The sequence below is a fragment of the Pseudomonas sp. MWU12-3088 genome (genome assembly GCF_023242405.1).
Taxonomy (GTDB): domain Bacteria; phylum Pseudomonadota; class Gammaproteobacteria; order Pseudomonadales; family Pseudomonadaceae; genus Aquipseudomonas; species Aquipseudomonas kribbensis.
Genome location: NZ_JALJEA010000001.1, coordinates 913,482 through 968,260, shown reverse-complemented (window position 1 = coordinate 968,260; position 54,779 = coordinate 913,482). Strand labels below are relative to the sequence as shown.

The following is a 54,779-nucleotide window of genomic DNA, read 5'->3' as shown; positions in this document are numbered from 1 at the left end:
TGTAGGTTCGTTAGAAAAAATGGGGGGGCAGGTTTATTTTATTTAATAAATCTGTCCCCTTTCCTTCCATTACCTTATATATGAGGATCCTCGAAATCTTATTCCTACCCAAATTAAGTCAGAAATGTCGGGGTCACAGATTAAACGCCTCGCGAAAGATATGGAGAAAAATGGATTCGATCCAAACTACCCAGTTGACGCATGGAAAAACCCTAATACAGGGCGACTTGAGATACAGGATGGACATCATAGAACTGAAGCAACAAAAAAAGCAGGTTTAGATAAAGTCCCAGTAGAGGTTTGGAAGTGATGCGATGAGAGGGAAGTATAAAGCAGCCTTCATAGTGCCTAATGGTACTGCCAAGACTCTCGGTGACTACGGCTGGGAGTTTCGGGGGGTAGGGCGAATTTCTACGGAGGTGATAACGTATTTGGTCGGGGCTTTAGGGCTTAAATTGGTGGGCGAATATTCTGGGATTAGAAAATATGTTGGCGAGCATGCTGAAATGTCCACCTTTCTTGATGAAGGCAATGCTGTCGAGAGTATTTATTTTCAGTTTTATAATGATTCCATTCCAGATCTCTCTGGGATGTTTAAAGAAAGTGACTTTTTTCAGGGCTGGAACTATTCATTCCTGATGGCGTAGGGCTGTAGGAGGGAAGTTAATGGATTTAGAGAAAAGAGAAAGGGGACGGATTTATTTGATTGCCCCCCTTTTTCTGATTTAATAAATCTGTCCCCTTTTTTCACTACACCGCAAGGCGACAAGCAGAAAAGAAGCAGAAAAGGGGACAGCAGAAAAGGGGACGGATTTATTTGATTTAATAAATCCGTCCCCTTTTTCTTTTGAGCACGCTTGGAAAAAGCATGGTGGCGCTTGGGGTGAGAATAAATCTGCTTTTACGATCTCTAAGGATGAATTGAAGGGGGTTCTGCAGAGCCCACAGGTCGTCAAGACACCTGCGTACCAATCACCAACGTCTGGTAATTTTATTCGAACAGTTTATATGGGGCGGCCTATGGGAAGTGATGCCAAAATCGGGGGCAGTCTACTAATTTCATGACGGTGATTACCGATTCAAAGGGGAATTTGGTGAACACCTTTCCAGGAAAGACTTTCTAATCATGTATTATTTGATGATATGGGATAAAGATTTAGCATCCATCGGGCGAGACGGTTGTCTTGATAAAATTGAGATTCCTTTGGATGTGGCAAATTTTTTCTTTCGGCTGGATGCCAGGCAATATCCAATTCTTTCCAGCTTAAGCTTTGATGATTACGATATGTTCTCTGGTTCGCAGATTGATTCACTTTTAGGTGAGCTATTTTCTGTCTCAAGCATAAATCCGCTAGTTTTCGAAGGCGTTGAGTTGATGAAGGAACTGATGCTTAAGGCGAAGTCTTTAGGGAAAAATATATTGTTTGACCCGTTTAAAGTGAACTGAATGGTGTAGAGCGCACTGCGGGAATGAAAAAAGGGAAAAGGGGACAAAGGGAAAAGGGGACTGATTTATTTGATTTAAAAGTTTTGGGGGTGGCAATGATTATGAGTGGTGGTTTTGGACAACTGGGTAAGTTTCGGTTTTGGTGCGATGAGTCTCATGTTTCTGATTGTAGATGGCTCAGAGTTCATAAGTCTGATTTCGCTGGTGTAAATGACCGGGCTGAACTGGCTGGAGTGCGAAGCATAGTGCTCGAAGCAATGGAGCCTAGAGGTGCCAGGACCTTGTACGCGATGCTTGGATTGCATTACCTAGCGGAAGCTGGAGAGTTTAGAGTAAACGTTGTTAACCACTCACCGAATTCTGCAGTCTATGAGGGCTCTCTTATAGATGATTTTGAGGTGGCGCATTTTGGTTTGCCAGCAAATTATGCAGCCGCATCCGTTGCTGGCATGAAACGCGGGCTAGCTGATACCGTTGGTGCTGATGGAGGTCGGGTAGATATTTGTTGTGCGGCATATGGAAGTGTTTCTTCAAGTGAACCTTTTTTTGAAAAGCTAGGCTTTACCTTGGCTCACCTTTTACGGTTGTCATGTGATGATATTTCAGAGGGTTTGATTGGTTCTTATCTTTGATTTTTTTGTATTTATTTATAACTAAGTAAGAAAAAATTTAAAAAAGAGGGCGGCTTTATTTAATTTAATAAATTTTTCCCCTTTTGTTCGCAACATCAACCCTGTAACAGGTCAGTGCGTGAAAGTAAGTAATGGCCATCTGTAGAGGAAAAGGGGACGGACTTATTTGATTTAATAAATCCGTCCCCTTTTTTGGAGGGGGGCACAGCTTTAAGTGGGACTTAAGAGATGATTGACTCGAAAACCGGTGAGCGGATATTAGTTTGCGTCGACGAGATTTATGGACCGTACATTAGAGTTTCGACATTTCAAGATGGCGGAGCTTTAGAAGAAGTATTGGATGAGAGGTTTTTTGTACTTTATTGGAAAGGCGTTCCGGACGATCTAAAGGATCTGGGAGGGAATGAGTACTTTTTTGGCGGGGCTGCAGATCCGGTTAAACTACAAAAGATTATTGATTCTATAGAGTTCGGTATAAATGGGGATGGGGTTGTTTGATTAATAGTCTGTTCCCTTTTGAACTGGCGAGGTGAAAATATGCGACGGTCTTTATCCTGGGTGGTAGGTTCTGGCCGATCATGCGAAGGTGGCATGTTAAGAGAACCATCCTGGAGTGATGTTTTAACGCAACTGAAGAAGTCCTGTCATGGCGCGGGAAGCGTAACGATGGATGTTGATGAGTTGGCCGGATTTGAACTCTTGACACTACAGGTGGTTGCAGACGCAGGAAAATATGTCCTTACTCTTGGGGAGGACGATGGTAATGATTACGATGTTAGGATGTTTTCCGGAGATGGGAGCAGCGGCAAGAAGATTTGCATACAAGGTGAGCTTGTAGAAAGTTCGATGGTCTGTTCGGATTTCGAGAGGGTTGTTGAGATATTCAAACAGCTCTTTGATAGTGGTCAAGTCGCGCGGAATCTAATGCGCTGACGCTGTCGGCGTAATAATGATCCTATTTAGTTTTTATCTTGATTGGGTTTTTGATGCTTTTAAGAAAAGGAAATGGATTTATTTGATTCGGTGATTGGTTCATAGTTGACGCGAATCCAGGATGGAGAGTTAAGTGAAATTTATAAAATTGATGCCTGATTACGAATGTCATCCTTTATGGAATATTTCTCCCGATGAGTATGGCGATCTCGATCCTCTGGGCCTTCCAATTTCTGATGCGCTTAAGTCTCGCTTGAAAGCTTGGGCTACCAAGTACGATGAAACTCTAGATAGGGACTATCCACCAAATTCAGGTTTTAAGAGTGAGGTCTTGGAGTTTGAGTTTAGGGAGGAAGGTAAGCTTTTGGCTGAGGCTTTGCAAAATGAACTTGGTTTGGGGTATGTGATTTCAATTCAAATTTAAAAAAGGAGTTGTATGTATTGCTTTCGGAGAGTGTAAATTTATTAATGGAAATTCTTGAAGGAAAACTGCCAAGTAAGATATTTAATAGGGTTCTGGAGGCTGAGCCTAGTATGGATAAATATGAATTGGCTAATGTTTTCTTGGCGAGATTTGATCGCTTGGACAGTAAAGTTCTGCCTGCGATATGGCACTGGAAAAGCGTCAGATCAATTAGAGGTATGTCGGACGAGCAATTCGATGAGACCGTGCTTGCTCTGATGAGGTCCGCAGGTTATAGGGTTTGAAAGGAAAGATGAAAATGGGCGGTTCTGTTCCTTCACAATTTTTGGGAACGAAGGCCTAGGCACGATCCTGCTAATGGAGCGGTTGATGTGTAACCCCGAAAACTCAATGGTCGCAGCGCTTTTCAAATATCGCCACGGTGTAGGTGTTGCCTTGTTGGTGGCGGCACTCATAAACGGTTATTTTCAGTTCAATGGCAGCTGGGGGCTTTTCTTCACTGTGCTCGCGGTTCAACTGTGGTTTGCGCAGGGTGTCTACTGCTACTTTTGCGGTGCGAGCATTTCAATTGCCCCGGGTGGGTTGGGAAGAGATGCTGATCCCGAATGGCGTGCTGCGTTGGCAGTCTTCGCCTTTGTTTTATACGCTGTATTTTTCTTTCTGGATTATCAGTATTGATACTGGGATAAATCCATTCGAAAACGCCTCGAATTTATCGGGGCGTTTTCATTTGCCAGGCAGCAGACTTATCTAAACGCCGGCACCACATGCTTGATAAACAACTCCAGCGACTTCTTCTTCTCCGCATGCGGCAAGCTGTTGTCGCACCAGAAACTGAATTCATCCACTCCCAGTTCCTGGTAGTACTTGATCCGCGGAATGATCTCTTCCGGCGTGCCGATCATCGCCGTCTTGTGCAGGCTCTCCAGCTCAAACTCCGGACGTCCGGCAAATTTCTCTTCCGGGCTCGGAGCGAGGAAGCCGTTCACCGGTACTTCCTTGTTGCCGAACCACGCATCGAAGGTGCGGTAGAAACGTGAGATGGCTTTGGCGCCAACCTTCCAGCCTTCCAGGTCATCCACTGAGTGCACGTGGGTGTGACGCAGCACCATCAATTGCGGACGCGGTACGTCGGGATTGTTGTCCAGCGCGGTCTGGAATTTGTTTTTCAGGTCGAGGACTTCTTCGTCGCCCTTCATCAGCGGCGTGACCATCACGTTGCAGCCGTTGGCCACGGCGAAGTTGTGAGAGTCCGGGTCGCGGGCGGCGATCCACATTGGTGGATTCGGCTTCTGAATCGGTTTCGGCACGCTGGTGGAGGTGGGGAATTTCCAGATGTCGCCGTCGTGGGCGTAGTCGCCCTGCCAAAGGGCGCGGACCACCGGGACCATTTCCCGCAGCGCCTGACCGCCGCTGGAAGCAGGCATGCCGCCGGCCATGCGGTCGAATTCCACCTGATAGGCGCCACGGGCCAGGCCGACTTCCATCCGGCCGTTGCTGATCACGTCGAGCAGGGCGCATTCACCGGCGACCCGCAGCGGGTGCCAGAACGGCGCGATGATGGTGCCGGCGCCCAGGTGAATGGTGGTGGTTTTGGCGGCGAGGTAGGCCAGCAGCGGCATCGGACTCGGCGAGATGGTGTATTCCATGGCGTGGTGTTCGCCGATCCACACGGTGCTGAAACCGCCGGCCTCGGCCATCAACGTCAGTTCGGTCAGGTCTTCGAACAGTTGACGGTGGCTGACGCTTTCGTCCCAGCGCTCCATGTGTACGAACAGGGAAAATTTCATGACGCTACCTCGAATCTCTTGTGGTCGGCCGGTCGCATGCAGGCCTGTTTAAGTGCAATTGTGCGGATCAGGCAAAGGCGGGCAGGGCGCCCATCTTGCCGTGGCAATACACGAGCGGGCCGGTGTCCTGCTGAGGAACGATGAGGTTTTTCACCGCGCCGACCATAATCGCGTGGTCGCCGCCTTCATATTCGCGCCACAGCTCACATTCGATGATAGCTGTCGCGTTGGCCAGGATCGGGTTGCCCAGTTCGCTCAGCGTCCACTCGATGCCCTGCGCCTTGTCCTTGCCTTTGCGGGCGAACGCATAGGCTTCGCTCTGCTGTCCGCCGGACAGGACGTGAATGGCAAAGCGTTTGTTCTTGATCAGAACGGGATAGGAGTCGGAGCTGTAGTTGGGGCAGAACAGCACCAGGGCCGGATCCATCGACAGCGAACTGAACGCGCTGGCGGTCAGGCCGACGATCTGGCCGTCGTCATCAAGCGTGGTGATGACGGTGACGCCGGACGGGAACGAGCCCATGACTTGTTTGTAGACGGCAGCATCGATCATTGGTCAATCCTCGAGTGCGGTGAAGCGTGTTTTTATTCGTTTGTGGGTCTGATGGTATACCGTAATACATCGATTGCAAGCGCTTTTTTGGTGAAACGATAAACGTGGTGCATTCGTCGGAAACTCAACATTTACGGGCCTTTCGTCTAGCCGTAAAGCCTGGCTATCGGGGAGGATGCCGGATCAGTTGCCGCCGTAAACAGCGGATCAGTCTTGTGAAAATGTTGGAATACCATAATATGGTGTTCATCTGAGGGGCGACCAAGAACGTCCCCGGTTTGGCTTCATACAACGATAAGAACAGACCCAATCGAGTTCATATATGTCCCAGATGTCCCGGCAAGATCCGTTGATCGAGAATCACACGGTCGACTACGTCCCACTCGCGGAACGCCACGGGAAGGCCCGCGACCTTTTCACCCTTTGGTTCAGCACCAACATTGCGCCACTGCCCATCGTTACCGGTGCCATGGTGGTTCAGGTGTTTCATCTCGACCTGTTCTGGGGGCTGCTGGCGATTGCGCTGGGGCACATGATCGGCGGGGTGGTGATCGCCCTGGCGTCGGCGCAAGGCCCGCGCATGGGCATTCCGCAGATGGTGCAGAGTCGTGGTCAGTTCGGGCGTTATGGTGCTCTGCTGATCGTGTTCTTCGCAGCGATCATCTACATCGGTTTCTTCATTTCCAACATCGTGCTCGCCGGCAAGTCCATCGTCGGCATTGCGCCGTCGGTGCCGGCGCCATTGAGCATCCTGATCGGTGCCCTCAGTGCCACGGCCATCGGCGTGATCGGTTACAACTTCATTCATACGCTCAATCGCATCGGCACCTGGGTGATGGGCAGTGCGTTGCTGGCCGGGTTCATCTACATCTTTGCCCATGATTTGCCGGCGGACTTCTTCACCCGTGGCAGCTTCAATCTGTCCGGGTGGCTGGCAACGGTGTCGCTGGGCATCATCTGGCAGATCAGTTTCTCGCCGTACGTCTCGGACTATTCCCGCTACCTGCCGGCGGATATCGGTATCAGCAAGCCATTTATCGCGACTTACCTGGGCGCCACGCTGGGCACGATTCTGTCGTTCACCTTCGGTGCGGTGGCGGTGCTGGCGACACCCGAGGGCACCGAGGCGATGGCGGCGGTCAAGCAGTCCACCGGTTGGCTGGGGCCGATTCTGATGGTGCTGTTCCTGCTCAACATCATCAGCCACAACGCGCTGAATCTGTATGGCGCGGTGCTGTCGATCATCACCTCCATCCAGACCTTCGCCAGCCAATGGACGCCGAGCATCAAGGTGCGGGTGATGTTGTCGAGCGTGGTGTTGGCGGGTTGCTGCGTGGTCGCGCTGGGGGCGTCGGCAGACTTCATCTCCGAGTTCATCGGCCTGATTCTGGCGCTGCTGCTGGTGTTGGTGCCGTGGGCGTCGATCAACCTGATTGACTTCTACCTGATCAAGCGCGGCAGCTATGACATCGCTTCGATCTTCCGCGCCGATGGCGGGATCTACGGGCGCTTCAATCTGCACGCGATCATTGCCTATTTCATCGGCATCATCGTGCAGCTGCCGTTTGCCAATACCTCGTTGTACGTTGGCCCCTACGCCAACCTGGTGGACGGTGCGGACCTGTCGTGGCTGGTCGGCCTGATCGTGACCTGCCCGTTGTATTACTGCCTGGCGACGCGCGGGCAGACGCAGCAGAGCAGGGCGGCAAAATTGGGTTTTACTGACTGACCGTTCGCCGTCTGTTCAAGCAATGCCCGGCCACTCGCCGGGCATTGTCGTTTCAGTATTCTGACGGTCACTCAAATTGGCCATATCGATCCCCTTTTGGCCAATCGGCTACTGTGCGCCTTATGCGCTTGTCGGCAAGAATCGAAGCCACAACAAGACGCTGCACCTTCCTTGCCCTTGGCTGACCTGACAGCCGCTGCCGTGTACAGAACATAAAAACCATCGACTCACGCTGCATTCGGGGAAACACAACATGGTCACGATGAAACGCATTCTGGGCGCTACTGTTTTCGGGCTGACGCTGCTGGCCAGCGCCGTCCAGGCCGAACAGCGCGAACTGCGGGTATACAACTGGGCGGATTACATCCTGCCGTCGGTGCCCAAGGATTTCGCCGCCAAAAGCAACATCAAAGTGACCTGGGACACCTTCGACACCAACGAATCCCTCGAAGCCAAGTTGCTGACCGGCAACTCCGGCTACGATCTGGTGGTGCCGTCGAACCAGTTCCTCGATACCCAGATCAAGGCCGGCGTGTTCCAGAAACTCGACAAGTCCAAGTTGCCGAACTGGAGTCACCAGGATCCGGCGCTGCTCAAACTGCTCGACTCTAACGACCCCGGCAATCAGTACGGCGTACCCTATATGGTCGGCACGGTGCTGATCGGTTTCAACCCGGCCAAGGTCAAGGCAGCGCTCGGCGAGAATGCGCCGGTGGACAGCTGGGATCTGGTGTTCAAACCGGAGAACATGGAAAAACTGAAATCCTGCGGCGTGGCGATGCTCGATTCGCCGTCGGAAATCCTGCCGCTGGCCCTGCATTATCTGGGGCTCGACCCGAACAGCCAGAACCCGGCCGACTATGAGAAGGCCAAGGACCTGATGCTCAAGGTTCGCCCCTATGTCACCTATTTCAACTCGGCCAAGTACATGACCGACATCGCCAACGGCGACATCTGCGTGGCCATCGGTTATTCCGGCAGCTTCTACCAATTCGGCAACCGCGCCAAAGAGGCGAAGAACGGCGTGGTAGTCGACTGGCGCCTGCCGAAGGAAGGTGCGCCGATCTGGTTTGACACCTTCGCCATTCCGAAGAGCGCGAAGAACGTTGAAGAGGCCCACGAGTTCCTCAACAACCTGCTGGATCCGAAGGTCATCGCTTCGATCAGCGACTTCCTCGGTTATCCGAATGCCAACAAGGATTCGCTGCCGCTGATCAACAAGGAAATCACCGGCAACCCGAACCTGACACCGACCAGCGAGGCGCTTAAGACGCTGTACGTGGTGCAGCCATTGCCACAGAAACTGGAACGGGTGCGGACACGGGTCTGGACCAGCATCAAGTCCGATAAGTAAATTCAAGGCCGAGGGAGCGCATCGAGTTCGCTCCCTCGGCTGTTATTTCGCCTGACTTTCTTCGGGCGACTTGTCCTTCGTCAGCACCAGGCTGAGCAACACCGACGCCAGAATCAGCCCGCCGACAATCGCCAGCGACCACTCCACCGGCATGTGAAACCACGGCATCGCCGTCATCTTCCCGCCGATGAACACCAGCACCAGCGCCAGGCCGTACTTGAGTAGGTGAAAGCGGTCGGCCATGTCCGCCAGCAGAAAGTACAGCGCCCGCAGCCCCATGATCGCGAAGATGTTCGAGGTGAAAATGATGAACGGATCGGTCGTCACCGCGAAAATCGCCGGGATGCTGTCGACCGCGAACATCAGGTCGCTGGCCTCGATCAGCACCAGCACCAGAAACATCGGCGTGGCCCAGCGCACGCCGTTCTGCAGCACGAAAAAGCGCTCGCCATGAAAGCCATTGGTGATCCGCAGATGTCCGCGCACCCAGCGCAGAAGCGGATTGTTATCGAGGTCCGGCTGCTGTTCGGCGAACACCAGCATTTTGATCCCGGTGATGATCAGGAACACGCCGAACACATACAACAGCCAGGTGAACTGCGACACCAGCCACACGCCGGCAAAGATCATCGCCGCCCGCATCACGATTGCCCCGAGCACGCCATACAGCAGCACCCGACGCTGCAACTCCGGTGGCACGGCGAAGTAGCCGAAGATCATCACGAACACGAACATGTTGTCGATCGACAGCGATTGCTCGATCAGATAACCGGTGAGGAATTCGAGGGTTTTGCGCTGGGCGATCTCGGGGCCGAATTCGCCGTTCAGATACCACCAGAGCAGCCCGGCGAAGGCCAGCGCCAGCATGCACCACGCAATCACCCAGGATGAGGCTTCGCGCACCGAGACCCGATGCGCCTTGCGCCCGCCGAAGACAAACAGGTCAACGGCCAGCATGGCGAGGACAAAAACGATGAAGGCGGCCCACATCCAGGGTTCGCCGATGTTGATGGGGTGCATGTCGTTCTCCCTGTCTTTATGTTTTTCGGGGTAGACGGGGCCATGCTAGTAGGAGAATTCCGACGAAGAAAAATCGTTTATTTCGTGGGTATTGTTCGTGAATAACGAAGTGTCAGGTGAGACGGGCAGATGCGGGTAATACTTCATTCAACACTTCTTTGCTAACCTCGCTGTCGAGCCAGCCCACCATGCCAGGAGCGACGATCATCGACACGCCAGATCCTCAAGCCGTCTGCAGCCCGATCACCAGCGCTGCGATCTTCATCGTGGCGACCCTCAACGCCGAAGCCGAGGCGGCCGAAAAAGTCCGCGGCTGGTGCGCTGATATCGCAGGCCTGACACGCTCGGTCGGCAAGCGCGTGCCCTCGGGCAACCTGTCCTGCGTTTGCGGGTTTTCCTCCAGCGCCTGGGATCGCCTGTTCGGGAGTCCGCGACCGGCGTTCCTGCATGACTTTCGCGAATTCGGCGTAGAAGGGCGGCGCGCGGTTTCCACGCCGGGCGACTTGCTGTTGCACATTCGCGCCGATCAGATGGATCTGTGTTTCGAGTTGGCCACGCAATTGATGTCGGCGCTGGACGGCGCCGTGACGGTGATCGACGAAGTGCAGGGTTTCCGTTATTTCGACATGCGCAGCATCATCGGTTTTGTCGACGGCACGGAGAATCCGGTCGGCCGCAAAGCCGAGCATTTCACCCTCGTAGGCGATGAAGATCAGACGTTCAGCGGTGGCAGTTATGTGTTGGTGCAGAAGTATCTGCACAACATGAAGGCGTGGAACGAATTGCCGGTCGAGGCGCAGGAACGGGTGATCGGGCGAACCAAACTGTCCGATATCGAGCTGGATGACGCGGTCAAGCCGAGCAACTCCCACAGTGCGTTGACGACCATCACCAAGGACGGCGAAGAGGTGAAGATCCTGCGCGACAACATGCCGTTCGGTCGGCCCGGCGCAGGCGAGTTCGGCACTTATTTCATCGGTTACGCGCGTTCACCGGAACCGCTGGAGCAGATGCTGGAAAACATGTTCGTCGGCAAACCGCCCGGCAATTATGACCGGTTGCTGGACTTCAGCACGGCGGTCACCGGCAGTCTGTTCTTTGTGCCTTCGGCGGATTTGCTGGAAGAGCTGGCAGAGCGATAAAAAAACGGCGGGATCAATCGATCCCGCCGTTTTTGTTTACTTGCCTGTCGGCAGTGCTGGCGTGCGTGGCGGCACCAGTCGTTTCGACCCGGTCGCTTCGAACGCCGCTGCCAGACGCAGCAACGTCGAATCGTCATAGGCGCGACCGGCAAACGTCAGCCCCACCGGCATACCGATGTCGGCCATCACGCCCATCGGCACAGTGACGGTCGGCACGCCGAGATGGCGGATCGCGAGGTTGCCGTTGGCGACCCAGATGCCGTTGCTCCAGGCGATGTCCGCGGAGGCCGGGTTGACGTCGGCGTCGGCTGGGCCCACGTCGGCGTTGGTCGGGAACAGCACGGCGTCGAGGCCGAGGCGATCCATCCAGTCTTCGAGGTCGAGCTTGCGGGTCTTCTCCAGACCGCGCAGACCGTCCGGCAGCGTCGGGATCTGATCCCACGGCGTGATGCCGCGTTCGGCCATGCGCACGTATTCGTCCATGCCGGCGGCGAGGTCGCCTTCACGGTTGGGCAGGGTGCCCGGGTCGTGCGGGAAGATTTTCGGCCCGTCGACATCTGCCAGTCGATTGAGTTTTGGATCACCGTTGGCGCGCAGGAAGTCATCGAAGGCCCAGGCCGACAGGTCCCACAGTTCGTGGTGCATGAACTCTTTCGAGACGATGCCGCGATTGAACACGGTCGGTGCGCCCGGGCGATCGCCTTCGCAGTTGGAGACCAGTGGGAAATCCACTTCGATGACTTCCGCGCCGGCGGCTTCGAGGGCCTGGCGGGCCTGTTTCCAGAGATCGATCACCGAAGCGCGGGTGTTGATGCGTTGCCCGGTCGGTCCGCCAATGCCCGGCGCTTCGCTGGTGCCGGCCTCAGGGTCGGCGTTGATGTACATGCGCGGCACGCCGAGGCGTTTGCCGGCCAGGGCATCACTTTTCACCGCCAGATCGAGATAGGAAGCAGGGCGTACCGAAGCGACGCTCGGGATCGGCACCCAGGGTTGCAGGCGCCACAGGTCGCCACGGGTGTCGGTGTCTTCGGCGACGACTACGTCGAGGACTTCCAGCAGGTCAGCCATGGTCCGTGCGTACGGCACCACTACGTCCATGGTCGGCGTCAGCGGCCAGTTGCCGCGCACCGAAATCACCCCGCGCGATGGCGTGTAGGCGCACAGGCCATTGTTCGAAGCCGGGCCGCGACCGCTCGACCAGGTCTCTTCCGCCAGACCGAACGCCGAGAAGCTTGCAGCAGTGGCGGTGCCGGCACCGTTCGACGAGCCGGAAGCAAACGGCGCAGTCAGATAAGCGGCGTTGTACGGGCTTTCAGCGCGGCCATAGACGCCACGCTGCATCCCGCCATTGGCCATCGGCGGCATGTTGGTCTTGCCCAGGCAGATCGCGCCGCCCGCACGCAGGCGCTCGATGGTGAACGCATCACGCTGGGCCACCAGATCGGCGAACGCCGGGCTGCCGGACGCAGCGGTCAGGCCTTTGACCAGATAGCTGTCCTTGGCGGTGTAGGGGATGCCGTCCAGCGGACCGAGGGTTTCGCCCTTGGCGCGGCGGGCATCGGAGGCCTCGGCTTCCTTCAAGGCCTCGGGGTTGCGCACGATCACCGCGTTCAGGGCGGTGGCGGTTTGCGGGCCGTCATAGGCATCGATACGCGCCAGATAGGCCTGAACCAGTTCAACCGCGGTGGTCTGGCCGGATTCGAGCGCCGAGCGCAGTTGAGCAATGGAGACTTCAGTGACTTCGATCATGCTGTTACCGCCGACAGGTTCGCTAAAGGGTGGTTGATCATTGTTATCGTCGAAACGTGTCAATCATTCTTGATGGGCGAAACTCTACCCTGAAGTTTGTCGATTGGCATGTCTTAATTCGATAAATATCGACAAAAATCAGCGAAAAAATTCTCCAGGCGTCTCGCCAAACTGCTGGCGAAAGGCTGCAATGAACGCCGATGTCGAATCATAACCGCAGGCCAGAGCCACTTCGGTGACCCGTTCGCCACGCTCCAGCGGTGTCAGCGCGCCCAGCAAACGCAAGCGCTGGCGCCATGCGCGGAAGGTCAGGCCGGTATCGCGCAGGAACAGCCGGCTGAGGGTTTTCTCGGTCACGCCGAGCTTTTCGCTCCAGTGACTGAGTGTGGTCTGCTGTTCCGGATGTTGCTCGAGACTTTGATAAATCTGCCGCAATCGGATGTCCTGGGGCAGTGGCAGCATCAGGTCGATTTGCGGGGCCTCGGCCAATTGATCGAGGATCACCTGCGCCAGGCGTCCGTGAGGGCCGCTCTGGTCATACTCGACAGGAATCTGACTGAAGGCCCGGATCAACTCGCGCAAAAGATCGCTGACGCCGAGCACATGACAACGCTCCAGCGCCCAACCCGCGACGCTGCAATCGATGTACAGGCTGCGCATTTCCGTGTGCGGCGAACTGAATACCCGATGCGGCACCCCCGCCGGAATCCACACGGCACGCTCCGGCGGCGCAACGAAACGACCGGCGGCGGTCTGCACTTCGAGTACGCCCTGGATCGCGTAAGACAATTGCACCCACGGATGACTGTGGCGGCGGGTCAGGGCGCGATTGGGCAGCGATTCGGTGCGCCCGTACAACGGACGCGGGAGGCTGGGCAGTCCGGGAATGCTGCGTCTGACGCTTTTGTCGTGTCCTTTTGGCGGCATCTTGCGGCTCTTCGGCGTTAGTCGGTAATTTCCAGTCACGTTAGAGTCGCTTCCACGTACTGGCAACCCCCGGATGAACAAACCATGACGCGCCCAAGATTCTTGCCCGACAACTTCACCCTGACCCTCGTCGCCGTGGTGCTGCTCGCGAGCTTCCTGCCCGCCAGCGGCCAGGTCGCGGTCGGCTTCGGCTGGCTGACCAACATTGCAATTGCGCTGCTGTTTTTCCTGCACGGCGCCAAGCTTTCCCGCGAATCGATCATTGCCGGCGCCGGTCACTGGCGCCTGCATTTGCTGGTGTTCGGCCTGACTTTTGTCCTGTTCCCGCTGCTGGGGCTGGCGCTCAAACCGGTGTTGTCGCCGATGATCGGTGACAACCTGTACATGGGCATGCTTTACCTCTGTGCATTGCCGGCCACGGTGCAGTCGGCGATTGCCTTCACGTCGCTGGCCCGGGGCAATATTCCGGCGGCAATCTGCAGTGCGGCGGCGTCGAGTCTGTTCGGGATCTTTCTCACGCCATTGCTGGTGACGCTGCTGCTGAATGTCCACGGTGATGGTGGTTCGACCGTCGACGCGATCCTGAAAATCAGCGTGCAACTGCTGCTGCCATTCATCGCAGGGCAGATCGCCCGCCGCTGGATCGGCGCCTGGGTCGGCCGCAACAAGAACTGGCTGAAATTCGTCGATCAGGGTTCGATTCTGCTGGTGGTCTACGGCGCGTTCAGTGAGGCGGTGAACGAAGGCATCTGGCACCAGATCCCGGTGATCGACCTGCTCGGTCTCGTGGTGGCCTGCTGCATTCTGCTGGGGCTGGTGCTGCTGGCGTCGACGCTGCTGGGCAAGTTGTTTGGCTTCAACCTGGAAGACCGCATCACCATCCTGTTCTGCGGTTCAAAAAAGAGCCTGGCCACCGGTGTGCCGATGGCGCAGGTGTTGTTTGCCGGCAGCACCATCGGTGTGCTGATTCTGCCGCTGATGCTGTTTCACCAGATCCAGTTGATGGTCTGCGCGGTACTGGCGCAGCGTTATGCGAAACGCCAGGAGTCAGTGCAGGAGCTGATGGCGCAGGTTGATCCTTGATGATCAGCGAACGGGCCAGCGTGTTTGCAAATGCTCAAACAAATAGTCGGTAAATGCCTTGACCTTGGGAGTCATGGCGGCGCGCTCCTGCACGCAGGCGTAGATTTCGAGAGGGGCAGTGACGGCAACGTTTGATCCATCGCCGGGCTCAAGCAGCCGGACGAGTTCACCGCTTTCCAGGTAGGGTGCGGCAACGAATTCGGCCAGTCGCGCAATGCCCGCGCCATGAGCCGTCATCTGCGCCAGGGCATCGATGTCGTCGCTGATCCCGGTTGCATTGATCGGTGCTTCGAAGCGCTGACCGTCGCGGATGAACCACCAGCGCAGGAAGCGCCCGTCCAGCGGGTAACGGAACGCAAGGCAGGCGTGCTGCGGAAGATCTTCCGGGGTAGCCGGGTAACCGGCCCTTCGCAGATAGCCGGGGCTGGCACAAATCACGAACGGCACTGTCGCGACCTTGCGCGCAATGATGCCGTCCTCCAGTTGCGGCTCGATGCGCAGGCTCAAGTCGATACCTTCATGCAGGTGATTGATCTTGCGGTCGGTGGTCGAGAGCTCGAGCGTCAGCTGCGGGTAGCGCTCGGCGAAACCGGCAATGACCGGCGCCAGTACGTGGCGTCCGAATCCGGCGGTGGAGGCGATGCTCAAGTGGCCTTGAAGTTGCGTCTGGGGGTGGCTGATGGCGCTCTGCGCGGACTCAAGATCGAGCGCTATACGTTTCACTTTCTCGAAGTACACCGAGCCACTTTCGGTCAGCGCCATGCTGCGGGTGGTGCGTTGCAGAAGGCGTGTGTCGAGGTGAGCCTCCAGGCGGTTGAGCGTCTGGCTGACGGCGGCAGCGCTGACCCCGAGGACTTTTGCGGCGCCGACGATCGATCCCGCCTCAACGACTTTGATAAAGCAATCGATTGCACCCAGCAGATTCATGTGCGGATCCCGGTCACTGAATACTCATAAGATTTTGTTTATAAAGTCCTCACGACGATCCGTCTAGTTTCCGGATGGTCGGGTTGTTAGGGTGCTCGACGCCCGAGCATTTCAAACAACAAGGACCGACATGAATCAGAGACTCCCCTCAACCACCGCCGCACTCAGCCCGCGCAAGCTGTCTACCCGTGCCACGCCGTACGTGTTCGCGTTGTACATGGCGACCATCATGGCGTTCCTGATGTCACTGGTGATCACCGCAGCGAACTCCGGTATTGAGTCGGACTACCTTAGCAATGCACTGCACGCCTACAAACTGGCAATGCCCGTGGCGTTTTTGTGCATCCTGGTGGTTCGGCCAATCGTGGTGAAGCTGGTGGCGCTGACGGTGCACCCGCACCGCTGACGCAGGAACAAGCTACATCGCCCCGGAATATTTCACCGCTGCCGCCGCCCTCGACGGCACATTCAATGCCCGCAACAACGACGACACATGAATCCGCACCGTGAACGGGGAAATATCCAGTTCACGGGCGATTTCCTTGTTGGTCTTGCCCTGGGCAATCAGTCGCAGAACATCCTGCTGGCGCGGGGTGAGGGCGGTGCCGGTTTCCAGTGGCAGCAGACCCGAGGGGGCGAATTTCACCAGTACTTCGCCTTCGCGGATCGCCAGGATGGCCTCGCCGATCTCGTCGGGGGCGATGTTCTTGCCGATGAAACCGTCGATGCCCGCCGCCATGACTTCGCCGATCAGCGCCTCGTCATCGACCATAGACACTACGATCAGCGTGGTGCGTGGCAGGCGCCGACGCAGTTCGCCGAGCTGGCTGACGCAAGTCAGGCCGGGGAAGCGCAGGTCCAGAATCAGCGTGTCTGGCTCATCGCCGGATGGCAGCAGGGCGAGCACCGCCTCCAGATCGCCGGCTTCTTCGATCTGCGCCTCGGGCAACAGACGACTTACCGTGCGCACCATCGCTTCGCGAAACAGCGGATGATCGTCGGCTATGATGATTCGGCATGTCATGGCACAACCCTCCCTGGGTCGACATTTCTCACGGCGTGCACCTTAGCACCGGGCGAAGGCGTTGCCTGTCGGTTCGTGCTGATTCTGACGATTGCCGCACAAGGACGTTCCCCATGAAGTTCGAAAAGAACACCGAGCTCGACCAGGCCAATCTGCGCATCATCATCGCCAGTATCGCGCTGGTTTACATGGGCGTGCTCGGTTTCCTGCCAGGCCAGCGCTTCGATACCTATCTGCCGGTGATCACTTACATTGCCCTGTTTCTGCTGGCCTCCGTCGGGCTGCGTCAGGCCATCGTGCGTTGGCCGGGGCATTATCCGGCGCGGCGGATTTTCGGCATGGTCCACGATTACACCGGCACCAGTTTCGGGCTGGTGGTCGGTGGCGAGGCCGCGCTGCCCATTTATGCCGTCATGGTCTGGGTCAATCTCGGCAACGGCATGCGCTACGGCTCGCGCTATCTGGCGATCGCCACGGTATTGGCATTGCTTGCGCTGTTGGCGGTCTATCGGTTGACGCCGTACTGGCAGGCGCAACCGTTCATGGTGTTGATGCTGATGATCACCAGCACGGTGATTCCAGTGTATGCGCACCTGTTGCTGGAGCGCACGCGCAAGGCTTCCGAAGAAGCCGTCGCGGCGAATCTGGAGAAATCTCGATTCCTGGCCCAGGCCAGTCATGACCTGCGCCAGCCGATCCACTCCATTGGCCTGTTTACCGCGTGTCTGCGCGAGTCGCGGCTGGGCGAGGATGAACGGCGGCTGGTGGACAACATCGACCGGTCGCTGCTCAACGTGTCGCAGCTTTTCCGCTCGATCCTCGATCTGTACACCCTCGATAACGGCCGGGTTCAACCCCGGATGCAAACGCTGGAACTGGGGCAGTGGCTGACGGAGTTGATTCGCCAGAATGCCGAAGCGGCGCGTTGGGCCGGGGTGGATCTGCGTCTGCACCGTTGCGAGCATTGGGTGTACACGGATCCGGCGTTGCTGGCGACCATGGTGCAGAACGTGTTGTCTAACTGCTTCAAATATGGCGCGCAGCGACCGGTGCTGGTGGGTGTGCGCAGAAAAGGCGCGGGGTTGGCCATCGTGGTGTATGACCGTGGCAGCGGCATCGCCGAAGAGCATCTGCCCAAGGTTTTCGAGGAGTTTTATCGGGTTCGTCAATTGCGTGACAAGGACGTTGAAGGCGTTGGGCTGGGCCTGTCGATCGTCAAGCGGCTGGGGCAGATGATTGGTGTCGATGTGCTGATTCGTTCTCGGCTGGGGCATGGCACGGCTGTGACGCTGCAGGGCTTGTCACGGGCGGCACCGCAGTTGCCGGTCAGTCGCGACGAGGTGCGTCAGGTCGGATTGCTGACGGGGTTGAAGGTGTGTCTGGTGGAGGATGACCATAACGTTCTGCTGGCGACATCGGCGTTGCTCGAACGTTGGGGCTGCGTCGTGCAGGCCGAGCTGACGGGGCAGGGGCTGGTCACCGACTGCGACATCATCGTCGCCGACTATGACCTCGGCTCGCACAGTACCGGTATCGAGTGCATCGATGAAGTTCGTCGACAGCGGGGTTTTGCGGTGCCGGCCATGATTATCACCGGGCATGACATCGAAAAAATCCAGGCGGCCCTGCATGACCGCCAGATAGCAATTTTGTCCAAACCGGTACGCCCGGCCGAGCTGCGCGCGACCTTGCGTGCGCTGCGCGACCGGCAGACCGAAGCGGTCAGCGCTTACACAGATAGTCCTGCGTAATGGTGGTTTGCAGGCAGTTGTACTGGCCCATGGTGCGGCAGATGTTTTTCTCCGAGCCGGACACTTCGGCGCTCTTGTAGCCCCAGACCTTGCAGCGGCCTTCAGCGGTGGCCAGACCTTGGGCAGCAGAGGTTTGCCCGCTCTCGAACTGGCCCAGTTCATAGGACACCTGGACGACGCCATCGGTCTTGCTGCCGCCGGTGGCTTCCCATTGTTTCGGTGTGGCGCAGCCGGTGAGCACGACGGCGGCGAGGCTGAGGGTGGCGATGAGTGTTTTCATGATCGAACGGAATCCTTTACCGGATGAGAAGGCGGTGTAACGGTTTACTGGACCGGAATCGGCGATGCGCCTTTGGGCAGGCAGGACAGCGGAGGCGTCATGATGCCCATGCTGGCGACCGCGATGATTGCGCCGCTGGGCAGTTCGCAGTTGTATTCGCCGGCGGAGGTATAGGCGGTGTAGTACGTCAGGGTGCTGTCGTTGCGGATGTTGCCGATTTTGGAGACCGGTTTGCCGATGACGGTCTGGGCCCGTTCGCGCATGCTGTCTTCGGTGGGCTTGGCGGTCTGGCAACCGGTGGCGCCGATAAGCAGGGCACCGAGCACCGTGATTTTGGCGAAGTTGAGGTACAGGTTCATGGTGTTGCTTCCTTGGTGTTGTTGTTTTTCCAGGCACAACGATCCCGCACACTGCGCAGCGGCAATGTTGGGGAGTGTCGGGGGTTGCGAGGGAATATAACGCCAGGGAACGGGGTGGTCGATTAGCACAAATGTGCTAGTGCGGCGCAACCGGCAGGCTGCCGGCCGCGCCGAAAAGCCTTACTGAGGACTGTTGAACTGGTCTGAATAGCTACCGGTCATGAGGGCAGACGCGACCTGATCGGAGCCCACGCCACGGCGAGAGTAGGCGAGCCGTCTGGCGTCCACCTTGTCTGCGCCATCGGAAGCGACTGCGCCAGCACCCACGTGATCTGCGCCATCGGAAGCGACTGCGCCAGCGCCCACGTGATCGGCACCATCGGATACGACTGCGCCAGCGCCCACGTGATCGGCACCGTCGGATGCGACTGCGCCAGCGCCCACGTGATCGGCGCCATCGGATGCGACTGCGCCAGCGCCCACGTGATCGGCGCCATCGGATGCGACTGCGCCGGCGCCTACATGGTCGGCCCCATCGGAAGCGACTGCCCCGGCGCCCACGTGATCGGCCCCATCGGAAGCGACTGCGCCAGCGCCCACGTGATCAGCACCATCGGAAGCGACTGCGCCAGCGCCCACGTGATCGGCACCATCGGAAGCGACTGCCCCGGCGCCCACGTGATCGGCGCCATCGGAAGCAACTGCACCAGCACCCACATGATCGGCACCGTCAGACGCGACGGCCTTGGCGCCAACGTGATCCGAACCATCCGAGGCAACCGAACCCGCACCCACATGATCCGCCCCGTCAGACGCCACAGCCTGCGCCTGCGCCGCCCAGACTTCGGGCATCACCACCACCGTTGCCGCGACTGCCAGGACCATGCCTGACCAAAGCTTGTGTTTCATGATTTTCTCCACGACCCATCAGCCACCCAGCATCCGAGCATTCCCCGTCGGTTGACGGTGTGGCTCGTTGGCCCCGGGGTTAACCAGATTGGCGATTGGCACGGGCGCGCCGCGAGGCGCACGGGTGTCGACGTTTTGCATGAAACCTGAACAGCGAACTGAAAAAGTATAGTTCGCCCCGATCGGGTGGCAGGTCCGGGGAGCACGAAGGCGATAGTCGGTTAACTTCCTTGCAGGCCAGGGCTAGAAGAAAATCAATCTAAAAGCCGCGTAGCGCAAAGCAGTGTGTTTGCTAGGCTCAAGAATGTAGGCGAAGACGCAGACTGATGCGCAAGCGGATAGCGAGGAAGCGTTGGGCGCGTTCCGAAGGGTACACGGTTAGAAAGAACCCCGCGCTGGGTTCCAGCCCTTATGCCGTGTGAAGCAGCAGAGCACATTGCCTGTACTGTGGGAGTCCTGAGAAACCTCGTAAGCCAGAGACCAGCACTGGCCGCCTACTCGAACACCAAAGCCCGCTTAATGCGGGCTTTGACGTTTCTGCGGGTTAGATGCTGGCCAGAGCTTGCGCCAGATCCGCACGCAGGTCCTCTATATCCTCGACGCCAACCGACAGGCGCACCAGGCTGTCACCGATGCCGAGCTTGGCGCGGGTTTCGGCCGGGATGGTGGCGTGGGTCATGATCGCCGGGTGCTCGATCAGGCTTTCCACACCGCCGAGGCTCTCGGCCAGGGCGAAGATCTGCACGTTTTCCAGAAAGCGCCGGGCGCCTGCCAGATCACTGTTCAGATCCAGGGAAATCATCCCGCCGAAACCGCGCATCTGACGCTTGGCCAGTTCATGCTGTGGATGCGACTCCAGACCTGGGTAGTAGACGCGCTTGACCAGCGGCTGTTGCTCCAGCCAGCGCGCCAGCTCCAGCGCGTTGCTGCAGTGACGCTCCATACGCAGCGCCAGGGTCTTCACACCGCGCAGCGTGAGGAACGCGTCGAACGGGCCGGAGATTGCACCGACGGCGTTCTGCAGAAAGCCCAGGCGCTCGGCCAGTGCAGGGTTGTCACCGACGACCGCGATGCCGCCGATCACGTCGGAGTGACCGTTCAGGTACTTGGTGGTCGAGTGCAGCACGATGTCGAAACCCAGTTCCAGCGGACGCTGGATCCATGGGCTGGCGAAGGTGTTGTCGGCCACGCAGATGATCCCGCGCGCCTTGCAGATGCGCGCAATGGCGGCGAGGTCGGAAAGGCTCAGCAGCGGGTTGGTCGGGGTTTCCACCATGACCATGCGCGTGTCGTCCTGCAGCGAGGCTTCGAACGCCGACATATCGGCCAGGTCGACGTAGCTGAAGCGATGTCCGGCGCTGCGCTGGCGCACCTTGTCGAACAAGCGGAAGGTGCCACCGTACAGGTCATTGCCGGACACGATGTGCGAGCCGGCGTCGATCAGTTCGAGCACCGTGGAAATCGTCGCCAACCCGGAAGCGAAGGCGAAGGCCTGGGTGCCGCCCTCCAGGTCCGCTACGCAGCGCTCCAGGGCAAAACGCGTCGGGTTGTGCGAGCGGCCGTAGTCGAAGCCCTTGTGCACGCCAGGGCTGTCTTGCAGGTACGTGGAATTGGCGTAGATCGGCGGCATCAGCGCGCCGGTGGTCGGGTCCGGCGTTTGTCCGGCATGGATCACGCGAGTGGCGAAACCCTGCGGGCGGGCGTTCTTGTCGTGCTGACTCATGCAAGGGATCTCCGTAGTTGGTTGAGCATGTCGACGCGGGTGATCAGGCCGTGGAAGCCCGATGCGTCGGCAATGATCGCCACCAGGCCGCTGCTGAGCACGGCTTCCAGTTCCGCCAGGGTCGCGGCGGGGGCGAGGGTTTGCAGTTTGTCCGTCATCGCGCTGGCGACGGGTTTGCTGAAGAGCGTGGCATCTTCGTGTACGCGCACCAGGATGTCCGATTCGTCGATCACGCCGACCAGTTGTTTGCCTTCCACCAGTACCGGCAGTTGCGAAACATCCGCCAGGCGCATGCGCTGGAACGCGGTCATCAGTGTGTCGTCCGGGCCGACGCTGACCACTTTGCCGTCTTCGAAGCGGCGGGCAATCAGGTCGCGCAGGTCGCCGTAGCGTTTGCGCTGCAACAGGCCCTGATCGGTCATCCACTGGTCGTTGTAGACCTTCGACAGATAGCGGGTACCGGTGTCGCAGACGAAGCTGACCACACGTTTCGGTACGGTCTGCTCACGGCAGTAACGCAGCGCGGCGGCGAGCAGGGTGCCGGTGGACGAACCACCGAGAATGCCCTCGGAACGCAGCAGCTGGCGGGCGTGATCGAAGCTTTCTTCGTCGCTGATCGAGTAGGCGCTGCGCACGCTCGACAGGTCGGTGATCGACGGAATGAAGTCTTCGCCGATGCCTTCCACCGCCCACGAACCGGCGGTGCCGAGGTGCTTGCTGCGGCTGTATTCAGCCATGACCGAACCGACCGGGTCGGCCAGGACCATCTCGAGATCCGGTTGTACGCGTTTGAAGAAACGGGTCAGGCCGGTCAGGGTGCCGGCGGAACCGACGCCGACCACGATGGCATCCAGATCATGCTCGGTCTGCGCCCAGATTTCCGGCGCGGTGCTGCATTCGTGGGCCAGCGGGTTGGCGGGGTTGTTGAACTGGTCGGCGAAGAAGGCGCCGGGAATGTCTTTCGCCAGACGGGCGGCGACGTCCTGATAGTACTCGGGGTGGCCCTTGCCGACGTCGGAGCGGGTGATATGCACTTCGGCGCCCATGGCCTTGAGGTGCAGGACTTTTTCCGTGGACATCTTGTCCGGTACCACCAGCACGACGCGGTAGCCCTTGGCGCGGCCGACCAGCGCCAGGCCCAGGCCGGTGTTGCCGGCAGTCGCTTCAACGATGGTGCCGCCGGGTTGCAGGCGACCGTCGCGCTCGGCGGCGTCAATCATCGCCAGGCCGATACGATCCTTGATCGAGCCGCCGGGGTTCTGGGATTCGAGCTTGAGAAACAGGGTGCACAGGCCGGTATCGAAGCGGGTGACTTGTACCAGCGGAGTATTGCCGATCAGCCCAAGTACGGCAGGGCGTGATTCCTTTGACATTTCTTCACCTCTTTGTGGTGTTGATCGCGTTCCATTCGCGGGGGAAAAGCTCGCGTGCAACATAGGCGCAGACATCAACTGTCGCAACCATTAGTCAGCGTGCAATTCAGCCATTTCGATCTAACCATAGAACGAAATCAGAGAAGGGAAGGGAGCGATTTACCGAGGTTTATATGAAGGCGTCATCGAGTATTCAAAGGGCGTCTTCAGCGGCAGGAACGGCTTGATCTGACGATGAATATCCGGCAGCGAAAACCGATCAGTGGTTGCTCATCAGACCGTGCAGGACACCCAGCCGCAAACCGGGTTCCGATGGCTCCATTTGCGCGATGCCGAACACTTTGAAGGCCGCGAGCATGACCACCAGACCGCCGGGCAGAATGCTCTGGCGATGGGACTGCAGGCCGGCGAGTTTCAGTTGCCGCACATTGCTGACCTCCAGCAGGCGAAGCGACAGCCGCAGCAGGCCGCCATAGGTAATGCCACCCTGACCGTAGTCGTTCAGGCGATTGGCCTTGAGTACTTTGGCCAGCATCCGTGCCGTGCCCGAGGAGCCGATGGTCTGCTGCCAGCCCTGGGCGCGATAGCGGCGGGCGACCTTTTCGAATTGCAGGATCGCCACCCGTTCGGCCTCTTGAAGGGCGCCGGGGGAAATCTCGCCATCGCGAAAGTAGCGTGCGCTCAAGGTGCCGCTGCCGATGGCGATGCTTTCGGTCAGCAACGGTTGCGAACCCTGGCCGAGGATCAGTTCGGTGGAGCCGCCGCCAATGTCCACCACCAGACGCATGTCATCGGCGACCGGCAAGGTGTGGGCCACACCGGCGTAGACCAGACGCGCTTCTTCGTGCCCGGAAATCACATCGATGCGAAAGCCCAGATGCCGCTCCGCACTGCCGAGAAACAACTGCGCATTGTCGGCCTCGCGCACGGCGCTGGTGGCCACCGCCCGCACACGACCCGGCTCGAAACCGCGCAGCTTTTTGCCGAACCGCGCCAGGGCCTGCCAGCCGCGATCCAGCGCCATTTCGTCGAGCGCCCGGCCATCGAATCCCTCGGCCAGCCGCACCGGTTCACGCAAGGTTTTCACTTCCTGAATCATGAAGCCCTTTCTGCTGCGGACCGACTGACCGATCATCATGCGAAACGCATTCGAACCGAGATCGATGGCAGCAAACAGCGAGGCGTCTTCTTTCATGGGAATCCTTGCAAAATCCACCGCCCCAGGCCCGGGCGGTTTGCGAGGATTCTGCAATGGCTTCGATGACAACCTGATGACGCGGGGAGGGCGGTTCAATGAATTTGGCGCTGTCATGACACTGTCATTATCGGGTGCCCATACTTGCCCTCAATACATCGCGTGCTTTTCATGATTTTGGCTGCCAACTTCGGCAGCTTTTTTTTGCCTGCGATTTGACTGGTCAGCGAAATTTGCAATTCGAAGGAATGCCCGATTAATATACGTTCCATATATATTTCATATCGGATTTTGCCATGGGCATCGTAAAGATTTCAGAGGACATGCACGAGAATCTGCGCATCTCCAGTAACGCACTGAGCCGCTCGATCAACGCGCAGGCCGAGCACTGGATGCGCATCGGCATGCTCGCCGAGCTGTATCCCGACCTCGATCACCACGCCATCTGCAGGTTGCTGATTCGCGCGGAGCAAGCGGGTGGTCTGGATCTGCAACAAATCTGTGCCCTGGCCGATGCCGCGCAGAACGTACCGGTCAAAGAGGCAGCCAAGGCATGAGAAACCCGATCAAGATCAACACCCGGGCCGAGATCGCCCAATCCCGTGTGGCTGCGCAATTGGCCGCCGAGGTGCTGGCGATGCTGGTGCCGCACGTCAAGGCCGGGGTTACAACGGATCAGCTCGACCGTTTGTGCAACGATTACATCGTCAATGTGCAGAAGGCGATTCCAGCCAACGTCGGTTATCACGGCTTCCCGAAAACCGTCTGCGCGTCGGTCAACGACGTGGTCTGTCACGGCATTCCATCGGGCACGCCGTTGAAGGATGGCGACATCCTCAACCTCGACATCGCCGTGATCAAGGACGGCTGGTTCGGCGACACCAGCCGCATGTACGTGGTCGGCCAGGCCTCGCCCGAGGCGCAGCATCTGATCAAGACCACCTACGAGGCCATGTGTGCCGGCATCCGCGTCGTGCGTCCGGGCGGCACCCTGGGTGACATCGGTCATGCGATCCAGAGCCTGGCGGAAAGGGAAGGTTTCAGCGTGGTGCGCGAGTACTGCGGGCACGGGATCGGCAAGGTCTATCACGATGAGCCGCAAGTACTGCATTACGGTTATCCGAATCAGGGCCTGAAGCTGAAAGCGGGGATGATCTTCACCATCGAGCCGATGCTCAATGCCGGCAAGCGCCATGTGAAGAACATGCCGGATGGCTGGACCGTGCTGACCAAGGATGGCTCGCTGTCGGCGCAGTGGGAACACATGGTGGCGGTGACGGAGGACGGGTTTGAGGTGTTGACGGTTTGGCCTGATCAGATCGAAGGTTTTACGGCCATCGCTTGAAAAAAAAGGCCACCGCAACCCGACGTTGCGGTGGCCGCAAATGACACGCGAAAAGTCCGCAGGTCAGTGAGCACCCGCGGCTTTGTTCAGATCGCTTTCGGCCCACTCGGTATAGACGCAAGCATCCGCCGTCGCCCAGCGCACCTGCACCGGATCGCCAGCCTTCAACGGCATCCCCGCCGCCGACAATGCCTTCACCGTCATCGAGGTCCCGCCTGAAGTCACCACGCTGCACGTCTGACTCTCACCCAGAAACAGCACCTCGACCACCTTCGCCGAAACCTCGTTCCAGCCCGCCGCCAACGGCTCGTCATTCGCCTGCTGCATACTCAACGCCAACGCCTTTTCCGGGCGCACCATCAGCAAAACATCCTGCCCGGTCTGCAATCCAGCGGTGAGCCGGATCGACAACGACTGCCCTTCAAAACTCGCCGCGGCATTGCCCTGTGCCTTGAGCTTGAGGAAGTTCGAGTTGCCGAGGAACGACGCCACAAATGCATTCGGCGGATTCTGGTACAGGTCATAACCGCTGCCGAGCCCGACAATCTTGCCGTGACTGAAAATCGCGATGCGCTGGGACAGGCGCATGGCTTCTTCCTGATCGTGGGTCACGTAGACGATGGTGATGCCGAGGCGACGGTGCAACTGGCGCAACTCGTCCTGCAAGTCTTCGCGCAGTTTCTTGTCCAGCGCACCGAGCGGTTCGTCCATCAGCAGAATGCGTGGTTCGTAAACCAGAGCGCGAGCGATGGCGACTCGTTGCTGCTGGCCGCCAGACAATTGCGAAGGACGACGATGGGCGAATTGTTCGAGCTGCACCAGTTTCAGCATCGCATCGACACGTTTGTCGCGCTCGGCCGCCGCGAGTTTGCGGATCGCCAACGGGAACGCGATGTTGTCGCGCACCGACAGATGCGGGAACAGCGAGTAACGCTGGAACACCATGCCGATGTCGCGCTTGTGCGGCGGCACATTCACCAACGACTGGCCGTTGACCAGGATCTCGCCGCTGCTCGGGGTTTCGAAGCCGGCAAGCATCGACAGCGTGGTGCTTTTGCCCGAGCCGCTGGAGCCGAGGAAGGTCAGGAATTCGCCGTCCTTGATGTCCAGCGAGATGTTGTCCACGGCGGCGAAGTCGCCGTAGTGCTTGTTCAGGTTGCGCAGGCTGACCAGGGGTTTGTCGTTCTGCTGGGATGCGTCTTTGATCACGGCACTCATGTCGTACTCCTGGCGCTCAGGCGCTGATTTCGTTGCGCCGGCGCAGCGCGGCGGCGATCACCATGACCAACACCGACAGGCCGATCAGCAGCGTCGAAGCGACGGCAATCACGGGCGTCAGGTCCTGGCGCAGGGTGGTCCACATTTTCACGGGAAGGGTTTGCAGGGTCGGGCTGGCCATCATCACGCTGAGCACCACTTCGTCCCACGAAACCAGAAAGGCGAAGAGGGCGCCGGCCACCATCCCCGGACGAATCGCCGGAAAGGTCACCTTGAACACCGCTTGCAGGCGTGACGCCCCGCAGATCACCGCGGCGTCTTCAATCGACTGATCGAACAGCTTCAGCGAGTTGATGATCGAGATGATGGTGAACGGCAGCGCGACGATCACATGGCTGACGACGAAGGCGAACATCGTCCCGGTGTAGCCGAGCTTGAGGAACAGCGCGTACACCGCCACGGCGATGATCACCAGCGGCACGATCATCGGCAGGGTGAACAGGCCGTAGAGCATTTCCCGGCCGGGAAAGCGCCCGCGCACCAGCGCAAAGGCAGTCGGCAAACCGAGGGCCACGGCGCAGATCGTGGTCAGCACCGCAACCTTGAGGCTGGCTGCTGCGGCGTTCATCCAGTCGGCATTGGAGAAGAACTGGCCGTACCATTTCAGCGTCCAGCCCGGTGGCGGGAACACCAGCCATTGGGACGAGCCGAACGACAGCAGCACGATGAACACGATCGGCAGCAGCAGAAACAGCGCGATCAGCCCGGTGGTGGCGTACAGGCCGAAGCGCATCCGGCGGCTCATGGCGTTGGGAGTCAGGAGCATGTCGGCTTACCTCGCGTTACTGGCGCCAACCGGGGATTCCGGCTGAAGCTTCAGGTAGAAGTAGAACAGCACCAGAGTGATGACGATCAGCAACGCGGCGCCGGCGCTGGCCAGGCCCCAGTTGAGGAACGATTGCACCTGCTGAATGATGAACTCCGGCAGCATCATGTTCTGCGCCCCGCCCAGCAGCGCCGGGGTGACGTAGTAACCGAGCGACATCACGAACACCATCAACCCGCCGGACGCCAGGCCCGGCCGGCACAGCGGCAGGAACACCCGGAAGAAGTTGGTCCACGGGCTGGCGCCACAGATCGAACCGGCCTGCAGGATCATCGGGTCGATGGCCTGCATGGTCGCCTGCAACGGCAGCACGATGAACGGGATCATGATGTAGCTCATGCCGATCACCACGCCGGTCAGGTTGTGCACCATTTCCAACGGTTGATCGATGATGCCCAGCGCCATCAGCGCCTTGTTGATCACGCCCGAAGCCTGCAGCAACACCAGCCACGAATAGGTGCGGGCGAGGAGGCTGGTCCACATCGACAGCAACACGATGTTGAGAATCCAGCGACCCCAGCCGCGCGGCACCAGGGTGATTGCCCAGGCCAGCGGGAAGCCCAGCAGCAGGCTGAATACGGTCACCAGTCCGGCCACCGAAAAGGTGTTGAACAGCACCCGGGCGTACGCCGAGTTGGCGAACAGTTGTTCATAGTTGCCAAGGCCCGGCACCGGTTCCAGCACGCCGCGCAACAGCAGGCCAATCAACGGCGCGAGAAAGAACAGGCCGAGGAACAGCAGCGCCGGCGCGAGGTTGCCGGCGCCGCGCCAGCGTTGCTTGAGGGACGGGACTGGCGCCATGGCACTGGCCTTTTTTCCGGCGGCCGACCCGGCAGCGCTGGCGGCGCTCCCGGTGGCAGTGGAGGGACGGGACGCGGTGGCCGCCATTTTCATTTGACCAGCCATTCGTTCCACCGTGTCGCGATGGCCTGGCCGTTCTTGGCCCAGTACGCGAAATCAAGAGTGATCTGATCCTTAGCGTAGGCAGTCGGCAGGTTCGGGGCCAGCGTCGAATCCAGACGCTGCACACTGTCGACGTTGACCGGGGCGTAGGCGGTCAGGTTGGAGAAGTCGGCCTGGCCCTTGGCGCTACTGGCGCTGGCCAGGAACTTCATCGCCGCGTCCTTGTTTTTCGAGCCCTTCGGCACGACCAGGATGTCGGCCATTACGAGGTTCTGTTTCCAGCTCACGCCCACCGGTGCGCCGTCTTCTTGCAGGGCATGAATCCGGCCGTTCCAGAACTGACCCATGCTCGCTTCACCGGAGGCCAGCAGTTGCTGCGACTGCGCGCCGCCGCCCCACCAGACGATGTCTTTCTTGATGGTGTCGAGTTTCTTGAAGGCGCGATCCAGGTCCAGCGGGTAGAGCTTGTCGGCCGGCACGCCGTCGGCGAGCAGGGCCAGTTCGAGCACGCCGGGGCTCGGCCATTTATACAGGGCGCGTTTGCCGGGATAGGTCTTGGTGTCGAACAGCGCGCTCCAGTCCTGCGGCTTGCTGGCGCCGAGCTTGCCCTCGTTGTAGCCGAGGACAAAGGAGAAGAAGAACGAACCGACGCCGTAGTCGCTGACGAAACGCGGGTCGATCTTGTCGCGCTGGATCTGTTTGAAATCGAGGGGTTCGAGCAGGCCTTCGGAGGCGGCGCGCAGGGCGAAGTCCGCTTCAACGTCGACCACGTCCCATTGCACGTTGCCGCTTTCGACCATGGCCTTGAGTTTGCCGTAGTCGGTCGGGCCGTCCTGTACGACGGTGATGCCGCTGGCCTTGCTGAACGGATCAGCCCAGGCCTGTTTCTGCGCATCCTGGGTGCTACCGCCCCAGCTGACAAAGTTCACACTCTCGGCGGCCATCGCGGCCTGGCCGGTCACGCTCAGCAGTCCCGCAAGAAAGATCGCGGTTGCAGCTTTGTTCAACACCATTTTTACGCCCTCATTGTTGTGTTTTTGAGCGGGCTTGCGTTGTTGCCCGCCTGTCGGGAGCAGTAGCTGGACGGTTTTTCAGGTCGTCCGGTCTATGGAATATCATATTATGGTATTCCAAACTTTGTGCAAGCACTTTGCCTTACCGGCTATCTGGCAAACGGGGTTATTCGGTGAACGGAATGCTCTCGACCACCTCAAGATCGTAGCCGGTCAAACCGGCGTATTTGAGCGGCGGGCCCAGGTGGCGCAGCTTGCCGACGCCCAGGTTCTGCAGAATCTGCGCCCCGGTGCCGACCTCCGAATAGATCCGCGATTGCGAGCGACTGAACTGCCGTGGCGGCTGTGTCAGCTGCGGCACCCGCTCCAGCAACGCTTGCGACGACTCATGATTGGCCAGCACCACGACCACGCCATGCCCTTCGGCCGCGACCCGTTGCAGCGCTGCCCACAACGTCCAGTTCGTCGGCCCGCTGTACTCGGCACCCACCAGATCGCGAAGCGGATCGATCACATGCACACGCACCAGCGTCGGCTCTTCACGGCGCAATTCACCCATGACCATCGCCATGTGCACGCCGCCCTCGATACGATCTTCGAAAGTGATCAAACGGAACGTGCCATGCACCGTCGGCAACTCCCGCTCGCCGATGCGCTCGATGGTGTGTTCGGTGCTCAGGCGATAGTGAATCAGGTCGGCGATGGTGCCGATCTTGATCCCGTGCTTGCGCGCAAAGACTTCCAGATCCGGGCGGCGGGCCATGGTGCCGTCGTCGTTCATCACCTCGACGATCACCGAGGCCGGCGTGAAACCCGCCAGCCGCGCCAGATCACAACCGGCCTCGGTGTGGCCGGCCCGGGTCAGCACGCCACCTTCCTTGGCGCGCAGCGGGAAGATGTGGCCGGGCTGCACCAGGTCTTCAGCGCGAGCATTTGGCGCCACCGCAGCGGCCACCGTGCAAGCGCGGTCGGCAGCAGAAATGCCGGTAGTCACGCCGACCGCCGCTTCGATGGAAACCGTGAACGCGGTACTGAACACGCTGCCATTGCTCGGCACCATTTGCTCAAGTCCCAGGCGTTGGCAATGATCGTCGGTCAACGTCAGGCAAATCAGCCCGCGGGCTTCACGGGCCATAAAACTGATCGCCTCGGGTGTGCAACGGTCGGCGGCCAGCAGCAGGTCGCCTTCGTTTTCCCGGTCTTCGTCATCGACCAGCAACACCATTTTGCCGAGGCGATAATCTTCGATGATTTCTTCGATGCTGTTGAAGGCCATGCTGGACTCTCGATTTTGGTGAAATTCGTGGTATACCATAATACAAATTTAACCAAGAGGTCACTATGAAGGCGTACTGGATTGCTCACGTGGACATCACCGATCCCGATCACTACAGCCAATACACCCAACGCGCGCCGAAAGCATTCGCCGAGTTCGGCGCGAAGTTCCTGGCCAGAGGCGGGCGCAGCGAAGCGATGGAAGGCCGGACGACGCCTCAGCGCAGCGTGGTGATCGAGTTCGACAGCTACGAGCAGGCGGTGGCGTGCTACCGCTCGGCGGCGTATCAGGAAGCGAAAAGCTACCGCGAGGAGTGGGCGAGGGCGGAGATCATTATTGTGGAAGGGATGGCGCCGTAACGTCTTGCCTGCAAATCCGCAGGAACTACAGAATCGAACGCGGCCGCGATCTTTTGATATTTTTTCTGGATCAGGAGATCGCCCGCCGGACGGAATTTAATGCCTGCGGTTTGCACGGTGTGCTCTAAGGGAATATTGATGCGCATGACAAAAGGTATGTTTGCAGGTGGGCGAGTGGGCCTCTGGCTGGTGGGTGCGCTATTTGTAAATGCAGCCTTTCTGGCTTTTCTGATTTTCGGGAACAGTGCGAAGGGACGCGATCTGGAGATGATTAAAACCAAAGAGCCACTGCTGATCGAAGGGCAAGCTGGCGATGACAATTACTATGTCCTGCCGATGGGAACAACGCTATATCACGATAAAAGCTTTCCTGAAGGGCACGATCGTTATGTGGTGTATCTGAATCACAAAGGTGCCATTGCCCACGAAGAAGTCCCGATGAAGCCTGAATATGGCGGTTCTTTTATCGATCCTCTTTGGCTGGCCAATATTGATGCCGATACCTTAAAGGACATTTTCAAGCGTTTCCCGCTATCCAAGAAAGACATCTCCGCTGCTCTCAAAGCCAATGAAATCACCAAGGATGATCTGGCGGATATCATTCGTGCGATGCCGGACTGAGCACCCATCTACCGATGAATCGGGCCGGGCTCTGTATTTCCTGCAAGTGACGGTTGATCAGCGCATGAAATGAATCTTGCCGCTGTCGTCATTGCCCATGTACATGCCATAGACCCCGGCCTGGCGTTCCTCGATGTAGCGTTCGAGGATCTGCCGGATTGCCGGGTAGTAGATCTGCTCCCACGGGATGTCTTCAGGGGCGAAGAATTTGCAGTCCCGGGTTTCCGGGCCGTACTGGCCGGTGATTTCCAGTGCGAGGGCGCGGAAGATGATGTAGACCTCGCTAATCTTCGGCACGCTGAAGATCGAGTACGGCGAGACGATTTCCGCGCGTACGCCGCTTTCTTCCCAGACTTCGCGCAGGGCGGCCTGTTCGGTGGTTTCGCCGCTTTCCATGAAACCGGCGGGCAGGGTCCAGGTGCCCGGGCGTGGGGGAATCGCCCGCTGGCACAAGAGGTATTTGCCGTCCTGCTCGATGATGCAGCCGGCGATGATCTTCGGGTTCACATAGTGGATGTAGCCGCAGCCGCGGCACATCAGGCGCTCGTGCGTATCGCCCGGCGGCACTTGCTGACCGAGGTCGGCGCCACCGCATTTCGGGCAAAAGCTCGGGCTGAACATGTCAGTGACCTATGCGTGGTTCTTTCAGCGCGATGGGCAGGGTGATCGCCGGTGTGGCGCCGGTTTCTTCCTGTTTACGCTTGAGGTACTCGAGGGCCACTGCCGCCGCCGCACGAACGTGATCGACGCACGCCTGATGCGCTGCGAGTGCGTCGCCGCTCTTGATCGCCTCGACCATTTTTTCCATTTCCTGGTTGCTCGCGCCGCGACGGTTTTCCTGGGACACCGAGGTCGCCCGCAGATAGCTGATCCGTGCCTGCAATTGACGCAACTGGGTGGCCGCGACATGGTTGCCCGAGCCTTCCAGCAGTACGTCGTAGAAACCCTGCACCGAATCGATCACCTGCTGCAGCTCGCCGTCCTTGAGCGCCTTGCGGTTCTCGTCGAGGGCTTTTTCCAGGGCCTTGATGTCCTTGGCCTTGGCGCGCAGGGTGAACAGCTGGACGATCAGGCCTTCGAGCACGCAACGCAGCTCATAGATGTCGACGGCATCGGCGAGGGTGATGATCGCCACGCGCGGGCCCTTGGCGTCGGCGAATTCCACCAGACCTTCGGACTCCAGGTGGCGCAAGGCTTCACGCACCGACGTACGGCTCACGCCCAGGCGATCGCACAGATCGCGCTCCACCAGGCGATCGCCCGGCAGCAGCTGGAAGTTCATGATGGCGCTTCGCAGTTTATCCAGCACGATTTCGCGCAGGGTGACGGGGTTGCGATTGACCTTGAAGCTGTCGTCGAGTGGCAGGCGTTTCATGGGGTCCGCTCTTTAAGTTGGCTGTCCATGCCAGACGGGCATTCAAACAGCCGAGGGGTTAACTGGAGGCCTCGGCGTCGGCTTCGGCGAAGGCTTCACGGGCGAGCCGGAAACTGTCCACGGCTGCCGGGACGCCGCAATAAATACCGACCTGAAGCAGAATTTCGCGTATTTGCTCACGACTCAGGCCGTTACGCAAGGCGCCGCGCACATGCAACTTGAGTTCATGCGGGCGGTTCAGCGCCGAGATCATCGCCAGGTTGATCATGCTGCGCTCCTTGAGCGACAGACCCTCCCGTCCCCAGACATGGCCCCAGCAGTATTCGGTGACCATTTCCTGCAGCGGACGGGTGAAGTCGTCGGCGTTCTCGATCGAGCGCTGCACGTAGGCTTCGCCGAGCACCTGGGTGCGGATCTTTAAACCCTTTTCATACTTGTCGTTGTTCATCATTACCCCTCACACCACCATTCCCTGTGGGAGCGAGCTTGCTCGCGATAGCGTCAGCTCCTGCAACATTGATGTCGACTGACACTACGCCTTCGCGAGCAAGCTCGCTCCCACAGTGTTTTGCATTGTTTTCTCAAGTCAGACTCGGCAACGCACCGAGCTTGCCCTTGTGATAGATCATCGGCGTCACTGGTTGCGCCGGCAGGATCAGGTTCTTCACTGCGCCGACGATGATCGCGTGGTCGCCACCGTCGTACTCGCGCCACAACTCGCACTCGATGATCGCCGTGGCCTTGGCGAGGATCGGGTTACCGAGCTCGCTCAAATGCCAGTCGATACCGTTGGCCTTGTCCTTGCCTTTGCCGGCGAAGGCGTAGGCCTCGGCGGTCTGGTCGGCGGACAGCAAATGGATCGCGAAACGCTTGCTGTCGCGCAGCACCGGGTAGGTATCGGAGGCGTAGTTGGGGCAGAACAGTACCAGCGCCGGATCAATCGACAGCGCACTGAAGGCGCTGGCGGTGATGCCGACAATGCCCCCGTCCGGGTCAAGGGTGGTGACCACCGTGACCCCGGACGGAAACGAGCTCATGACGTCTTTGTAAATGCCGGGTTCGATCATGTCGCAGGACTCCTAGCGCATCACAAACGGATCAGGCATCGGCGCCTGAGAGAGGTTGATCCACACCGTTTTCAGTTCGGTGTAGGCCAGCACCGAATCGATGCCGCTTTCGCGTCCATAGCCACTGTTCTTGAAGCCGCCGATCGGTGCCATCGCCGACACGGCGCGGTAGGTGTTGACCCAGATGATCCCCGAGCGCACGTCCCGGGCCAGACGATGGGCGCGGCCCAGATCGCGGGTCCAGATGCCGGCGGCGAGACCGAACTGCGAGTCGTTGGCAATCGCCAGCGCTTCGGCTTCGTCCTTGAAGCGGATGACCGATGCCACCGGACCGAACACTTCTTCCTGCATGATCTTCATCGAGTTGCGGTCGCATTCGAACAACGTCGGTTCGTAGAACCAGCCATCGCCCACACCGCTCGGGCGTTTGCCGCCCAGACGCAGGCGCGCACCTTCAGCGATGGCGTCGGCCACCAGACCTTCGACCACCGCCAGTTGCTGCGCAGTGGCCATCGGGCCCATTTCGCTGCTGTCTTCCTGCGGGTTGCCGATGCGGATGCGCTGGGCGCGTTCCACCAGTCGGCTGACGAATTCGTCGTAGATTTCGTCCTGCACCAGCAGTCGCGAACCGGATACACAACTCTGGCCGGACGCCGCGTATATCCCTGCGATGGCGCCATTGATTGCGCTTTCGAGATCAGCGTCGGCGAAGATGATGTTCGGCGACTTGCCGCCCAGTTCCAGCGACAGCTTGGCGAAGTTCTCGGCGCTGCTGCGCACCACATGCCGGGCTGTGGCCGCGCCGCCGGTGAAGGCGATCTTTCGAATCAACGGATGGCGGGTGAGGGCGGCGCCAGTGCTCGGGCCGTAACCGGTGACGACGTTGACCACGCCCGGTGGAATCCCGGCTTCGAGGGCCAGGCGCGCCAGTTCCAGAATGGTCGCCGAGGCGTGCTCGGACGGCTTGATCACGATGGTGTTACCGGCGGCCAGTGCTGGCGCCAGTTTGATCGCGGTCAGATAAAGCGGGCTGTTCCACGGAATGATCGCGGCGACCACACCCATGGCTTCGTGCACGGTGTAGGCAAACAGATCGGGCTTGTCCAGCGGCAGGGTGCCGCCTTCGAGTTTGTCGGCGAGGCCGGCGGTGTAGTGGAAAAACTCCGGCAGATAACCGACCTGACCCCGGGTTTCGCGGATCAGTTTGCCGTTGTCGCGGCTTTCCAGCTGCGCCAGTTGTTCCTTGTTTTCGGCGATCAGGTCACCGAGGCGACGCAGCAGTTTGCCGCGCGCGGTGGCGGTCAGGCCGCGCCATGCCGGGCTGTCGAAGGCGGTCTGTGCGGCTTGCACGGCGCGTTCGACGTCGGCCTCATCGGCGTCGGGCAGTTCGGCCCAAGGCTCGGCCAGTGCCGGGTTGAGGCTTTCGAAAGTCTTGCCGGAGAGGGCGTCGACCCATTCTCCGCCGATGCACATCTGGAAGCGTGCGAGTGTCATGCAACGATCCCCTTTATATGGTTTTGTCGGGCGTGTGCGGTTTCGAGAAATTCCAGCAGCGTCTGGTTCACCAGCCGAGGCGACTCTACCGGCATCATATGCCGTTGCTCGGGCAGCACGGCAACCTTCGCGCCGGGAATGCGCGCGGCCAGTTGCTCGGCCATTTCCGGGGTCGATCCGGGGTCCAGCTCGCCGGTGGCGATCAGCGTCGGCGCCTGGATGCTGCCCAGGTCGTCGGCGCGGTACATGTCTTGTGTGGCGAACAATTCGTAGGTGGTCAGGTAACCCTGCGGATCATTGCCGGCCAGGGTCTGGCGGATCGCGGCGATCTGCGCCGGGTTGGCCGCCTGATACTCACGGCTGAACCAGCGCGACAGCGCCGCTTCGGCATTCGCATCCGGCCCGTGTTCGGCAGCCTGGGCGGTGCGGGCGATGACGCCGGCGCGCTGCTCTTCGCTGCGGTTGAACACGCTGTTGAGCACCACCAGGCTTTTCAGGCGTTCCGGGTAATGCAGGGCAAAGGCCCGCGCCACCAGACCGCCCATGGAAAAACCGATCACCGATGCCAGCGGCAATTGCAGGTGGTCGAGCAGCTCCAGCAACTGATCGGCATAACCGAGCAGGGCGGTGCCGCTGGCCGGACGCGGGCTGGCGCCATGGCCGAGCATGTCGTAGGCGATCACCCGGTATTGCGTGGCCAGGCCAACGATCTGGCCGCCCCACATTTCTTTGTTCAGGCCCACGCCGTGGATCAACACCACGGGGTGGCCCTGGCCGGTCGCCAGATAACTGGTGCCGGCCGGGGTGAGTTCAGCGGTAGGCCGAATCATGGAGCGCTCCTGCAATGCCTTTTTATTGTGATTACTGGGCTTTTTCGGCGGCCAGTTCTTCCAGATCGATGTAGCGGTTACCGATGCGCGGGTGCAGGCGGCCACCGTCGGCGCAACCGAGCACCACGACGATTTCGTCGGCGCGGGGGGCGTCTTCGATCTGCATTTCCAGGGTGATGTAGTGCGAGCGCAGGCCTTCGTCGTCCTTGTGCATCATCGGGATCTGGATCGAAGTGCCCGGACCGCCGCGCTTGTTGGTGAAGCTCAGGTAGCTCTTGGCCTTGACCGCTTCGCGGTAGTGGTTGCCGAAGCGCAGGGTGTGGATCACCGCCGAGGCGTGCTCGATCTCGCCATCGGCGCCGACCACCGCAGCCTTGCCGTAAGCCTCGATCTTCTCGGCGCCGCCGATGATCCCCACCAGACGCTCGACCATCATCGCGCCGAGGTCGGAGCAGTTGGCGCGGATCTGCGGCTTGAGGTCTTCGACAAAGCCGTTGCCGACCCACGGGTTCTTCATCACGACGGCCAGGCCCACCATGGTCACTGGGGTGTCGGAAGCCTTGCCGCCTTCAATGAAGGTCTCTTCGACATAGCTGACGATCTTGCGAATTTCGAAACTCATGAGCTGCTCCGTAGGGGATAAAGAGTGTCTGTGCGTCTGATGGTATACCATAATACCGATCGTGCAAGTCCCCCACGCAAGATTCCCTTCCATCAGTCGGACGAATGCCCGCGCATTCAGTTGCCGCTGTAATCCGTTTCGGTTAACAAAAGATAACGTTGCGCCGATTGTCAGACGTTTCGAATGCCCGATAGGATGAGCCAGCTTCCGAAGTGGCTCTGGATTGCGGGTTTCAGGACTATGCTTCTGACCAGCCGTCGCCGGAGCACACTTGCGGCGCCCTTGAAGGCCGAACGGCCTAACAATAATAAATAGGGGAAGGTCTATGAGTCGTTGCCGCCCGCCGGCGTTACGCAACACCGCGTTGCTGGCCACAGCACTCTTTCTGCTGGGCTTTGCCACCTTGTCGGCGCCTGTCCTGGCTGCCGAAGCGCCCGCCGACGTGGTCTACGCCATCGAATCGGCCAAGGCCCCGAAAAGCCTGATGCTCGATGTCGTTCACGCCGGTTCACGGCTGGTGGCGGTCGGGGATCGCGGGCACATTCTCTACTCCGATGATCAGGGCAAGTCCTGGACCCAGGCCAAGGTGCCGAGCCGCCAGTTGCTGACGGCCGTGTATTTCGTCGATGACAAACACGGCTGGGCTGTCGGCCACGACGCGCAGATCCTCGCCAGTGAAGACGGCGGTCAGACCTGGACCAAACAGTTCGAAGACCTCAAGCGCGAATCGCCGCTGCTCGACCTCTGGTTCAAGGACCTCAACAACGGCCTGGCCGTGGGTGCCTACGGCGCGTTGCTGGAAACCACCGACGGTGGCAAAAACTGGCAAGACGTCAGCGACCGCCTCGACAACCAGGACCAGTTCCACCTCAACGCCATCGCCGCCGTCAAGGACGCCGGGCTGTTCATCGTGGGCGAGCAGGGCGCGATGTTCCGTTCCGCCGACTGGGGCCAGACCTGGGAAAAAATCGAAGGCCCGTATCAAGGCTCGCTGTTTGGTGTGATCGGCACCGCCCAGTCTTCCACGCTGCTGGCCTACGGGCTGCGCGGCAACCTCTACCGCTCCACCGATTTCGGCAGCACCTGGCAGCAGGTTGAATTGAAGGCTGCGCGCGGCGCCCTGGAATTCGGCCTGTCCGGCGCCACGCGGCTCGACGACGGCTCCATCATCATCGTCGGCAACGGCGGCACAGTGATCAGCAGCAGCGACAACGGTGAAACCTTCAGCGTGTTCAACCGCCCGGATCGCATCTCGCTGTCGTCGGTCACCGCCGCCGGCAACGGCAACCTGATCCTGAGCGGGCAGGGTGGCGTCCACACCACCACGCCCAACGGCACCGAGCTGGGCAAATGAGCCGAATCAATAATAAGAAGGCGGGGCTATGACTTCCTTGAGCACTCATCATCAGGACAAGGCGACGTTCCTCGAACGCCTGATCTTCAACAACCGCCCGGCAGTGATCGTGATCTGCCTGCTGGTCAGCATTTTCCTGTTCTGGCAGGCGACGCTGATCCGGCCGTCCACCAGTTTCGAAAAAATGATCCCGCTCAAGCATCCATTCATCGAGAAGATGATGGAGCACCGCAACGATCTGACGAACCTGGGCAACACCGTGCGTATTTCGGTGGAGGCCAAGGACGGTGACATCTTCTCCAAGGAATACATGGAGACCCTGCGCCAGATCAACGACGAGGTGTTCTACATCTCCGGCGTCGACCGTTCCGGCCTGAAGTCGCTGTGGAGCCCGAGCGTACGCTGGACCGAAGTGACCGAGGAAGGTTTCGCCGGCGGTGAAGTGATTCCGCAGAGCTACGACGGCTCCCAGGACAGCCTCGACATGCTGCGCAACAACGTGCTCAAGTCGGGTCAGGTCGGGCGTCTGGTGGCCAACGACTTCAAGTCGAGCATCGTCGACATCCCGCTGCTGGAGTCCTACCCGGACCCGCAGGACCAGGGCAAGTTGCTGGCGCTGGACTATCGCCAGTTCTCCCATGAACTGGAAGACAAGATCCGCAACAAGTTCGAAGCGCAGAACCCCAACGTCAAGATCCACATCGTCGGTTTCGCCAAGAAGGTCGGTGACCTGATCGACGGACTGGTGATGGTGGTGATGTTCTTCGGCATCGCCTTCGTCATCACCCTGATCCTGCTGCTGTGGTTCACCAACTGCCTGCGCAGTACCGTGGCGGTGTTGAGCACCACGCTGGTGGCGGTGGTCTGGCAACTGGGGTTGATGCATTTCTTCGGGTTCGGGCTCGATCCGTATTCGATGCTGGTGCCGTTCCTGATTTTTGCCATCGGCATTTCCCACGGCGTGCAGAAGATCAACGGCATCGCCCTGCAATCGAGCGAAGCGGACAACGCCTTGACCGCCGCGCGGCGCACCTTCCGGCAACTGTTCCTGCCGGGGATGATCGCGATTCTCGCGGATGCGGTGGGCTTCATCACGCTGCTGATCATCGACATCGGGGTGATTCGTGAGCTGGCCATCGGCGCCTCCATCGGCGTGGCGGTGATCGTGTTCACCAACCTGATTCTGCTGCCGGTGGCGATTTCCTATGTCGGCATCAGCAAGCGCGCCATCGCCAAGAGCAAGAAAGACGCGAACCGCGAACACCCGTTCTGGCGCCTGCTGTCGAATTTCGCCAGCCCGAAAGTCGCACCGGTGTCCATCGCGCTTGCCCTGATCGCCTTCGGTGGCGGCCTCTGGTACAGCCAGAACCTGAAGATCGGCGACCTCGATCAGGGCGCGCCGGAGCTGCGTCCGGACTCGCGCTACAACAAGGACAACAACTTCATCATCAACAACTATTCCACCAGCTCCGACGTACTGGTGGTGATGGTCAAGACCAAGTCTGAAGGCTGCTCGCGCTATGAAGCGATGGCACCGATCGACGAGCTGATGTGGAAGATGCAGAACACCGAGGGCGTGCAGTCGGCGATCTCGCTGGTGACCGTGTCCAAGCAGATGATCAAGGGCATGAACGAGGGCAACCTGAAATGGGAAACCCTGTCGCGCAATCCGGACGTGCTGAACAACTCCATCGCCCGTGCCGATGGCCTGTACAACAACAGTTGCTCACTGGCGCCGGTGCTGGTGTTCCTCAACGACCACAAGGCGGAAACCCTGGATCGTGCAGTGAAAGCCGTGCAGGAATTCGCCAAGGACAACAACAAGGACGGTCTGGAATTCATACTCGCGGCGGGTAACGCCGGGATCGAAGCAGCCACCAACGAAGTCATCAAACAGGCCGAGCTGACCATCCTGATTCTGGTGTACATCTGCGTGGCGGTGATGTGCATGATCACCTTCCGCTCGTGGGCGGCGACCCTGTGCATCGTGCTGCCGCTGGTACTGACCTCGGTGCTGGGCAACGCGCTGATGGCGTTCATGGGCATCGGCGTGAAGGTTGCGACGCTGCCGGTGGTGGCGCTAGGTGTGGGGATCGGCGTGGATTACGGCATCTACATCTACAGCCGCCTGGAAAGTTTCCTGCGTGCCGGCCTGCCGTTGCAGGAAGCCTATTACCAGACCCTGAAGTCCACCGGTAAAGCGGTGCTGTTCACCGGTCTGTGCCTGGCCATCGGCGTGTGCACCTGGATCTTCTCGGCGATCAAGTTCCAGGCCGACATGGGCCTGATGCTGACCTTCATGCTGCTGTGGAACATGTTCGGTGCGCTGTGGCTGTTGCCGGCGCTGGCCAAGTTCCTGATCAAGCCTGAGAAACTGGCGGGGCAGAAGGGGAATTCGCTGTTTGCTCACTGATCCAGTTGGCTGAAACGAAAAAGCCGCAACCTTAGGGTTGCGGCTTTTTTTATTGTGCAAGATCAAAAGCCCCTCACCCTAGCCCTCTCCCAAAGGGAGAGGGAACCGATCCGGGGATATTGGAGAGTTACACCGACTTGAACGATCCGCTTTGAATCCATAATCGACTCGGTTTTCCAGGTCGATGTATGAGGAAGGACAACTCGGTCAGTCCCCTCTCCCTCTGGGAGAGGGTTAGGGTGAGGGCGGCGGACTAACGGCCTACGAAAGATCCGCCCCAAGCACAACACTCAAAGCACTCCGGGCATCATCCAACTGCACCAACGTCGCATGCCGAGCCCCCAACGCATCCCGGTTCTCGATGGCGGTCAGAATCGCCTTGTGCCGAGGCAACGCCAGTTCATGCAGATTCGGCCGCTGGTTCGAATGCTTGAGCGCCTCGGCAATCGCTACCGAGAGCATGTTGCACAGGTTCGCCAGCAAGTCGTTGTGGGTTGCGTCGGCAATGCGGCTGTGGAAGTCCAGATCCGGTTGCAGCAAGGCTTCCGGGGTCGGCGCGGCTTCCATTCGTTGGTAGGCTTCGCCGATGGCAGCGATGTCGGCATCCGTGGCGTGCTGGGCGGCGAGGGCGGCGGCGGCCGGTTCGATGATGCTGCGCACGCTGGTCAGCACGTTGAAGAATTCATTCTGAGGGCTGCTTTGCATCAGCCAGTGCAGCACGTCCGGGTCGAGCATGTGCCATTCGCGGCGCGGCTTGACCACGGTGCCGACGCGAGGCTTCGAGTACACCAGCCCCTTGGCCACCAACACCCGCGTGGCTTCGCGCAACACCGGCCGACTGACCGCGTATTCCTCGCAGAGCAAGGCTTCGGCGGGCAGTTTGTCGTCGGGCAGAAAACGGCCGGAGACGATCTGCATGCCCAGTTCCTGGACGATGCGCGAGTGCATGCTTTTACGGTCGGAAGGTTTGCGGTAATCCATGGGGAACGGCACGATCCTGAGCGATGGAGATGCCGCGCATCATAGCAATGTGGGAGCGAGCCTGCTCGCGATAGCGGTGTGTCAGTCAATATGTATATCAACTGACAGATCGCCATCGCCAGCAGGCTGGCTCCCACAAGGGGATGGCGGTGTCAGTGGGAGTGGCGCGGGACTTCAGCACCTCGACAGCCGACAAGGAAATCAAAGTCACACCCCTGATCCGCTTGCAGCACATGGTCGATATACAACTGACGATATCCACCCACCAGCAATTGCTGCGGCGGTTGCAGGTCCGCCATGCGCGCCGCCAGTTCAGCGTCCGGAATGTCCAGGTGCAAACGCCCGCTGGCGCAGTCCAGTTCGATCCAGTCGCCTTCCTTCACCACCGCCAACGGCCCGCCGGCCGCCGCTTCCGGGGCGACGTGCAAGACCACGGTGCCGTACGCCGTGCCGCTCATGCGTGCGTCGGAGATGCGCACCATGTCGGTCACGCCCTGGGCCAGCAGTTTGGCCGGCAACCCCATGTTGCCGACTTCGGCCATGCCCGGATAACCCTTCGGCCCGCAGTTTTTCATCACCAGAATCGAGTTCGCATCGACGTCCAGTTCCGGGTCGTTGATGCGCGCCTTGTACATGTCGAAGTTCTCGAACACCACGGCGCGACCACGGTGCTGCATCAGTTCCGGCGTGGCGGCTGATGGCTTGAGCACCGCGCCCAGTGGCGCCAGGTTGCCGCGCAACACGCAGATCCCGCCGTCAGCACGGATCGGGTTGTCGAGAGTGCGGATCACTTGGTCTTCGCCGTAGATCGGTGCGTCCTTGGTGTTCTCGCCGATGGATTTGCCATTGACAGTCAATGCGTCCGGATTCGGAATCAGATTGGCCTCGCCGAGGCGGCGCAGTACAGCCGGCAAGCCGCCCGCGTAATAGAACTCTTCCATCAGGAAACGCCCGGACGGTTGCAGGTCGACAATGGTCGGCATGCCGCGACCGATGCGGGTCCAGTCGTCCAGATCCAGCTCGACACCGATGCGCCCGGCGATGGCTTTGAGGTGGATCACCGCGTTGGTCGAGCCACCAATCGCCGCGTTGACCCGTATCGCGTTTTCGAAGGCTTCTTTGGTCAGGATCTTCGACAGCTTCAAGTCTTCACGGACCATCTCCACCGCACGCATGCCCGACATATGCGCCAGCACATAACGCCGCGCATCCACCGCCGGAATCGCTGCGTTGTGGGGCAGGGATGTGCCCAGTGCCTCGGCCATGCAGGCCATGGTCGACGCGGTGCCCATGGTGTTGCAGGTACCGGCCGAGCGGGACATGCCACCCTCGGCCGCGAGGAAATCGTCAATCGTGATGGTGCCGGCCTTGACCTGTTCGCTGAGCTGCCAGACCACGGTGCCGGAACCAATGTCCTTGCCCTTGTGCTTGCCGTTGAGCATCGGTCCGCCGGTGACGACGATGGCCGGCACGTCGCAACTGGCCGCGCCCATCAGCAGGGCCGGGGTGGTCTTGTCGCAACCGGTCAGCAACACCACGCCGTCAATCGGGTTGCCGCGAATCGCTTCCTCGACGTCCATGCTCGCCAGGTTGCGGGTGAGCATGGCGGTCGGGCGCAGGTTCGATTCGCCGTTGGAGAACACCGGGAATTCCACCGGGAACCCGCCAGCCTCGATCACCCCGCGTTTGACGTGCTCCGCAATCTGGCGGAAGTGCGCGTTGCACGGCGTCAGTTCCGACCAGGTGTTGCAGATGCCGATGATCGGCTTGCCATGGAACTGATGGTCGGCGATGCCCTGATTCTTCATCCAGCTGCGGTACATGAAACCGTTCTTGTCGGCCGTGCCGAACCATTGGGCGGAGCGCAGGGTGGGTTGCTTATCAGACATGATCGATTCTCTTATTGTAAGACTATTGTTTGCGAGCTTCGGCTAAACATAAGCGCAAAATCGAATGTTTGGAAGTGTTGTTGGGTAATTAGTATTACTATATAGTCGTTTTCGATTGAGGGATGGCCCTGGCGATTTTCCGCGAGAGGCGTCCCCGCAGGTTCCATAAAAACAACAATCGGAGACCGATCCCATGAGCCAGGAACTGCGGCTTGTCCGGCGCATCACGCTGAAACTGATTCCCTTCCTGATCCTGCTGTACCTGATCGCCTATGTGGATCGCTCCGCCGTCGGCTTCGCCAAGCTGCACATGGGCGCCGACATCGGCATCGGCGATGCCGCCTACGGCCTCGGTGCCGGGCTGTTTTTCATTGGCTACTTTCTGCTTGAGATCCCCAGCAACCTGATGCTCGAACGCTTCGGCGCGCGGCGCTGGTTTGCGCGGATCATGATCACCTGGGGCGCGATCACCATCGGCATGGCCTTCGTCCAGGGCCCGCACAGTTTCTACGTGATGCGCTTTTTGCTCGGTGCGGCGGAGGCGGGGTTCTTTCCCGGCGTTCTGTACTACATCACCCAATGGTTCCCGGTGCGCCATCGCGGCAAGATCCTCGGGCTGTTCATTCTTTCCCAACCCATCGCGATGATGATCACCGGCCCCGTGTCCGGCGGCCTGCTGGGCATGGACGGCATCCTCGGCCTACACGGTTGGCAGTGGCTGTTCATCGTCATCGGCACCCCGGCGATCCTGCTGACCTGGCCCGTGCTGCGCTGGCTGCCGGATGGCCCGCAGCAAGTGACATGGATGGATCAGACCGAGAAGGACTGGCTGACCGGCGAGCTGAAAAAGGATCTGCAGGAGTACGGCCAGACCCGCCACGGCAATCCGTTGCATGCGCTGAAAGACAAACGTGTGTTGCTGCTGGCGCTGTTCTATCTGCCGGTGACCCTGAGCATCTACGGACTTGGCCTGTGGCTGCCGACCCTGATCAAACAATTCGGCGGCAGCGATCTGGTGACCGGTTTCGTCTCGTCGGTGCCGTACATCTTCGGCATCGTCGGCCTGCTGATCGTGCCGCGCAGTTCCGATCGCATGAATGATCGCTACGGGCATCTGGCGGTGCTTTACGTGCTGGGTGCCCTCGGCCTGTTTCTCAGCGCCTGGCTGTCGTTGCCGGTGGCGCAACTGGCGGCGTTGTGTCTGGTGGCGTTCGCGCTGTTTTCCTGCACGGCTGTGTTCTGGACCTTGCCGGGGCGCTTCTTTGCCGGCGCCAGTGCGGCGGCGGGCATTGCCTTGATCAACTCGGTGGGCAACCTCGGCGGCTACATCGGTCCGTTCGTGATCGGCGCGCTGAAGGAATACACCGGCAACCTCGCTTCGGGCCTGTACTTCCTGTCCGGGGTGATGGTGTTCGGGCTGATTCTGACGGGCGTCGTTTATCGCTTGCTGGAGCGCAAGCATGTGCTGCCGGTCGAGCAATTTGCGGCGAGTGCACGCGGTGCGACGCGCACCTGATTTGTTTCAACAGGAGAACATCATGCATCTGGTTCAATTCGAATTAAGTAACGGCGAGCGCCGTGTCGGGGTGGTCGAGGGCAGTCTGGTGCGCGAAGTGCAGGATGCGCGCACGGTCCGTGATCTCGCCCTGGCCGCGATTGAAGCCGGCAGTTCATTGGCGCAGCAAGTGCAATCCCTCGGCCTCGGTATCAGCCACGATTACGCGCAGTTGCTCAAAGACCTGCGCATTCTGCCGCCATTGGACCACCCGGACCCGGCGCACCTGCTGGTCAGCGGCACCGGACTCACGCACCTCGGTAGCGCCTCGGCCCGGGACAAGATGCACCAGCAGGCCGGCGACGAAGCGGCGATGACCGACACCATGCGCATCTTCAAGTGGGGTGTGGAGGGCGGCAAACCGGCGGCGGGGCAGGCCGGGGTGCAACCGGAGTGGTTCTACAAAGGCGACGGCAGCATTGTCGTGCGTCCCGGTCAGCCGTTCCCGCTACCGCCGTTTGCCGAAGACGCCGGCGAAGAACCGGAGATGGCGGGCCTCTACGTCATCGGCCACGACGGCAAGCCGTATCGCCTCGGTTTCGCGGTGGGCAACGAGTTCTCCGATCACGTCATGGAACGCAAAAATTACCTGTACCTGGCCCACTCGAAACTGCGCAGTTGCAGCTATGGCCCGGAGTTGCGCGTGGGTGAGCTGCCGCAACACCTGGCCGGTACCAGCCGCATCCTGCGCGACGGCGAAGTGCTGTGGCAGAACGAGTTCCTCAGCGGAGAGGCCAACATGTGCCACAGCCTGGCGAACCTCGAATACCACCACTTCAAGTACAGCCAGTTCCTGCGTCCGGGTGACGTACATATTCACTTCTTTGGCACCGCGACCCTGTCGTTCGCTGATGGCATCCGCACACAGCCGGGCGATGTGTTCGAGATCAGCCAGGCCGAATTCGGCGCGCCGCTGGTCAACGGCATCGCCCCGGTTGAAGCCGTTTTCCAACCGGACAGCATCGGCACCCTTTAAGGAGATCCCATGATTCAGATTCTCGGTCACAACTACATCGGCGGTCGTCGCAGCGCGACGGGCAGCGTCAAGTTACAGAGCATCGACGCCACGACGGGCGAGGCGCTCCCTCACGATTTCATTGAGGCGACGCAGGAAGAAGTGGACGCTGCCGCCAAAGCTGCCGCTTCTGCCTACCCGTCCTATCGCAGCTTGAGCGCCGAACGACGCGCACAATTTCTCGATGCCATCGCCGATGAGCTGGATGCGCTGGGCGATGATTTTGTCGCGGTGGTCTGCCGTGAGACCGCGCTGCCTGCCGGGCGGATTCAGGGCGAGCGTGGTCGCACCAGCGGCCAGATGCGGCTGTTCGCCAAAGTGCTGCGGCGCGGTGATTTCTATGGCGCGCGCATCGACCTGCCGCTGCCGGACCGTCAGCCGCTGCCGCGCCCCGATCTGCGTCAGTACCGCATCGGCCTCGGCCCGGTGGCGGTGTTCGGTGCGAGCAACTTTCCACTGGCATTTTCCACCGCTGGCGGCGACACCGCGTCGGCGCTGGCTGCCGGTTGCCCGGTGGTGTTCAAGGCCCACAGCGGCCACATGGCCGCGGCCGAATTCGTGGCTGACGCGGTGATTCGGGCGGCGGAAAAAACCGCGATGCCGGCCGGTGTGTTCAACATGATCTACGGCGGTGGCGTCGGCGAGTGGCTGGTCAAGCATCCGGCGATTCAGGCTGTCGGCTTTACCGGTTCGCTGAAGGGTGGACGGGCACTGTATGACATGGCCGCAGCACGGCCCCAGCCCATCCCGGTGTTCGCCGAGATGTCGAGCATCAACCCGGTGATCGTATTGCCCCAGGCCCTGGCCGTGCGTTCGGAAACCGTCGCCCGTGATCTGACCGCCTCGGTGGTGCAAGGCTGCGGTCAGTTCTGTACCAACCCGGGCCTGGTGATCGGCATTCGCTCGCCACAATTCACGGCGTTTGTTGAGCAAGTCGCTGCGCTGATCGGCGACCAACCGGCGCAAACCATGCTCAATGCCGGGACCCTTGGCAGCTATGGCAAAGGTCTGGAAAAACTCCTGGCGCATACCGGCATCGAGCATCTGGCCGGCAACCCGCAGCAGGGCAATCAGGCGCAGCCGCAGTTGTTCAGGGCCGGTGCCAGCCTGTTGATCAATGGCGATGAAGCGCTGCAGGAAGAAGTGTTCGGCCCGACCACGGTGGTCGTCGAAGTGGCGGATCAGACGCAATTGAGTGCGGCGCTGCATGGTCTGCATGGTCAGCTCACGGCGACCATTATCGGCGAGCCGGCGGACTTCGTGCAGTTCCCGGAACTGACGCCATTACTGGAGCAGAAGGTTGGGCGGATCCTGCTCAACGGTTATCCGACCGGTGTCGAGGTGTGTGATTCGATGGTTCATGGCGGTCCGTATCCGGCGACCTCCGATGCTCGCGGCACCTCGGTCGGCACCCTGGCCATCGATCGTTTCCTGCGCCCGGTGTGCTTTCAGAACTACCCCGACAACCTGCTGCCGGAACCGTTGAAAAACGCCAACCCGCTGCGAATTCAGCGGCTGGTCGACGGCAAGCCTTCACGCGAAGCGCTCTAAGCCGAATCGCCGGTCCTTGTGTGGACAAGCTCCCATAAGGCCCGGCGGCCACATTGAGCTATCATTGCCACTTTCCCCCTGAAAGACATGATCGACATGACTGCCGTACCAGACACCCTTCTCAACGCCCTCGAACACTGCGGTATGGTCGAAATCGACGGCCTGCACGCCTTCGAATTCGCCCTCGATGAAGACGACAACCTGCATATCGAGTGCATCGATGGCCGAACGGCCAGGCATTGGGAGTTCACACCGGCCCAGGTTGAAGCGGCGACGTTCGACCAGGACCTGCAGAGCTGGTTGATCATCGGTTTTGCCAGCGACACCAAAACCGTCGGCGAACACCGTCTGGTGTGCCTCGGTGATGTACTCAGCAGCGCCGACGACGAGGATGAAACCGAATGAACATGCGTAAATTCTGGCCGTTGCTGATGGCCGGCAGCGTCGGTGCGATGGGCTTGTCCAGTGCCTCGGCCGAAAGCTTCCAGTTGCTGGTCGGCTCCTACACCGCCGGCACCAGCCAGGGCATCTACCGGATGAACTTCGACAGCGCCACCGGCCAGATCGACGCCAAACCGTTGCAGGTGATCAAGAGCGAAAACCCGTCGTGGCTGACCCTCTCCAAGGATCAGCACCGGGTGTTCGTGGTCAACGAAAACGGCCCGGGCCAGAAAGACCCGGTCGGTCGCGTCAGCAGTTATTCGATCGATCCCAAGACCCACGTCCTGACCCTGATCAATCAGGTGCAGAGCCTGGGCAACGAGCCGACCCATTCGAGCCTCAGCGGCGACGCCAGCCATCTGTTCGTCAGCAACTATTCGGTGGTCGAAGATCCGGGCGGCACCCTCGCGGTGTTGCCGGTGGGCAGCGACGGCAAGCTCAAACCGGTGGTGCAGATGAGCGCGCACCCGGCGAGCCGGGTCAATCCCGAGCGTCAGGCCTCGAACCACGTGCATTCGACGATTTCCTCGCCGGATGGCCGTTACGTGTTCTCCAACGACCTGGGCGCCGACAAGGTCTTCGTTTACCAATTCGACCCGAAAGCCAACCCGGACCTGCCGCTGACCCCGGCGAAAACCGCTTCGGTGCAACTGCCACCGGGCAGCGGGCCGCGTCATCTGCTGTTCAGCGCTGACGGCAAACATGCCTGGCTGACCATGGAAATGAGCGCCCAGGTTGCGGTGTTCGACTACAAGGACGGCGTGCTGACCCAGACGCAAATGGTTGATCTGGCAGCCGGCCAGCCGACGTCGGACAAAGCCGCTGCGGCGCTGCATGCGTCCGCCGATGGCAAATTCCTCTACGTCAGCAACCGTGGCACCGCCAATCAGCTGCTGGTGTTCGCCATCGACCCGGCCAACGGCCAGCTCAAGGAACTGCAACGGCGTTCGGTGGAAGGCGATCACCCGCGTGAATTCAGCCTCGATCCGAGCGGCAAATTCCTGTTGATCGCCAACCAGAAGAGCAACCAGATTGTCGTGGTCGAACGCGACGGCAAGACCGGTCTGCTCGGCAAAACCGTGCAAAAACTGCCGATGGACGCCCCGAGCGACCTCAAGTTTCTGCTGCGTCAATAAGCCGCAGGCCCCGATCTACGGGGCCTGACGCTTTGTATTAATCCTGCTGATAACAGGTAATGGTGCAAAGCATTTCAAGCGAGCGACCCTCGAGCGTTAAGTTTGCTTCACGGCCCAACCGGGCAAGCAAGCCAACCGAACACGAGGGTTACCGCCATGAACTTCAATCTCTTCTCCGTTATCGCCGCTTCTGCCATCTCCGCCACCGTTGCTCTGCCAGCCAGTGCCAACGTTGAAATCAGCAGCAAAAAATCCCACACCCAGAGCTACACCCAGAAATACCTGCAACAGAGCGCCAACTTCTACGCCGCGCTGGATCACAAAGCTCAACACTGAAATTTCCGTCACGCCCTGGAACTGCCCAAGGCTGCGATCCTTTGATCTTGTTTATCAAAAGCAAAATCAAAAGATCGCAGCCTTGGGCAGTTTTTTGCGTGCGCGGTATCAAGCGATAGGTATTTTCAAACGGCGGGATAGACCGGCTAAATAATCAACGAAGCTGATGGTTACTATGGCAAACGCTGAGTGGTTACCCCGGCTTTTTTGATTGATTCTGTGGGCGTCGAAACATTGTCCACGGAGCACACATCATGGCCAGTTCAATCATCACTTCCGCCAAACGCGGCGCCTACCTGGCCATCGGTCTGTACCTGGTCATGGTGCTGTTCGTCAGCCTCGCGTCCCAGTCGCAACACAGCTTCGATGCGCCGATCCAGGTCGCCCATCCCGGTGTCCAGTTCGAGCTTCGCTCGCAAAACGCAGCGGTGGACTCAGTTGAACTCGCGGGAGCCGTCGGAGCATGAAAGGCTACAGATTCTGGGTCATCGCCGGTCTGGCGATCATGACCAATGGCGCGTCCCTGTTGGGGTTCGGTCAGGGCTCGGTCGGCGGTCTGGCCCGGGCCATAGAGGCCAACCACACCATCGCCCACAACATTGAACGGGCCAATGCGCTGGGGCTGCTGGCCGGCAATCCACCGGTGAAAACCGAAGCGAGTTTTTTCGGACCGTTCCAAGTGGATTGCTCGGCCATCGGTATGTGCCAGGTACTGGCGTAAGGCGCTTACTTTTTCATGACGCTGGTAAACAGCTCCGATTCCAGAAACCGCTGCAACCACGCCTGCAATCGCTCATAAGGCGTCGTCGCAAACCACTCGCGATCCACATGGGCGAACTGGCGGACGAAGGGCAGCAGCGCGATATCGGCCAGGCAGGGATGATCGGTCAACAAGTAATCCCGGCCCTCGAGTAATTCATCGAGCTTCTGCAGGAACCGCGCACCTTCCGCGCGATAAACCTCCATCGGTTGTTCCGGATAACGTTCGGCGTATTTGTAGCGATTCAGGTGCACCTTGAACACTTGATCGTTGGCTTCGATCAACTCGGCAATCCTAGGATCGCCACCCAGCAACCAGTGATCCGGATCATTCTGCGCCAAGGCCCAGCGCATGATTTCCAGGCTCTCATCGATCACCTGACCACCGGCATCCAGCACCGGCACCGTGCCCTTGGGCGAGATCGCCAGCATCTCGGCCGGTTTGGCCTTGAGGCTGACTTCGATGATCTCCACCGGAACGCCCGAATAGCGCAGCGCCATCCGCGCCCGCATCGCGTACGGGCAGCGGCGGAACGAATACAACGTGTTCATTTCACCTCCAGTGTGCTCAAACCATTGCCCTGGCGCTGTACCTGAATCTGCACCGGAATCCGCTCGTGCATTTCCTGCACGTGGGAAATCACCGCGACCTTGCGGCCCTGAGCCTGCAAACCGTCGAGGGCGTCCATCGCCAGTTGCAGGGATTCCGGATCGAGGCTGCCGAAGCCTTCGTCGATGAACAGCGATTCGATCTTCAGCGTGCTCGACGCCATCGAAGCCAGACCCAGCGCGAGGGCCAGCGACACCAGGAAGGTTTCGCCGCCGGACAGCGAATGCACCGAGCGCAGTTCGTCGCCCATTTCGGTGTCCATCACCAGCAGACCCAGCATGCTGCCGCCACGTTTGAGGCGATAGCGTTTGACCAGTTGCCGCAGTTGCGCGTTGGCGTGATGCACGAGCAGGTCGAGGTTGTAGGCCTGGGCGATCTTGCGGAAGGTGTCGCCGGTGGCCGAACCGATCAAGGCATTGAGGCGCGCCCAGCGCTGATATTCGGCATAGGCATCGGCGATCTGCTGAGCCAGTGCGGAATTGGCGTTTTGCCGGCGCTGATCTTCGACTTGCTCGGCGCGCAGTTCGGCGCAGAGCTGTTCACTGGCGCCGCACTGGTTCTGCAAGTCGGCGAGGGCAGAGACAAGTTGCTCGACTTCAAGGTTGCCGTTGTGTTGCGCCTGATGTTCGAGCAATTGGCGATCACGCTCCTGCAACAGCACTTTGGCGTGTTCCAGGGCTTTTTCGTTGCGCTGCAAACGCTCGCGCAGCTCGCCGACCTGCGCGTCATCGACCCGCAACAGATCTTCGAGACCACCGTCATCCAGTTCCGGATGACGGGCGCGCCAGTCGGCAATCTTGCCGGCCAGTTCACGGTCTTCGGTTTCCAGTGCCTGCAAACGCTCTTGCTGCGCCTTGAGTTCGGCGGCGATTTGCACGAGCTGCGTGCGCACGCCTTGCAGTGCCTGAGTCGTGGTGGATTCGGCGTTGCGCGCATGTTCCACCGCGAGTTCAAGCTGCTGCTGCCAGTGCTCGGCACAATTGTGATCGCCCAGCAATTGCGCCAGTTTCTCCTGGCTGGCCTGTTGTTGAGCGGTCAGTGTGTTGAGCTGTTGCTCAGCGGTTTGCAGCTGCTGGACACGGCTCTGCTGACGATCCTGCTCCTTCTCGAGCGTCTGCTGGCGTTGCTGCTGTTCGGCCAGCTCTTCCTTCTGCTGATCGACTTGCGCCAGACGCTCGGCAATCTGCCGGTCAAGCTGCATGAAGGTCGCGGCCGGTTCGGCGCGCAGGGCTTCGTGAGTTTCGGAGGGCAGCAGCGTGGAGAAGGCTGCCAATTCTTCGTCCAGACGCTGGCGGTCAGCGCCCAACTCGCGCTGCTGATTGCTCAGATGCTGGGCCGCTTGCTGGTGCGCGGTTTCGGCGTGACGCAATTGCTGGGTCAGGCGCGCCGCGTCCTGTTGCAGCGTGAGCAGGGCGGTCTGGCGATGTTCGTCCTGGGTGATGCTTTGATTCAGTTGATCGTTCTGGCGCGTCAGCCAGGCCGCGCGCTTGTCGCTGTCCTGATTCAATAATTGCGCGGCCAGAGGGTGAGACTCGATGCTTGGCGTCAGCGTTTGCTGTTGTACCGCCAGTTGTTCCTGCTGTTGCAGCAATTCTTTCTGTTGGGCAATCACGCCTCCGACGCTGGTACGCAGCTCGGTGAGTTTTTCCTTCAGTTGATCGACCGCTTGCTGCGCGCTGGCCTGCTCGCTTTCATCGTGACGGCCGAGGCTTTGCAGCAGGGCTTCCGGCTGGTGATACGGATGTTCGTTGCTGCCGCAGACCGGGCATGGCTGGTCATCCTGCAACTGCGAACGCAGCTCTTCGACACTGGCACTGCGGGCCAGACGCTGGCGCTCGAGCAGTTCACGGGTGACGTTGAGGGTCTGTTCGGCGACAGTCAGTTCGGACTTGGTTTTTACCCCGTCCTGGGTCAGGCGCTCGCGTTCCTGTTGCGCATCGAGCTGGCGCTGCTGCAGCTCGGCGCCTCGTTTGTCGAGTTCCTGCTGACTGGCCCAAAGGCGTGTGAGGTCTTCGACGGCTCGCTGTTGCTTGCGGTTGTCCTGCAACAGGGTGCCGAGGATGCCGATCTGCTCGGCGACGGCGTCCGGCTCGGCGCCGGCCTCTTTGAACAGCACTTCAAGCTGCTGTTTTTGCGTGGCCAGTTCTTCGGTGGCGCGGGCGGCGTTCTGTTCGAGATTCGCCAGTTCGCTTTCGCCCTTGTTCAGCCGGTTGCCGATCAGCATCAGTTGCTGCAAGCGGTCGCGGTAGGCATTCCAGGCTTCGCTGAGCGGTGCCAGATGAGCGCTTTGCTCCAGATCGGCGGCGATGCGTTGCAGGCGTTCGGCGACTTGTTTTTGCTGATCGAGCAGGGTCTGGATCGCGCTTTGGCCCTCAGTGCAGGCCTGTTCGGCGGCCTGCTTTGCTTCGGTGCCGGAAGCAACATCCTTGGCCAGACGGGCGAGGGTGCTTTGCTCATCGAAGGCCTGACGCAACAGCGGCGCACTTTCGCTCTGTTGCTTCTGCGCTTCGGCCAGGGCGATTTGCGCAGTACTCAGGTCTTGTTCAAGTTGAGCCTGGTGTTCGGTCAGCTCGCCTTGTTGCCGGGTGTGCGCGCTGATTTGCGCCGCCAGTGGCGTCAGCTGTGCATCGATTTCAGCCTTGCGGGCGAACTGGTGCCGTTGCGGGGCGAGTTGTTCCAGTCGCGTTAATCTCAGGCGTTCGCCGGCCAACGTTTCGCGCTCGTGCTCGGCGCTCTGCAGTTGCTCGGCGGCTGCTTGCTGCGCGTCCTGCAACAGGTGCAGATCCTTGAGCCAGGTGTGCTGCTGCTCAAGCTGTTTGAGCTGCGTCTGCTGCAACTTCAATTGCTGCTGGGCAGCGTTGAAGCGTTCGTCGAGTTCGGCGCGAGCCTCGGGCGGCAGCGGGGTCACGCCGGTGGCCTGATCCTGCAACTGCTTGTGGGCTTCGCGGGCTTCTTTGGTCTTGTCGAACGCGCGCCGGCCGAGGCGGGTGTAGAGCGCGGTGTCGGTGAGTTTTTCCAGCAGTTCGCTGCGGTCGTTGTCATCGGCCTTGAGGAACGCACTGAACTCGCTCTGGGCCAGCAGCACGGCGCGGGTGAACTGTTCGAAGTTCAGGCCCAGCGCGGCTTCGAGTTGAACCTTGTACTCGCCTTTCTGGCTGGCAAGCAGTTGATCCTGATCGATGTCGCGCAGGCTCTGGCGGCTGGCCTGCAACTTGCCGCCGGCCTTTTCCCGGGCGCGGTTGGCTTCCCAGCGCGCGCGATAGCGGCGACCATCGACGCCGACAAAATCCACTTCGGCAAACCCTTCGCCCGTACCACGACGCAGCAGGGTGCGCGGGTCGCCAGTGGCGATTTCACCGTCGGCGTCCGGCACCTTGGCGTCACGCCCGGTGTTGTTCAAACGCGG

At 59.8% G+C, this 54,779-nt stretch carries 57 protein-coding genes (1 of these 57 only partly in view); 29 read left to right on the top strand and 28 right to left on the bottom strand.

All coding sequences use genetic code 11. The annotated features are described in order from the left end of the window. Window positions 1-49: 49 nt before the first annotated feature. The 8 genes from M5B98_RS04340 (at window position 50) to M5B98_RS04305 (ending at window position 4,114) form a co-directional block, all read left to right on the top strand. Window positions 50-310: a ParB/RepB/Spo0J family partition protein gene (locus M5B98_RS04340; protein ID WP_318654171.1), complete on the top strand. Its 261-nt coding sequence runs from the start codon at window positions 50-52 to the stop codon at window positions 308-310. 4 nt (window positions 311-314) lie between these two features. Then, window positions 315-647 (top strand): hypothetical protein, encoded by a 333-nt coding sequence (locus tag M5B98_RS04335; RefSeq protein ID WP_248741942.1) that lies wholly within the window; start codon window positions 315-317, stop codon window positions 645-647. A gap of 479 nt (window positions 648-1,126) precedes the next feature. Next, a complete protein-coding gene (locus M5B98_RS04330; RefSeq protein WP_248741941.1) occupies window positions 1,127-1,447 on the top strand; it encodes a hypothetical protein in 321 nt (106 codons plus the stop codon). 23 nt (window positions 1,448-1,470) lie between these two features. Continuing rightward, entirely contained in the window at window positions 1,471-2,079 is a 609-nt protein-coding gene (locus M5B98_RS04325) for a hypothetical protein (RefSeq protein WP_248741940.1), read from the top strand. Window positions 2,080-2,307: 228 nt separating this feature from the next. After that, on the top strand, window positions 2,308-2,577 hold the full coding sequence (locus tag M5B98_RS04320) for a hypothetical protein (RefSeq protein ID WP_248741939.1): 270 nt from the start codon (window positions 2,308-2,310) through the stop codon (window positions 2,575-2,577). A 39-nt stretch (window positions 2,578-2,616) separates the two neighbouring features. Then, window positions 2,617-3,012 (top strand): DUF6911 family protein, encoded by a 396-nt coding sequence (locus M5B98_RS04315; RefSeq protein WP_412548529.1) that lies wholly within the window; start codon window positions 2,617-2,619, stop codon window positions 3,010-3,012. 133 nt (window positions 3,013-3,145) lie between these two features. Beyond that, window positions 3,146-3,436 (top strand): hypothetical protein, encoded by a 291-nt coding sequence (locus M5B98_RS04310; protein ID WP_248741937.1) that lies wholly within the window; start codon window positions 3,146-3,148, stop codon window positions 3,434-3,436. 369 nt (window positions 3,437-3,805) lie between these two features. Further along, window positions 3,806-4,114, top strand: a complete 309-nt coding sequence (locus M5B98_RS04305) for a hypothetical protein (RefSeq protein WP_248741936.1) — start codon at window positions 3,806-3,808, stop codon at window positions 4,112-4,114. A 68-nt stretch (window positions 4,115-4,182) separates the two neighbouring features. On the opposite strand, the gene M5B98_RS04300 is transcribed toward M5B98_RS04305, so the two are convergent. Beyond that, window positions 4,183-5,226 (bottom strand): LLM class flavin-dependent oxidoreductase, encoded by a 1,044-nt coding sequence (locus M5B98_RS04300; RefSeq protein WP_248741935.1) that lies wholly within the window; start codon window positions 5,224-5,226, stop codon window positions 4,183-4,185. Window positions 5,227-5,293: 67 nt separating this feature from the next. Further along, on the bottom strand, window positions 5,294-5,779 hold the full coding sequence (locus M5B98_RS04295) for a flavin reductase family protein (protein WP_064597301.1): 486 nt from the start codon (window positions 5,777-5,779) through the stop codon (window positions 5,294-5,296). Between the two features lie 322 nt (window positions 5,780-6,101). Between M5B98_RS04295 and M5B98_RS04290 the strand changes: the two genes are divergently transcribed. Beyond that, window positions 6,102-7,508: a purine-cytosine permease family protein gene (locus M5B98_RS04290; RefSeq protein WP_248741934.1), complete on the top strand. Its 1,407-nt coding sequence runs from the start codon at window positions 6,102-6,104 to the stop codon at window positions 7,506-7,508. Window positions 7,509-7,761: 253 nt separating this feature from the next. Further along, on the top strand, window positions 7,762-8,862 hold the full coding sequence (locus M5B98_RS04285; RefSeq protein ID WP_248741933.1) for a polyamine ABC transporter substrate-binding protein: 1,101 nt from the start codon (window positions 7,762-7,764) through the stop codon (window positions 8,860-8,862). 42 nt (window positions 8,863-8,904) lie between these two features. Here M5B98_RS04285 and M5B98_RS04280 read toward each other — a convergent pair whose 3' ends face one another. Next, entirely contained in the window at window positions 8,905-9,882 is a 978-nt protein-coding gene (locus tag M5B98_RS04280) for a TerC family protein (protein ID WP_134826431.1), read from the bottom strand. Between the two features lie 188 nt (window positions 9,883-10,070). Here M5B98_RS04280 and M5B98_RS04275 point away from each other — a divergent pair, with 188 nt between their 5' ends. Further along, the gene (locus M5B98_RS04275) at window positions 10,071-11,024 is read left to right on the top strand and encodes a Dyp-type peroxidase (RefSeq protein WP_248741932.1); all 954 of its coding nucleotides are present in this window, start codon (window positions 10,071-10,073) and stop codon (window positions 11,022-11,024) included. 36 nt (window positions 11,025-11,060) lie between these two features. On the opposite strand, the gene M5B98_RS04270 is transcribed toward M5B98_RS04275, so the two are convergent. Both M5B98_RS04270 and M5B98_RS04265 read right to left on the bottom strand, forming a co-directional pair. After that, window positions 11,061-12,773, bottom strand: a complete 1,713-nt coding sequence (locus M5B98_RS04270) for an amidase (RefSeq protein WP_248741931.1) — start codon at window positions 12,771-12,773, stop codon at window positions 11,061-11,063. Between the two features lie 138 nt (window positions 12,774-12,911). Further along, a complete protein-coding gene (locus tag M5B98_RS04265) occupies window positions 12,912-13,700 on the bottom strand; it encodes an AraC family transcriptional regulator (RefSeq protein ID WP_248740725.1) in 789 nt (262 codons plus the stop codon). Window positions 13,701-13,784: 84 nt separating this feature from the next. Between M5B98_RS04265 and M5B98_RS04260 the strand changes: the two genes are divergently transcribed. Next, entirely contained in the window at window positions 13,785-14,783 is a 999-nt protein-coding gene (locus M5B98_RS04260; RefSeq protein ID WP_085711353.1) for a bile acid:sodium symporter family protein, read from the top strand. A gap of 3 nt (window positions 14,784-14,786) precedes the next feature. Here the strand turns inward: M5B98_RS04260 and M5B98_RS04255 are convergent, their stop codons facing one another. Next, window positions 14,787-15,710, bottom strand: coding sequence for a LysR family transcriptional regulator (locus tag M5B98_RS04255; protein WP_248741930.1), 924 nt, complete (start codon window positions 15,708-15,710; stop codon window positions 14,787-14,789). A gap of 130 nt (window positions 15,711-15,840) precedes the next feature. On the opposite strand from M5B98_RS04255, the gene M5B98_RS04250 reads away from it, so the two are divergent. Then, entirely contained in the window at window positions 15,841-16,116 is a 276-nt protein-coding gene (locus M5B98_RS04250; RefSeq protein WP_248741929.1) for a DUF2798 domain-containing protein, read from the top strand. 12 nt (window positions 16,117-16,128) lie between these two features. On the opposite strand, the gene M5B98_RS04245 is transcribed toward M5B98_RS04250, so the two are convergent. Next, on the bottom strand, window positions 16,129-16,734 hold the full coding sequence (locus tag M5B98_RS04245; protein ID WP_248741928.1) for a LuxR C-terminal-related transcriptional regulator: 606 nt from the start codon (window positions 16,732-16,734) through the stop codon (window positions 16,129-16,131). Between the two features lie 113 nt (window positions 16,735-16,847). Here M5B98_RS04245 and M5B98_RS04240 point away from each other — a divergent pair, with 113 nt between their 5' ends. Then, window positions 16,848-18,485, top strand: a complete 1,638-nt coding sequence (locus M5B98_RS04240; RefSeq protein ID WP_248741927.1) for a hybrid sensor histidine kinase/response regulator — start codon at window positions 16,848-16,850, stop codon at window positions 18,483-18,485. Here M5B98_RS04240 and yecR read toward each other — a convergent pair. Together yecR and M5B98_RS04230 are read right to left on the bottom strand one after the other, a co-directional pair. Further along, the gene (gene yecR, locus M5B98_RS04235) at window positions 18,457-18,765 is read right to left on the bottom strand and encodes a YecR family lipoprotein (protein WP_007950440.1); all 309 of its coding nucleotides are present in this window, start codon (window positions 18,763-18,765) and stop codon (window positions 18,457-18,459) included. The genes M5B98_RS04240 and yecR overlap by 29 nt on opposite strands. Window positions 18,766-18,809: 44 nt before the next feature. Next, complete coding sequence (locus tag M5B98_RS04230; protein ID WP_248741926.1) at window positions 18,810-19,124, bottom strand: hypothetical protein; 315 nt, start codon at window positions 19,122-19,124, stop codon at window positions 18,810-18,812. 366 nt (window positions 19,125-19,490) lie between these two features. Between M5B98_RS04230 and M5B98_RS04225 the strand changes: the two genes are divergently transcribed. Beyond that, a complete protein-coding gene (locus tag M5B98_RS04225) occupies window positions 19,491-20,015 on the top strand; it encodes a hypothetical protein (protein ID WP_248741925.1) in 525 nt (174 codons plus the stop codon). Between the two features lie 562 nt (window positions 20,016-20,577). On the opposite strand, the gene M5B98_RS04220 is transcribed toward M5B98_RS04225, so the two are convergent. The 3 genes from M5B98_RS04220 to M5B98_RS04210 form a co-directional block, all read right to left on the bottom strand. Beyond that, window positions 20,578-21,756: a trans-sulfuration enzyme family protein gene (locus M5B98_RS04220; RefSeq protein ID WP_248741924.1), complete on the bottom strand. Its 1,179-nt coding sequence runs from the start codon at window positions 21,754-21,756 to the stop codon at window positions 20,578-20,580. Next, window positions 21,753-23,129, bottom strand: coding sequence for a pyridoxal-phosphate dependent enzyme (locus M5B98_RS04215; RefSeq protein ID WP_085711346.1), 1,377 nt, complete (start codon window positions 23,127-23,129; stop codon window positions 21,753-21,755). The genes M5B98_RS04220 and M5B98_RS04215 overlap by 4 nt, the downstream gene beginning before the upstream one ends. Before the next feature lie 259 nt (window positions 23,130-23,388). Then, window positions 23,389-24,324, bottom strand: a complete 936-nt coding sequence (locus M5B98_RS04210) for a Ppx/GppA family phosphatase (RefSeq protein WP_248741923.1) — start codon at window positions 24,322-24,324, stop codon at window positions 23,389-23,391. 296 nt (window positions 24,325-24,620) lie between these two features. Between M5B98_RS04210 and M5B98_RS04205 the strand changes: the two genes are divergently transcribed. Both M5B98_RS04205 and map read left to right on the top strand, forming a co-directional pair. Continuing rightward, window positions 24,621-24,881: a ParD-like family protein gene (locus M5B98_RS04205; RefSeq protein ID WP_248741922.1), complete on the top strand. Its 261-nt coding sequence runs from the start codon at window positions 24,621-24,623 to the stop codon at window positions 24,879-24,881. Continuing rightward, window positions 24,878-25,669 (top strand): type I methionyl aminopeptidase, encoded by a 792-nt coding sequence (gene map / locus M5B98_RS04200; protein ID WP_248741921.1) that lies wholly within the window; start codon window positions 24,878-24,880, stop codon window positions 25,667-25,669. The genes M5B98_RS04205 and map overlap by 4 nt, the downstream gene beginning before the upstream one ends. Window positions 25,670-25,732: 63 nt before the next feature. Here the strand turns inward: map and M5B98_RS04195 are convergent, their stop codons facing one another. The 5 genes from M5B98_RS04195 to ribBA all read right to left on the bottom strand — a co-directional run bounded on the left by M5B98_RS04195 (window position 25,733) and on the right by ribBA (window position 30,965). After that, window positions 25,733-26,887 carry an ABC transporter ATP-binding protein gene (locus M5B98_RS04195; RefSeq protein WP_248741920.1) on the bottom strand — a complete coding sequence of 385 codons (1,155 nt, stop codon included), beginning with the start codon at window positions 26,885-26,887 and terminating at the stop codon, window positions 25,733-25,735. 16 nt (window positions 26,888-26,903) lie between these two features. Next, window positions 26,904-27,713: an ABC transporter permease gene (locus tag M5B98_RS04190; protein ID WP_085711341.1), complete on the bottom strand. Its 810-nt coding sequence runs from the start codon at window positions 27,711-27,713 to the stop codon at window positions 26,904-26,906. Between the two features lie 6 nt (window positions 27,714-27,719). Beyond that, entirely contained in the window at window positions 27,720-28,667 is a 948-nt protein-coding gene (locus M5B98_RS04185; protein WP_248742170.1) for an ABC transporter permease, read from the bottom strand. Further along, window positions 28,664-29,689, bottom strand: a complete 1,026-nt coding sequence (locus M5B98_RS04180; protein WP_119426278.1) for an ABC transporter substrate-binding protein — start codon at window positions 29,687-29,689, stop codon at window positions 28,664-28,666. Before M5B98_RS04180 ends, M5B98_RS04185 begins: the two co-directional genes overlap by 4 nt. Window positions 29,690-29,855: 166 nt before the next feature. Further along, window positions 29,856-30,965 carry a bifunctional 3,4-dihydroxy-2-butanone-4-phosphate synthase/GTP cyclohydrolase II gene (gene ribBA / locus M5B98_RS04175; protein ID WP_085711338.1) on the bottom strand — a complete coding sequence of 370 codons (1,110 nt, stop codon included), beginning with the start codon at window positions 30,963-30,965 and terminating at the stop codon, window positions 29,856-29,858. Between the two features lie 65 nt (window positions 30,966-31,030). On the opposite strand from ribBA, the gene M5B98_RS04170 reads away from it, so the two are divergent. Next, window positions 31,031-31,324, top strand: a complete 294-nt coding sequence (locus tag M5B98_RS04170; protein WP_248741919.1) for a DUF1330 domain-containing protein — start codon at window positions 31,031-31,033, stop codon at window positions 31,322-31,324. A 138-nt stretch (window positions 31,325-31,462) separates the two neighbouring features. Continuing rightward, window positions 31,463-31,945 (top strand): hypothetical protein, encoded by a 483-nt coding sequence (locus M5B98_RS04165; RefSeq protein WP_248741918.1) that lies wholly within the window; start codon window positions 31,463-31,465, stop codon window positions 31,943-31,945. Window positions 31,946-32,002: 57 nt separating this feature from the next. Here M5B98_RS04165 and M5B98_RS04160 read toward each other — a convergent pair whose 3' ends face one another. From M5B98_RS04160 to M5B98_RS04130, 7 genes are all read right to left on the bottom strand, one after another. After that, on the bottom strand, window positions 32,003-32,566 hold the full coding sequence (locus M5B98_RS04160) for an NUDIX hydrolase (protein ID WP_114883603.1): 564 nt from the start codon (window positions 32,564-32,566) through the stop codon (window positions 32,003-32,005). 1 nt (window position 32,567) lies between these two features. Beyond that, window positions 32,568-33,320, bottom strand: coding sequence for a GntR family transcriptional regulator (locus tag M5B98_RS04155; protein WP_134826442.1), 753 nt, complete (start codon window positions 33,318-33,320; stop codon window positions 32,568-32,570). Window positions 33,321-33,378: 58 nt separating this feature from the next. Then, the gene (locus M5B98_RS04150; RefSeq protein ID WP_085605114.1) at window positions 33,379-33,768 is read right to left on the bottom strand and encodes a carboxymuconolactone decarboxylase family protein; all 390 of its coding nucleotides are present in this window, start codon (window positions 33,766-33,768) and stop codon (window positions 33,379-33,381) included. A 133-nt stretch (window positions 33,769-33,901) separates the two neighbouring features. After that, on the bottom strand, window positions 33,902-34,387 hold the full coding sequence (locus tag M5B98_RS04145; protein WP_134826443.1) for a flavin reductase family protein: 486 nt from the start codon (window positions 34,385-34,387) through the stop codon (window positions 33,902-33,904). A 12-nt stretch (window positions 34,388-34,399) separates the two neighbouring features. Beyond that, complete coding sequence (locus M5B98_RS04140) at window positions 34,400-35,881, bottom strand: aldehyde dehydrogenase (RefSeq protein WP_248741917.1); 1,482 nt, start codon at window positions 35,879-35,881, stop codon at window positions 34,400-34,402. Then, complete coding sequence (locus M5B98_RS04135; RefSeq protein ID WP_114883599.1) at window positions 35,878-36,711, bottom strand: alpha/beta fold hydrolase; 834 nt, start codon at window positions 36,709-36,711, stop codon at window positions 35,878-35,880. The genes M5B98_RS04140 and M5B98_RS04135 overlap by 4 nt, the downstream gene beginning before the upstream one ends. Window positions 36,712-36,742: 31 nt before the next feature. Continuing rightward, window positions 36,743-37,333: an amino acid synthesis family protein gene (locus M5B98_RS04130; RefSeq protein ID WP_007957412.1), complete on the bottom strand. Its 591-nt coding sequence runs from the start codon at window positions 37,331-37,333 to the stop codon at window positions 36,743-36,745. Between the two features lie 325 nt (window positions 37,334-37,658). Between M5B98_RS04130 and M5B98_RS04125 the strand changes: the two genes are divergently transcribed. Both M5B98_RS04125 and M5B98_RS04120 read left to right on the top strand, forming a co-directional pair. Then, entirely contained in the window at window positions 37,659-38,687 is a 1,029-nt protein-coding gene (locus M5B98_RS04125) for a WD40/YVTN/BNR-like repeat-containing protein (RefSeq protein WP_248741916.1), read from the top strand. Window positions 38,688-38,715: 28 nt separating this feature from the next. After that, window positions 38,716-41,100, top strand: coding sequence for an efflux RND transporter permease subunit (locus tag M5B98_RS04120; RefSeq protein ID WP_085711332.1), 2,385 nt, complete (start codon window positions 38,716-38,718; stop codon window positions 41,098-41,100). 261 nt (window positions 41,101-41,361) lie between these two features. On the opposite strand, the gene M5B98_RS04115 is transcribed toward M5B98_RS04120, so the two are convergent. Continuing rightward, window positions 41,362-42,081: a FadR/GntR family transcriptional regulator gene (locus M5B98_RS04115; RefSeq protein ID WP_248741915.1), complete on the bottom strand. Its 720-nt coding sequence runs from the start codon at window positions 42,079-42,081 to the stop codon at window positions 41,362-41,364. Window positions 42,082-42,233: 152 nt separating this feature from the next. After that, window positions 42,234-43,970, bottom strand: coding sequence for an IlvD/Edd family dehydratase (locus M5B98_RS04110; protein WP_114883595.1), 1,737 nt, complete (start codon window positions 43,968-43,970; stop codon window positions 42,234-42,236). Window positions 43,971-44,163: 193 nt separating this feature from the next. On the opposite strand from M5B98_RS04110, the gene M5B98_RS04105 reads away from it, so the two are divergent. The 8 genes from M5B98_RS04105 to M5B98_RS04070 all read left to right on the top strand — a co-directional run bounded on the left by M5B98_RS04105 (window position 44,164) and on the right by M5B98_RS04070 (window position 50,725). Beyond that, complete coding sequence (locus tag M5B98_RS04105; protein WP_248741914.1) at window positions 44,164-45,486, top strand: MFS transporter; 1,323 nt, start codon at window positions 44,164-44,166, stop codon at window positions 45,484-45,486. Between the two features lie 22 nt (window positions 45,487-45,508). Then, window positions 45,509-46,501 carry an AraD1 family protein gene (gene araD1 / locus M5B98_RS04100; protein WP_248741913.1) on the top strand — a complete coding sequence of 331 codons (993 nt, stop codon included), beginning with the start codon at window positions 45,509-45,511 and terminating at the stop codon, window positions 46,499-46,501. A 9-nt stretch (window positions 46,502-46,510) separates the two neighbouring features. After that, a complete protein-coding gene (locus tag M5B98_RS04095; protein WP_248741912.1) occupies window positions 46,511-48,091 on the top strand; it encodes an aldehyde dehydrogenase (NADP(+)) in 1,581 nt (526 codons plus the stop codon). 96 nt (window positions 48,092-48,187) lie between these two features. Continuing rightward, window positions 48,188-48,496, top strand: coding sequence for a DUF5629 family protein (locus M5B98_RS04090; RefSeq protein WP_119426295.1), 309 nt, complete (start codon window positions 48,188-48,190; stop codon window positions 48,494-48,496). Continuing rightward, window positions 48,493-49,668, top strand: a complete 1,176-nt coding sequence (locus M5B98_RS04085; RefSeq protein ID WP_248741911.1) for a lactonase family protein — start codon at window positions 48,493-48,495, stop codon at window positions 49,666-49,668. Before M5B98_RS04090 ends, M5B98_RS04085 begins: the two co-directional genes overlap by 4 nt. A gap of 156 nt (window positions 49,669-49,824) precedes the next feature. Further along, entirely contained in the window at window positions 49,825-50,004 is a 180-nt protein-coding gene (locus M5B98_RS04080; protein WP_085703571.1) for a hypothetical protein, read from the top strand. Window positions 50,005-50,258: 254 nt separating this feature from the next. Continuing rightward, complete coding sequence (locus M5B98_RS04075) at window positions 50,259-50,471, top strand: hypothetical protein (protein ID WP_248740700.1); 213 nt, start codon at window positions 50,259-50,261, stop codon at window positions 50,469-50,471. Beyond that, window positions 50,468-50,725 (top strand): hypothetical protein, encoded by a 258-nt coding sequence (locus M5B98_RS04070; protein WP_085731879.1) that lies wholly within the window; start codon window positions 50,468-50,470, stop codon window positions 50,723-50,725. Before M5B98_RS04075 ends, M5B98_RS04070 begins: the two co-directional genes overlap by 4 nt. 5 nt (window positions 50,726-50,730) lie before the next feature. Here the strand turns inward: M5B98_RS04070 and M5B98_RS04065 are convergent, their stop codons facing one another. Further along, window positions 50,731-51,315, bottom strand: coding sequence for a glutathione S-transferase (locus M5B98_RS04065; RefSeq protein ID WP_248741910.1), 585 nt, complete (start codon window positions 51,313-51,315; stop codon window positions 50,731-50,733). Continuing rightward, window positions 51,312-54,779, bottom strand: partial view of an AAA family ATPase gene (locus tag M5B98_RS04060; RefSeq protein WP_248741909.1) — the 3' portion only. 174 nt of this gene lie beyond the right edge of the window; 3,468 of the gene's 3,642 nt are visible here — the last part of the coding sequence; the start codon falls outside the window, past its right edge — the gene reads right to left on this strand; it ends in the stop codon at window positions 51,312-51,314. Before M5B98_RS04060 ends, M5B98_RS04065 begins: the two co-directional genes overlap by 4 nt.

Excerpts from the sequence above, each read along its gene's own strand:
- M5B98_RS04335 (WP_248741942.1), top strand. The coding sequence starts at position 315 with ATGAGAGGGAAGTATAAAGCAGCCTTCATAGTGCCTAATGGTACTGCC.
- M5B98_RS04330 (WP_248741941.1), top strand. The coding sequence starts at position 1,127 with ATGTATTATTTGATGATATGGGATAAAGATTTAGCATCCATCGGGCGA.
- M5B98_RS04325 (WP_248741940.1), top strand. The coding sequence starts at position 1,471 with ATGAAAAAAGGGAAAAGGGGACAAAGGGAAAAGGGGACTGATTTATTT.
- M5B98_RS04320 (WP_248741939.1), top strand. The coding sequence starts at position 2,308 with ATGATTGACTCGAAAACCGGTGAGCGGATATTAGTTTGCGTCGACGAG.
- M5B98_RS04315 (WP_412548529.1), top strand. The coding sequence starts at position 2,617 with ATGCGACGGTCTTTATCCTGGGTGGTAGGTTCTGGCCGATCATGCGAA.
- M5B98_RS04305 (WP_248741936.1), top strand. The coding sequence starts at position 3,806 with ATGTGTAACCCCGAAAACTCAATGGTCGCAGCGCTTTTCAAATATCGC.
- M5B98_RS04300 (WP_248741935.1), bottom strand. The coding sequence starts at position 5,226 with ATGAAATTTTCCCTGTTCGTACACATGGAGCGCTGGGACGAAAGCGTC.
- M5B98_RS04295 (WP_064597301.1), bottom strand. The coding sequence starts at position 5,779 with ATGATCGATGCTGCCGTCTACAAACAAGTCATGGGCTCGTTCCCGTCC.
- M5B98_RS04290 (WP_248741934.1), top strand. The coding sequence starts at position 6,102 with ATGTCCCAGATGTCCCGGCAAGATCCGTTGATCGAGAATCACACGGTC.
- M5B98_RS04285 (WP_248741933.1), top strand. The coding sequence starts at position 7,762 with ATGGTCACGATGAAACGCATTCTGGGCGCTACTGTTTTCGGGCTGACG.
- M5B98_RS04280 (WP_134826431.1), bottom strand. The coding sequence starts at position 9,882 with ATGCACCCCATCAACATCGGCGAACCCTGGATGTGGGCCGCCTTCATC.
- M5B98_RS04275 (WP_248741932.1), top strand. The coding sequence starts at position 10,071 with ATGCCAGGAGCGACGATCATCGACACGCCAGATCCTCAAGCCGTCTGC.
- M5B98_RS04270 (WP_248741931.1), bottom strand. The coding sequence starts at position 12,773 with ATGATCGAAGTCACTGAAGTCTCCATTGCTCAACTGCGCTCGGCGCTC.
- M5B98_RS04265 (WP_248740725.1), bottom strand. The coding sequence starts at position 13,700 with ATGCCGCCAAAAGGACACGACAAAAGCGTCAGACGCAGCATTCCCGGA.
- M5B98_RS04260 (WP_085711353.1), top strand. The coding sequence starts at position 13,785 with ATGACGCGCCCAAGATTCTTGCCCGACAACTTCACCCTGACCCTCGTC.
- M5B98_RS04255 (WP_248741930.1), bottom strand. The coding sequence starts at position 15,710 with ATGAATCTGCTGGGTGCAATCGATTGCTTTATCAAAGTCGTTGAGGCG.
- M5B98_RS04250 (WP_248741929.1), top strand. The coding sequence starts at position 15,841 with ATGAATCAGAGACTCCCCTCAACCACCGCCGCACTCAGCCCGCGCAAG.
- M5B98_RS04245 (WP_248741928.1), bottom strand. The coding sequence starts at position 16,734 with ATGACATGCCGAATCATCATAGCCGACGATCATCCGCTGTTTCGCGAA.
- M5B98_RS04240 (WP_248741927.1), top strand. The coding sequence starts at position 16,848 with ATGAAGTTCGAAAAGAACACCGAGCTCGACCAGGCCAATCTGCGCATC.
- yecR (WP_007950440.1), bottom strand. The coding sequence starts at position 18,765 with ATGAAAACACTCATCGCCACCCTCAGCCTCGCCGCCGTCGTGCTCACC.
- M5B98_RS04230 (WP_248741926.1), bottom strand. The coding sequence starts at position 19,124 with ATGAACCTGTACCTCAACTTCGCCAAAATCACGGTGCTCGGTGCCCTG.
- M5B98_RS04220 (WP_248741924.1), bottom strand. The coding sequence starts at position 21,756 with ATGAGTCAGCACGACAAGAACGCCCGCCCGCAGGGTTTCGCCACTCGC.
- M5B98_RS04215 (WP_085711346.1), bottom strand. The coding sequence starts at position 23,129 with ATGTCAAAGGAATCACGCCCTGCCGTACTTGGGCTGATCGGCAATACT.
- M5B98_RS04210 (WP_248741923.1), bottom strand. The coding sequence starts at position 24,324 with ATGAAAGAAGACGCCTCGCTGTTTGCTGCCATCGATCTCGGTTCGAAT.
- M5B98_RS04205 (WP_248741922.1), top strand. The coding sequence starts at position 24,621 with ATGGGCATCGTAAAGATTTCAGAGGACATGCACGAGAATCTGCGCATC.
- map (WP_248741921.1), top strand. The coding sequence starts at position 24,878 with ATGAGAAACCCGATCAAGATCAACACCCGGGCCGAGATCGCCCAATCC.
- M5B98_RS04195 (WP_248741920.1), bottom strand. The coding sequence starts at position 26,887 with ATGAGTGCCGTGATCAAAGACGCATCCCAGCAGAACGACAAACCCCTG.
- M5B98_RS04190 (WP_085711341.1), bottom strand. The coding sequence starts at position 27,713 with ATGCTCCTGACTCCCAACGCCATGAGCCGCCGGATGCGCTTCGGCCTG.
- M5B98_RS04185 (WP_248742170.1), bottom strand. The coding sequence starts at position 28,667 with ATGAAAATGGCGGCCACCGCGTCCCGTCCCTCCACTGCCACCGGGAGC.
- M5B98_RS04180 (WP_119426278.1), bottom strand. The coding sequence starts at position 29,689 with ATGGTGTTGAACAAAGCTGCAACCGCGATCTTTCTTGCGGGACTGCTG.
- ribBA (WP_085711338.1), bottom strand. The coding sequence starts at position 30,965 with ATGGCCTTCAACAGCATCGAAGAAATCATCGAAGATTATCGCCTCGGC.
- M5B98_RS04170 (WP_248741919.1), top strand. The coding sequence starts at position 31,031 with ATGAAGGCGTACTGGATTGCTCACGTGGACATCACCGATCCCGATCAC.
- M5B98_RS04165 (WP_248741918.1), top strand. The coding sequence starts at position 31,463 with ATGCGCATGACAAAAGGTATGTTTGCAGGTGGGCGAGTGGGCCTCTGG.
- M5B98_RS04160 (WP_114883603.1), bottom strand. The coding sequence starts at position 32,566 with ATGTTCAGCCCGAGCTTTTGCCCGAAATGCGGTGGCGCCGACCTCGGT.
- M5B98_RS04155 (WP_134826442.1), bottom strand. The coding sequence starts at position 33,320 with ATGAAACGCCTGCCACTCGACGACAGCTTCAAGGTCAATCGCAACCCC.
- M5B98_RS04150 (WP_085605114.1), bottom strand. The coding sequence starts at position 33,768 with ATGAACAACGACAAGTATGAAAAGGGTTTAAAGATCCGCACCCAGGTG.
- M5B98_RS04145 (WP_134826443.1), bottom strand. The coding sequence starts at position 34,387 with ATGATCGAACCCGGCATTTACAAAGACGTCATGAGCTCGTTTCCGTCC.
- M5B98_RS04140 (WP_248741917.1), bottom strand. The coding sequence starts at position 35,881 with ATGACACTCGCACGCTTCCAGATGTGCATCGGCGGAGAATGGGTCGAC.
- M5B98_RS04135 (WP_114883599.1), bottom strand. The coding sequence starts at position 36,711 with ATGATTCGGCCTACCGCTGAACTCACCCCGGCCGGCACCAGTTATCTG.
- M5B98_RS04130 (WP_007957412.1), bottom strand. The coding sequence starts at position 37,333 with ATGAGTTTCGAAATTCGCAAGATCGTCAGCTATGTCGAAGAGACCTTC.
- M5B98_RS04125 (WP_248741916.1), top strand. The coding sequence starts at position 37,659 with ATGAGTCGTTGCCGCCCGCCGGCGTTACGCAACACCGCGTTGCTGGCC.
- M5B98_RS04120 (WP_085711332.1), top strand. The coding sequence starts at position 38,716 with ATGACTTCCTTGAGCACTCATCATCAGGACAAGGCGACGTTCCTCGAA.
- M5B98_RS04115 (WP_248741915.1), bottom strand. The coding sequence starts at position 42,081 with ATGGATTACCGCAAACCTTCCGACCGTAAAAGCATGCACTCGCGCATC.
- M5B98_RS04110 (WP_114883595.1), bottom strand. The coding sequence starts at position 43,970 with ATGTCTGATAAGCAACCCACCCTGCGCTCCGCCCAATGGTTCGGCACG.
- M5B98_RS04105 (WP_248741914.1), top strand. The coding sequence starts at position 44,164 with ATGAGCCAGGAACTGCGGCTTGTCCGGCGCATCACGCTGAAACTGATT.
- araD1 (WP_248741913.1), top strand. The coding sequence starts at position 45,509 with ATGCATCTGGTTCAATTCGAATTAAGTAACGGCGAGCGCCGTGTCGGG.
- M5B98_RS04095 (WP_248741912.1), top strand. The coding sequence starts at position 46,511 with ATGATTCAGATTCTCGGTCACAACTACATCGGCGGTCGTCGCAGCGCG.
- M5B98_RS04090 (WP_119426295.1), top strand. The coding sequence starts at position 48,188 with ATGACTGCCGTACCAGACACCCTTCTCAACGCCCTCGAACACTGCGGT.
- M5B98_RS04085 (WP_248741911.1), top strand. The coding sequence starts at position 48,493 with ATGAACATGCGTAAATTCTGGCCGTTGCTGATGGCCGGCAGCGTCGGT.
- M5B98_RS04080 (WP_085703571.1), top strand. The coding sequence starts at position 49,825 with ATGAACTTCAATCTCTTCTCCGTTATCGCCGCTTCTGCCATCTCCGCC.
- M5B98_RS04075 (WP_248740700.1), top strand. The coding sequence starts at position 50,259 with ATGGCCAGTTCAATCATCACTTCCGCCAAACGCGGCGCCTACCTGGCC.
- M5B98_RS04070 (WP_085731879.1), top strand. The coding sequence starts at position 50,468 with ATGAAAGGCTACAGATTCTGGGTCATCGCCGGTCTGGCGATCATGACC.
- M5B98_RS04065 (WP_248741910.1), bottom strand. The coding sequence starts at position 51,315 with ATGAACACGTTGTATTCGTTCCGCCGCTGCCCGTACGCGATGCGGGCG.